The sequence below is a fragment of the Cellulosimicrobium arenosum genome, assembly GCF_014837295.1.
Classification (GTDB): domain Bacteria; phylum Actinomycetota; class Actinomycetes; order Actinomycetales; family Cellulomonadaceae; genus Cellulosimicrobium; species Cellulosimicrobium arenosum.
On record NZ_JACYHB010000009.1, the window covers coordinates 115,344 to 159,431 of the forward strand.

General features: G+C 74.2%; 42 protein-coding genes and 1 pseudogene (1 of these 43 cut by a window edge). 30 read left to right on the top strand and 13 right to left on the bottom strand.

What is annotated here, in order from left to right:
- Positions 1–1,514: the 5' portion of a transglycosylase domain-containing protein gene (locus IF651_RS11995; RefSeq protein WP_191829357.1), read on the bottom strand. It extends 841 nt beyond the left edge of the window; 1,514 of the gene's 2,355 nt are visible here — the first part of the coding sequence; it begins with the start codon at positions 1,512–1,514; the stop codon falls past the left edge of the window.
- 109 nt (positions 1,515–1,623) lie between these two features.
- On the opposite strand from IF651_RS11995, the gene IF651_RS12000 reads away from it, so the two are divergent.
- Together IF651_RS12000 and IF651_RS12005 are read left to right on the top strand one after the other, a co-directional pair.
- Positions 1,624–1,788, top strand: a complete 165-nt coding sequence (locus tag IF651_RS12000; RefSeq protein WP_191829358.1) for a Sp36 family protein — start codon at positions 1,624–1,626, stop codon at positions 1,786–1,788.
- The gene (locus tag IF651_RS12005; protein ID WP_191829359.1) at positions 1,788–2,297 is read left to right on the top strand and encodes an Atu1372/SO_1960 family protein; all 510 of its coding nucleotides are present in this window, start codon (positions 1,788–1,790) and stop codon (positions 2,295–2,297) included. The genes IF651_RS12000 and IF651_RS12005 overlap by 1 nt, the downstream gene beginning before the upstream one ends.
- Before the next feature lie 41 nt (positions 2,298–2,338).
- Here the strand turns inward: IF651_RS12005 and IF651_RS12010 are convergent, their stop codons facing one another.
- Positions 2,339–3,016: a Crp/Fnr family transcriptional regulator gene (locus tag IF651_RS12010; RefSeq protein WP_338403926.1), complete on the bottom strand. Its 678-nt coding sequence runs from the start codon at positions 3,014–3,016 to the stop codon at positions 2,339–2,341.
- 109 nt (positions 3,017–3,125) lie between these two features.
- Between IF651_RS12010 and nth the strand changes: the two genes are divergently transcribed.
- Complete coding sequence (nth, locus tag IF651_RS12015) at positions 3,126–3,842, top strand: endonuclease III (RefSeq protein WP_191829360.1); 717 nt, start codon at positions 3,126–3,128, stop codon at positions 3,840–3,842.
- 7 nt (positions 3,843–3,849) lie between these two features.
- Here nth and IF651_RS12020 read toward each other — a convergent pair whose 3' ends face one another.
- Positions 3,850–4,788 (bottom strand): alpha/beta fold hydrolase, encoded by a 939-nt coding sequence (locus IF651_RS12020; protein ID WP_191829361.1) that lies wholly within the window; start codon positions 4,786–4,788, stop codon positions 3,850–3,852.
- Entirely contained in the window at positions 4,785–5,540 is a 756-nt protein-coding gene (locus IF651_RS12025; protein WP_191829362.1) for a response regulator transcription factor, read from the bottom strand. The genes IF651_RS12020 and IF651_RS12025 overlap by 4 nt, the downstream gene beginning before the upstream one ends.
- A 223-nt stretch (positions 5,541–5,763) precedes the next feature.
- Here IF651_RS12025 and IF651_RS12030 point away from each other — a divergent pair, with 223 nt between their 5' ends.
- The 9 genes from IF651_RS12030 to dtd all read left to right on the top strand — a co-directional run bounded on the left by IF651_RS12030 (position 5,764) and on the right by dtd (position 12,310).
- Positions 5,764–6,498 carry a hypothetical protein gene (locus IF651_RS12030; protein ID WP_191829363.1) on the top strand — a complete coding sequence of 245 codons (735 nt, stop codon included), beginning with the start codon at positions 5,764–5,766 and terminating at the stop codon, positions 6,496–6,498.
- 188 nt (positions 6,499–6,686) lie between these two features.
- Positions 6,687–7,298, top strand: coding sequence for a heme-binding beta-barrel domain-containing protein (locus IF651_RS12035; RefSeq protein WP_191829364.1), 612 nt, complete (start codon positions 6,687–6,689; stop codon positions 7,296–7,298).
- A 49-nt stretch (positions 7,299–7,347) separates the two neighbouring features.
- Complete coding sequence (gene ygfZ, locus IF651_RS12040) at positions 7,348–8,490, top strand: CAF17-like 4Fe-4S cluster assembly/insertion protein YgfZ (protein WP_191829365.1); 1,143 nt, start codon at positions 7,348–7,350, stop codon at positions 8,488–8,490.
- Positions 8,491–8,497: 7 nt separating this feature from the next.
- Positions 8,498–9,637, top strand: a complete 1,140-nt coding sequence (locus IF651_RS12045) for an FUSC family protein (protein WP_191829366.1) — start codon at positions 8,498–8,500, stop codon at positions 9,635–9,637.
- A gap of 59 nt (positions 9,638–9,696) precedes the next feature.
- Positions 9,697–9,993 carry a type II toxin-antitoxin system Phd/YefM family antitoxin gene (locus IF651_RS12050; RefSeq protein ID WP_191829367.1) on the top strand — a complete coding sequence of 99 codons (297 nt, stop codon included), beginning with the start codon at positions 9,697–9,699 and terminating at the stop codon, positions 9,991–9,993.
- Positions 9,994–10,002: 9 nt separating this feature from the next.
- Positions 10,003–10,461, top strand: coding sequence for a PIN domain-containing protein (locus IF651_RS12055; protein WP_191829368.1), 459 nt, complete (start codon positions 10,003–10,005; stop codon positions 10,459–10,461).
- A gap of 9 nt (positions 10,462–10,470) precedes the next feature.
- Positions 10,471–10,812: a DUF2516 family protein gene (locus tag IF651_RS12060; RefSeq protein WP_338403927.1), complete on the top strand. Its 342-nt coding sequence runs from the start codon at positions 10,471–10,473 to the stop codon at positions 10,810–10,812.
- Positions 10,813–10,817: 5 nt separating this feature from the next.
- Complete coding sequence (locus IF651_RS12065; RefSeq protein ID WP_338403928.1) at positions 10,818–11,873, top strand: asparaginase; 1,056 nt, start codon at positions 10,818–10,820, stop codon at positions 11,871–11,873.
- On the top strand, positions 11,870–12,310 hold the full coding sequence (dtd, locus tag IF651_RS12070) for a D-aminoacyl-tRNA deacylase (RefSeq protein ID WP_191829369.1): 441 nt from the start codon (positions 11,870–11,872) through the stop codon (positions 12,308–12,310). Before IF651_RS12065 ends, dtd begins: the two co-directional genes overlap by 4 nt.
- An 87-nt stretch (positions 12,311–12,397) precedes the next feature.
- On the opposite strand, the gene IF651_RS12075 is transcribed toward dtd, so the two are convergent.
- Both IF651_RS12075 and IF651_RS12080 read right to left on the bottom strand, forming a co-directional pair.
- On the bottom strand, positions 12,398–13,075 hold the full coding sequence (locus IF651_RS12075; RefSeq protein ID WP_191829370.1) for a peptidase: 678 nt from the start codon (positions 13,073–13,075) through the stop codon (positions 12,398–12,400).
- Positions 13,076–13,285: 210 nt separating this feature from the next.
- Entirely contained in the window at positions 13,286–15,091 is a 1,806-nt protein-coding gene (locus IF651_RS12080; protein WP_191829371.1) for a DUF4012 domain-containing protein, read from the bottom strand.
- A 177-nt stretch (positions 15,092–15,268) separates the two neighbouring features.
- Between IF651_RS12080 and IF651_RS12085 the strand changes: the two genes are divergently transcribed.
- The 9 genes from IF651_RS12085 (at position 15,269) to IF651_RS12125 (ending at position 24,734) form a co-directional block, all read left to right on the top strand.
- Complete coding sequence (locus IF651_RS12085) at positions 15,269–15,844, top strand: RNA polymerase sigma factor (protein WP_338403929.1); 576 nt, start codon at positions 15,269–15,271, stop codon at positions 15,842–15,844.
- Positions 15,845–15,897: 53 nt separating this feature from the next.
- Positions 15,898–17,313, top strand: a complete 1,416-nt coding sequence (locus IF651_RS12090) for a hypothetical protein (RefSeq protein ID WP_191829372.1) — start codon at positions 15,898–15,900, stop codon at positions 17,311–17,313.
- A gap of 194 nt (positions 17,314–17,507) precedes the next feature.
- Complete coding sequence (locus tag IF651_RS12095; RefSeq protein WP_191829373.1) at positions 17,508–18,725, top strand: inositol-3-phosphate synthase; 1,218 nt, start codon at positions 17,508–17,510, stop codon at positions 18,723–18,725.
- Complete coding sequence (locus tag IF651_RS12100; RefSeq protein ID WP_338403930.1) at positions 18,722–19,657, top strand: SCO3242 family prenyltransferase; 936 nt, start codon at positions 18,722–18,724, stop codon at positions 19,655–19,657. Before IF651_RS12095 ends, IF651_RS12100 begins: the two co-directional genes overlap by 4 nt.
- Positions 19,654–20,550 carry a sugar phosphate isomerase/epimerase family protein gene (locus IF651_RS12105; RefSeq protein ID WP_338403931.1) on the top strand — a complete coding sequence of 299 codons (897 nt, stop codon included), beginning with the start codon at positions 19,654–19,656 and terminating at the stop codon, positions 20,548–20,550. Before IF651_RS12100 ends, IF651_RS12105 begins: the two co-directional genes overlap by 4 nt.
- Positions 20,547–21,218 (top strand): EboA domain-containing protein, encoded by a 672-nt coding sequence (locus IF651_RS12110; RefSeq protein ID WP_191829374.1) that lies wholly within the window; start codon positions 20,547–20,549, stop codon positions 21,216–21,218. The genes IF651_RS12105 and IF651_RS12110 overlap by 4 nt, the downstream gene beginning before the upstream one ends.
- Complete coding sequence (locus IF651_RS12115) at positions 21,218–22,096, top strand: TatD family hydrolase (protein ID WP_191829375.1); 879 nt, start codon at positions 21,218–21,220, stop codon at positions 22,094–22,096. The genes IF651_RS12110 and IF651_RS12115 overlap by 1 nt, the downstream gene beginning before the upstream one ends.
- Positions 22,097–22,107: 11 nt before the next feature.
- Positions 22,108–23,313: a metabolite traffic protein EboE gene (eboE, locus tag IF651_RS12120; protein WP_191829376.1), complete on the top strand. Its 1,206-nt coding sequence runs from the start codon at positions 22,108–22,110 to the stop codon at positions 23,311–23,313.
- The gene (locus IF651_RS12125; protein WP_191829377.1) at positions 23,310–24,734 is read left to right on the top strand and encodes an alkaline phosphatase family protein; all 1,425 of its coding nucleotides are present in this window, start codon (positions 23,310–23,312) and stop codon (positions 24,732–24,734) included. Before eboE ends, IF651_RS12125 begins: the two co-directional genes overlap by 4 nt.
- A 91-nt stretch (positions 24,735–24,825) precedes the next feature.
- Here IF651_RS12125 and IF651_RS12130 read toward each other — a convergent pair whose 3' ends face one another.
- Entirely contained in the window at positions 24,826–28,434 is a 3,609-nt protein-coding gene (locus tag IF651_RS12130) for a S8 family peptidase (protein ID WP_191829378.1), read from the bottom strand.
- A gap of 330 nt (positions 28,435–28,764) precedes the next feature.
- Here IF651_RS12130 and IF651_RS12135 point away from each other — a divergent pair, with 330 nt between their 5' ends.
- Together IF651_RS12135 and IF651_RS12140 are read left to right on the top strand one after the other, a co-directional pair.
- Positions 28,765–29,493 (top strand): hypothetical protein, encoded by a 729-nt coding sequence (locus IF651_RS12135; RefSeq protein ID WP_191829379.1) that lies wholly within the window; start codon positions 28,765–28,767, stop codon positions 29,491–29,493.
- Positions 29,494–29,580: 87 nt separating this feature from the next.
- Positions 29,581–30,024, top strand: coding sequence for an OsmC family peroxiredoxin (locus IF651_RS12140; RefSeq protein WP_191829380.1), 444 nt, complete (start codon positions 29,581–29,583; stop codon positions 30,022–30,024).
- 91 nt (positions 30,025–30,115) lie between these two features.
- On the opposite strand, the gene IF651_RS12145 is transcribed toward IF651_RS12140, so the two are convergent.
- A complete protein-coding gene (locus IF651_RS12145; protein WP_191829381.1) occupies positions 30,116–31,162 on the bottom strand; it encodes an NAD-dependent epimerase/dehydratase family protein in 1,047 nt (348 codons plus the stop codon).
- Between the two features lie 53 nt (positions 31,163–31,215).
- Complete coding sequence (locus IF651_RS12150) at positions 31,216–31,851, bottom strand: TetR/AcrR family transcriptional regulator (protein ID WP_191829382.1); 636 nt, start codon at positions 31,849–31,851, stop codon at positions 31,216–31,218.
- Positions 31,852–31,953: 102 nt separating this feature from the next.
- Here IF651_RS12150 and IF651_RS12155 point away from each other — a divergent pair, with 102 nt between their 5' ends.
- The 3 genes from IF651_RS12155 (at position 31,954) to IF651_RS12165 (ending at position 37,887) form a co-directional block, all read left to right on the top strand.
- Positions 31,954–32,676 (top strand): ABC transporter ATP-binding protein, encoded by a 723-nt coding sequence (locus IF651_RS12155; protein ID WP_191829383.1) that lies wholly within the window; start codon positions 31,954–31,956, stop codon positions 32,674–32,676.
- The gene (locus IF651_RS12160) at positions 32,673–34,799 is read left to right on the top strand and encodes a YhgE/Pip domain-containing protein (RefSeq protein WP_191829384.1); all 2,127 of its coding nucleotides are present in this window, start codon (positions 32,673–32,675) and stop codon (positions 34,797–34,799) included. The genes IF651_RS12155 and IF651_RS12160 overlap by 4 nt, the downstream gene beginning before the upstream one ends.
- A gap of 67 nt (positions 34,800–34,866) precedes the next feature.
- Positions 34,867–37,887: an FAD-binding and (Fe-S)-binding domain-containing protein gene (locus IF651_RS12165; protein ID WP_338403932.1), complete on the top strand. Its 3,021-nt coding sequence runs from the start codon at positions 34,867–34,869 to the stop codon at positions 37,885–37,887.
- Here IF651_RS12165 and IF651_RS17435 read toward each other — a convergent pair.
- Together IF651_RS17435 and IF651_RS17440 are read right to left on the bottom strand one after the other, a co-directional pair.
- Positions 37,884–38,312 (bottom strand): annotated as a pseudogene (locus IF651_RS17435) (zinc-binding dehydrogenase); the annotation flags it as partial. The gene IF651_RS12165 and the pseudogene IF651_RS17435 overlap by 4 nt on opposite strands.
- A gap of 65 nt (positions 38,313–38,377) precedes the next feature.
- A complete protein-coding gene (locus tag IF651_RS17440) occupies positions 38,378–38,764 on the bottom strand; it encodes a DUF1304 domain-containing protein (protein ID WP_338403933.1) in 387 nt (128 codons plus the stop codon).
- 147 nt (positions 38,765–38,911) lie between these two features.
- On the opposite strand from IF651_RS17440, the gene IF651_RS12175 reads away from it, so the two are divergent.
- A complete protein-coding gene (locus IF651_RS12175) occupies positions 38,912–39,283 on the top strand; it encodes a hypothetical protein (protein ID WP_191829386.1) in 372 nt (123 codons plus the stop codon).
- Between the two features lie 77 nt (positions 39,284–39,360).
- Positions 39,361–39,972: a nitroreductase family protein gene (locus IF651_RS12180; protein ID WP_191829387.1), complete on the top strand. Its 612-nt coding sequence runs from the start codon at positions 39,361–39,363 to the stop codon at positions 39,970–39,972.
- A gap of 20 nt (positions 39,973–39,992) precedes the next feature.
- Here the strand turns inward: IF651_RS12180 and cofC are convergent, their stop codons facing one another.
- Together cofC and cofD are read right to left on the bottom strand one after the other, a co-directional pair.
- Positions 39,993–40,775: a 2-phospho-L-lactate guanylyltransferase gene (gene cofC / locus IF651_RS12185; protein WP_338403934.1), complete on the bottom strand. Its 783-nt coding sequence runs from the start codon at positions 40,773–40,775 to the stop codon at positions 39,993–39,995.
- Positions 40,768–41,706, bottom strand: coding sequence for a 2-phospho-L-lactate transferase (cofD, locus tag IF651_RS12190; RefSeq protein ID WP_338403935.1), 939 nt, complete (start codon positions 41,704–41,706; stop codon positions 40,768–40,770). Before cofD ends, cofC begins: the two co-directional genes overlap by 8 nt.
- A gap of 34 nt (positions 41,707–41,740) precedes the next feature.
- On the opposite strand from cofD, the gene IF651_RS12195 reads away from it, so the two are divergent.
- Entirely contained in the window at positions 41,741–42,061 is a 321-nt protein-coding gene (locus IF651_RS12195) for an MTH1187 family thiamine-binding protein (RefSeq protein WP_191829389.1), read from the top strand.
- Positions 42,062–42,198: 137 nt separating this feature from the next.
- Complete coding sequence (locus IF651_RS12200) at positions 42,199–43,572, top strand: restriction system modified-DNA reader domain-containing protein (RefSeq protein WP_191829390.1); 1,374 nt, start codon at positions 42,199–42,201, stop codon at positions 43,570–43,572.
- The last annotated feature ends 516 nt before the right edge of the window (positions 43,573–44,088 follow it).

Here is a 44,088-nt window from a genome sequence, read left to right on the forward strand (position 1 = left end):
AGCTTGCTCTCCATGTCGGCGTACGCCGTGTTGATGGAGTTGTACGTCGCCTCCAGGGCCGTGATGCTGCCCTTGCTGTCGATGCCGTCGGAGTTGCCGGGCTGCCAGGGCGTTGCCTCGTTGGGCACGTGCGCGCCGCAGAAGTCGAAGTCGGAGTTGTTCCACGCGCGGCTGTTGGCGTTGACCCGCTCGTAGAGCGAGTGGCCCTGCTTGAGCCATTCCGCGAGGACGAAGGGCTTCCACGACGACCCGGGCGAGAACCCGTTCGACGACCCGTGCGCCTGGTCGACGCTGTAGTTCACCGCCGTCGTGTTCGGCTCCGGCTCCTCGGTCGCGTCGTAGCCACGGTTCTGCGCCATCGCCAGGATCTTCCCGGTCCCGGGCTCGACGGACACGATCGCGTCCTCGATCTTGCTCGGGTCGTCGGGCGGGACGGCCTTCTTGGCCTGCTTCTCGGCCGCCTTCTGCATGGCCGGGTCGAGCGTCGTGTAGATGTTGAGCCCACCGCGGTACAGCAGCGCCGTGCGGTCGTCCTGCGTCTCGCCGAAGGTGGGGTCCGAGATGATGACCTTCGTGACGTAGTCGCAGAAGAACGCGGCGCCGCCGGCGGCCTGGCAGCCCACCTCGACCGGCTTGACCTTGAGGGTGTCGGCGATCGGCAGCGCGCGGCTCTCGTCGTACTCGTCCTTCGTGATGAACCCCTGCTGGTACATCGTGTTGAGGACGGTGTTGCGTCGGCTCTGCGCCTTCTCGGGGTTGCGCGTCGGGTCGTACGACCCGGGGGCCTTGGTCACTCCCGCGATCGTCGCGGCCTCCACCGCGTTCAGGTCCTTCGAGCTCTTGCTGAAGTAGTGCTGGGACGCCGTCTCGACGCCGTAGACGGACGTACCGAACTGCGCGATGTTGAGGTACCCCTGGAGGATCTCCTCCTTGCTCATGCGCTTCTCGATCGAGATCGCCAGCTTCGCCTCGCGTGCCTTGCGGCTGAGGCTGTCCTCCTTGGCGGCCCAGATGCCGAGCTCGTCGTCATCGCGCACGGCCTGCTCGATGAGCACGTTCTTCACGTACTGCTGCGTGAGCGTCGAGGCACCCTGCGTCGGCTTGTCGAGGAGGTTGTTGACCGCCGCGCGCGGGATGCCCTCGATGTCGACCCCGCCGTGCTCCCAGAAGCGCTTGTCCTCGATCGCGACGACCGCGTCCTGCATGTAGGGCGAGATCTCGTCCAGCGGGACGACGATGCGGTTCTCCGTGTAGAACGTCGCGAGCTCGGTCTTGCCGTCGTTCGCGTAGATGCGCGACATCTCGGCCAGCGGACCGGGCTCGAGGTCCTCGGGGAGCTCGTCGAACACTTCGAGCGCGCTGTCCGTCGCGGTGTTCGCGCCGGCTGCGAGCGGGATGAACAGGCCCGCGGCGAGCACGCCGCCGACGCCGGACACGAGGACGAACGCCAGCAGCAGGGCGATCAACTGGTACGCGTTGATCTGCCGACCGCGTGGACGCACAGAGGAAGCCATGGTTCCACCCTAAAGGAGGGCCATGGGCGCGGCCCGGGTGCCGGCGGCGCAGCGGTGTGCGGGTTGTGTGAGCATCCCGTACATCCCTCTCGGCCGCTACGCTCGCCCCATGGCAACCACCTGGGAGTACGCGACCATCCCCCTGATCATCCACAACACGAAGGCGGTCCTCGACCAGTGGGGCTCCGACGGCTGGGAGCTCGTCCAGGTCGTCACCGGGCCCGACGGGAACGGGCTGGTGGCATACCTCAAGCGACCCACCGGGGACAAGTAGTGGACGCGGCACCGGCCGGCGCGGCGGGTTCGGCCCCCGGTACGGTCGCTGCGCGTCTCGCCGAGCTCGGCATCACCCTGCCCGGGGTCGCGAAGCCCGTGGCCGCCTACGTGCCGGCCGTCCGCACGGGTCGGTATGTCTGGACGTCCGGCCAGCTCGCGTTCGTCGACGGGGCTCTCCCCGCGACGGGCAAGGTCGGGCACGGCGAGGGCCTCGTCCCGCCCGACGACGCGGCGCACCTCGCGCGGTTGTGCGCGCTCAACGCGCTCGCCGCCGTGCACGACGTCGTCGGCTCCCTGGACCAGGTCGTGCGGGTCGTCAAGGTGGTCGGGTTCGTCGCGAGCGACCCGTCGTTCACCGGCCAGCCAGCCGTGGTCAACGGCGCGAGCACGATCCTCGGGGAGATCTTCGGCCAGGCGGGCGTGCACGCCCGCAGCGCCGTCGGGGTCGCCGTCCTTCCCCTGGACGCCCCGGTCGAGGTCGAGCTGGTCGTCGAGGTCGCCGACTGACCGGTGCCCGGCCCACGCCGGGCGCGTGCCCCCGGAGGGGGTCAGCGCGCGCGACGCTCCAGGCGGTCGAGGTCCAGCAGGACGACGGCGCGGCCCTCGCGCCGGACCCAGCCGCGGGTCGCGAAGTCGGCGAGCGCCTTGTTCACGGTCTCGCGCGACGCGCCGACGAGCTGCGCGAGCTCTTCCTGGGTGAGGTCGTGCGCGACGCGCACCCCCTCGTCGGTCTCCTCGCCGAACCGCGTCGACAGGTCGAGCAGGGCCTTGGCGACGCGTCCGGGGACGTCGGAGAACACGAGGTCCGCGAGCGTCTCGTTGGTGCGTCGCAGGCGGCGCGCCAGGGCCTCGAGCAGGTGCTTGGCGACGCTCGGGTGCTTCTCGATCCACGCGACGAGCTGCTCGTGGCCGAGCTCGTAGATGACGGAGTCCGCGACCGAGCTGGCGGTGGCGGTGCGCGGGCCCGGGTCGAACAGGGACAGCTCGCCGAACATCTCGCCCGGGCCGAGGATCGAGAGCAGGTTCTCGCGGCCGTCGTTCGAGCGACGGCCGAGCTTGATCTTGCCGGTCGCGATCACGTAGAGGCGGTCCCCGGGCTCGCCCTCGCGGAACAGCACGTCACCGCGGGTGAGCTCGACCTGCTGCATCGACTCGAACAGGGTGCGGGTCTCGTCCGCGTCCATCGTCGCGAACAGGGGTGCGGAGAGCACAACGTCGTCGTCCACGCGGAATCCTTCGTCTCGACCGACAATCTTCCAGGACAAGTCTGCCCTACCGCCGCAACTCCGGGCGCACGCGCGGGCCGGTGTCGGACCATGAGGCTAGCGTGGGGCTGTGAGCCACGCCGAACCCCGCGCCGTCGAGCCCGAGTCGCACCTGGCCCTGGTACGCCGGGCGCGGCGCACCGACCGTGCGCTCGCGCAGACGTATCCGGACGCGCACTGCGAGCTGGACTTCACGACCCCGCTCGAGCTCTTGATCGCGACGGTGCTCTCGGCGCAGACGACCGACAAGCGCGTCAACCTCACGACGCCCGAGCTGTTCGCGTCGTACCCCGACGCGGCGGCCTACGCGGGGGCCGAGAGGGCAGAGCTCGAGGACATCCTGCGCCCCACGGGGTTCTTCCGGGCCAAGACGCAGTCGGTGATCGGGATCGGGCAGGCGCTCGTCGACCGGTTCGGCGGGGAGGTCCCGGCACGTCTCGAGGACCTCGTCACGCTGCCCGGCGTCGGCCGCAAGACGGCGAACGTCGTCCTGGGCAACGCGTTCGGGATTCCCGGCCTCACCGTCGACACGCACTTCGGCCGGCTGGTGCGTCGTCTCGGCTGGACCGACGAGGAGGATCCGGTCAAGGTCGAGCAGGCCGTCGGGGAGCTCGTGGAGAAGAAGGAGTGGACCATGCTGTCCCACCGCCTGATATTCCACGGTCGGCGGGTGTGCTTCTCTCGACGGCCGGCGTGCGGTGCGTGCAGCATCGCGCGCTGGTGCCCGTCGGCAGGGATCGGGGAGACGGACCCGATCAAGGCGGAGAAGCTCGTCAAGACGGGCTGACGCCCTGTCAGTCGCGCGGAAGCCGCGCCAACCAGTCGAGCAGGATGTCGGCGACCTCGTCGGGTGCCTCCTCGGGAAGGAAGTGCCCGGCGTCGGGCAGGACCTCGAACCGGAAGTCGCGCGCGAGCGCTGCCCCGTCCGCGTCCGCGAGCTCGCGCCGGAGCAACCCGTCGCGCCCGCCGTGCACCTGCAGCGCGGGCACGTCCACCGGACGCCGCAGGGCGTTGCGGAAGCGGCGTCCGTCCGGACGCGGCGTCGACCGGACCGCCCAGCGCAGCGACTCCATCGCGGTGTGGGCGGCGAACGGGATGCGCATGGCCTCGCGGTAGCAGGCGACGACGTCGTCGTCGAAGGGGGAGGCCGCGCCGTCGGCGAGGAACCGGTCGACCATGTCGCCCTGCACGAGCGAACGTTCCGGCAGCGTCGGCACCTGGAAGAACGCGAGCCGCCGCCGCGCGACCGGCGTGAGCAGGCGCTGCGCCGAGACGTGCACGCGGACCGGGTGCGGCGCGGACAGCGCACCGACGCCGGCGGTGACCGCGGGCTGGAGGGCTGCCATCGCCCACGCGAGGGTGCCCCCGGTCCCGTGCCCGACGACGACCGCGCGGCTCGCCCCGAGCGAGCGGATCACGCCCGCGATGTCACGCGTCCGCGTCGGGGCGTCGTAGCCACGGGGAGGCTTGTCGGACGCCCCGACCCCGCGCACGTCCATGGCCGCGACCCGGTACCCCGCTGCGGCGAGGGGCTCGATCTGGTGACGCCACGCCCACCAGTACTGCGGGAAGGAGTGCAGGAGGACGACGAGGGGCGGCCCCGGGGAGCGCGGGCTGCGACCCGACGTGCCCGCGAGCGCGACGTGGAACCGGGCCCCGTTCGCCGGCACGAACTCGTGGCGCCACGGCCCGTCGGGTAGTGCGCAGGTGAAGTCGCTGGGGTCCGTCGTCACCCGGACGAACCCACCGGGGTGCCGGTGCCGTCGTCCGCCCTGACGCCGGAGGGCTCGGGGTCGGCCACGGGCCGACGTTCCTTCGGCGGATCGAACCGGTAGCCGACGTTGCGCACGGTCCCGATGAGCTGCTCGTGCTCGGGCCCGAGCTTGGCGCGCAGCCTCCGCACGTGCACGTCGACGGTACGGGTGCCCCCGTAGTAGTCGTAGCCCCACACCTCCTGCAGGAGCTGGGCGCGGGTGAACACGCGCCCCGGGTGCTGCACGAGGTACTTGAGGAGCTCGAACTCCTTGTAGGTCAGGTCGATCGGTCGGCCCCGCAGCCGCGCGGTGTATCCGCTCGCGTCGATGGCGAGCTCGCCCGCGGAGATCTCCTGCGGCGCGCTGTCGTTCGATCCCGCGGCCGAGCGCTCGACCACCAGGCGCAGCCGAGCCTCCACCTCCGCCGGGCCCGCGCTCTCGAGCAGGAGCTCGTCCGCGCCCCACTCCGCGGTCACCACCGTCAGCCCCCCCTCGGTCAGGACGAGGACGAGCGGCACGGTGAGCCCGGTCGCCTGCAGCAGGCGGCACGTCGTGCGCGCCGCGGCGAGGTCACGACGAGCGTCCAGCAGCACGATGTCCGAGTCCGGCGCGTCCACGAGCGCGGACGGTTCCATCGGGAGGACGCGGATGCGGTGCGAGAGCAGCCCGAGCGCGGGCAGGACCTCGACAGAGCCCCCGGTCGCGGGGGTGAGGATCAGCAGGTCCGCCATCCGGCACCTCCTTCTTCCGGGACCGGGCCGAAACCGTCCCGATCGTGCCGGTGCCGCCGTCGTGCGGCCCCGTCCGTGGTGGTTACCGTATCGCGTGACCGGGGTGGAGGTGGAAGCGTCTCAGCGTTCTGCGGACGTGGCCAGGACCGGATCTGCGAGACTCTGAGGCGTGCAGCCCGACCCGATCTCCTCGCCGACGCCCCGAGCGGGGTGCTGACCGCCCGTGGATCTCTCGACCCGCGCCGTCGTCACGGCGTGCCTGGCCGCCGGTGTCGCGGTCGCCGCATACTTCGGACCCGTACCGCTCGCCGCCGCGGCAGCCGCGCTCGCGCTCGTGGTCGCCGTCGGGTGGCCCCGGCTGCTCGACGTCCCCGTCCACGGCGGTACCCGCGTGGTCGTGGCGCTCGCCGGCCTCGGGGCCGTCGGCGCCACGGCCGCCACGCGGGGCGAGCCCGCGCTGCGTCACCTGCCGGTCGTGCTCGCGCTCGCCGTGGTGCTGGCGTTCGTCGCCGAGCTGCTGCGCCGCGACGGCCGCCCCCGGCTCGTCGAGTCGCTGAGCGGCACCGTGAGCGGCATCGTCGTCGCCACGTCCTGCGCCGGATGGATCGCGACCGGGAGGACCGACGCCGGCGCGTCCCTCGTCGTCACGTGCGCCGTGGCGCTCGCGATCGCGTCCGCCGTCTCGGCGCTCCCGCTGGGGCTGTGGGCGGGCGGGCTGGCGACGCTCGCGCTCGCCGTCGTCGCGGGCGGGGCCGTCGGTTGGGCGATGCCGGACCTGGACATGCAGAGCGGTGCCTGGTCGGGCGTGGTGGCAGGACTGCTGGTCGCGTCGCTCCACGCGTTGTTCGACCAGCTCCCGGACCTGCGCGGTCGCCTCGGCGCGCTCTCGGCGTCCGCGCTCCCGGTCGCGGTCGGGGGCACGCTGATCTTCGTCGTGGGGCGTGTCATCGTCGGGTGACTTCCGGACCGAGCCCTCCCGGCCGGTAGGATCTGACCCCATGAGCCCGCACACTCTCGAGCTGATCTTCCTCGGACTCCTCCTCGCGGCGACGGTGACCATCATGTGGTTCGCCGGCTACGTCGTCTACAAGCTCTACCGGGGACAGCGGTGACCTCGTCCCGACCCGCCGCCCGGAGGTAGCGACCGTGCCGTTCGAGTTCCCGGAGGGCCTCGCGCCCGAGGTGTACCCGCTCGCCTGGCTCGTCGGCCGGTGGCGCGGCGAGGGCCGCATCAGTTACCCCGGCATCGAGGAGAAGGCCTTCGTCCAGGACCTCGTGCTCGACCACGACGGCGGCCCCTACCTGCGGTACGAGTCGACGCTGCGCGTCGTCCACGACCCTGCGGACCCCGCCGACCCCACGGACGCCGCTCCGGAGGACGGCGGCTGGCCCGAGCGCGACCCCGCGGCGCTGGACGCCGCCGCGTCGACCGGGGACGTCTGGTCCACCGAGACGGGCTACTGGCGCGTGTCCACCGAGCGGCCCGCGGAGCTGGAGGCCGACCGGCACCCGGTCGAGGTCCTGCTCGCGGACCCTGCCGGTCGGGTCTCGGTCTATCTCGGGGCGGTCGGCAACGGCCGCGTGGACCTGGCGAGCGACCTGATCGCGCGCACCTCGACGGCGTCGGACGTCACGGCGTCCAAGCGGCTGTTCGGCCTCGTCGAGGGCCGGCTGCTGTGGGTGTGGGAATTGGCGGCCTTCGGCGAACCGTTGCAGTCGTACGCGTCCGCGCGGCTCGACCGCCGCCCGGCAGACTGACGCAGATCGACGCGCTGCCCCTCACCCGGGCGACGACCGAGGAGGAACTGTGACCACCGGATACACCAGCCCGCTGCTCCACCGCCACGGCGCCGTCGCGGCGTCCGGCGTCGACGAGGGCGTCGCCTGGCACTACGGCGACCCGACGGGGGAGCAGCGTGCGCTGCAGACCGGCGGCGCCGTCGTCGACCAGTCCCACCTGGGCGTGGTCCGCGTGGCCGGCCCGGACCGCCTGAGCTGGCTCCACTCCATCACCTCCCAGGACCTCGCGAGCCTCGCGCCCCGCACGTCCACCGAGCTGCTGGTCCTGTCCCCGCAGGGGCACGTCGAGCACGCCGCCGCGGTCGTCGACGACGGCGAGGCCACGTGGCTCGTCACCGAGCGGTCGCACGCGCCGGACCTCGCCGCCTGGCTCGACCGCATGAAGTTCATGCTGCGGGTCGAGATCACCGACGCCACCGACTCCTACGCGGCGCTCGGGGAGCCGGTCGACGCCGAGGGCGTCGACGGGGAGCCCGTCACGTGGCGCGACCCGTGGCCCCGCGTGACCGGTGGCGGGACCCGGTACGGCCCGCCGGAGGAGGATCACCCCGGCCAGGACCGCGCCTGGCGGCTCGTCCTCGTCCCGCGCGCGGAGCTCGAGGCCGCGGTGAGCGCGCGCGAGGCCGCCGGGTGGCGGCTCGCCGGCACGTGGGCGAGCGAGGCGCTGCGCGTGGAGGCGTGGCGCCCGCGGCTCGGGACCGAGGTCGACCACCGGTCGATCCCGCACGAGACCGACTGGCTGCGGACCGCCGTCCACCTGCACAAGGGGTGCTACCGCGGGCAGGAGACGATCGCGCGCGTGCACAACCTCGGCAGGCCCCCGCGCCGTCTGGTCATGCTGCACCTGGACGGGTCCGGTCACTTGTTGCCTGCCGGGGGCGCGGAGGTGTCTCTCGACGGTCGCGCGGTGGGCGCCGTGACGACGGTCGCGCGCCACCACGAGCTCGGCCCCGTCGCGCTGGCCGTGGTCAAGCGCGGCACCCCCGAGGACGCGGTGCTGCTCGTCGAGTGCGACGGCGGCGAGATCAGCGCGGGGCAGGAGGTCGTGGTGCCCGGCGAGGGCGTCTCGGCGGACCGGCCGGCTCCTCGTGCACAGGTGGCGCGCGGCCTGACCCCCCGCGGCGAGGGTGCTCCGACGAGCATGCTGTGAGTCACGGATGACGGCGCCGGACGCCGAGCCCGCCCGGGCGGCGGCCGATGCCGCCCGTACGGCCTGGCGTCGCCTGCTCCTGCGCGCGCGGTTGCGCCAGGGCGGGTCCCGGGTGCACGCGGCGTTCTGGCCGGTCGTCCAGGCTTCCGCCGCGGCCGGGATCGCCTTCGCCATCGCGCGGTACGGGCTCGGGCACCCGGCGCCGTTCTTCGCGCCGGTCGCGGCCTGGATCTGCCTCGGCTTCAGCCAGGACCGTCAGCTGCGGCGCGTCCTGGAGGTCGCGGTCGGCGTCGCGATCGGCGTCGGGCTCGGCGACCTGGTCGTCCATGCGATCGGCTCGGGCTGGTGGCAGGTCTCCGTCGTCCTGGCGATCTCCGCGCTGGCGGCGAGGTTCCTCGACCGCGGCGTGATGCTCACGACCCAGGCGGGCGTGCAGTCGATCGTCATCGTCGGGCTCCCGGCCGTCGCGACCGGCGGCCCGCTCGGCCGCTGGACCGACGCGCTCGTGGGCGGTGCGGTCGCCCTCGTCGTCGCGGCGCTGACGCCGGGGGACCCGCGCCGTCGCCCCCGCGCTCTCGGTGCCGAGGCGACGGCGGAGCTCGCACAGGTCCTCGAGACGCTCGCGCGGGGGCTCCGCGAGCGAGACCGGGCCGACCTCGAGGCCGCGCTCGTCGGAGGCCGGGCGTCCGAGGGCACGCTCGAGGAGTGGCAGTCGGCCGCGACGTCGGCGCGCGAGCTCGCACGGGTCACCGCGGCAGGGCGTCCGCGACGCGAGGAGCTCGGGGAGCTCGAGCGGCAGGCGGTCCTCGTGGACCGCGCGATGCGCAGCGTCCGGGTCCTCGCGCGCCGCTGCCTCCCGGTCGCCGACGGAGCCGACGACCGCGACCTCGCGCCGGTCGCGGACCTGGTCGCGCGCTTCGCTGCCGGCACGAGCGTGCTCGCGGAGGCGATCGGTGCGGGACGCGACCCCGCGGTCGCGCGCGAGGTGCTGATCGAGACGGCTCGCGGCGCCGACCCGCACGTCGTGGGCGCCGGCGACTGGCAGGTCCAGTCGCTCGTCATGCTGCTCCGCTCGCCGCTCGTGGACGTCCTCGAGGCGGCCGCGGAGACGCCCGAGCAGGCCCGGGACGCGCTGCCCGAGCTGTAGGGGACCAGAACCGATGTTTCACCCTGCGCGGGGGGCGCGGGCCCCGGTACGGTCAGGGGATGGACGTCGCCGTCAGCGCTCTCCGGGCCGAGCTGAAGTCGTGGATCGAGCGGGCGAGGGCCGGTGAGGAGATCGTCGTGACCGAGCGCGGCATCCCGGTGGCGCGGCTCACGGGAGTCTCGACGACCGACCTCGTGACGGAGCTGACGCGTGACGGCGTGCTGACGTCTCCGCACGTCGAGCGTCCGGTCCGGGAGGTCGCGTCGACCGAGGCGGTGCGGCCCACCGTGGCGGCGGACCATCGCACCGCCCGCTCGTCCGGCGTGGCGGCGCTCGTGCGCCGCATCCGGCGCTGAGAGGACGACGTGGCCCTCGTCTACTTCGACGCGAGCGCGCTCGTCAAGCTCTGCGTCCCCGAGCCGGGCGCAGGGCTGGCCTCCCGCCTGTGGAACCGGGCGGACGTCGTCGTGACGAGTCGGCTCGCCGACACCGAGCTGCGGGCGGCGCTCGCGGCGGGGCTCCGCGCGGGCCTTCTCGACCCCGTGGCCCACGCGGACGCGCTGGGGACGTGGACCGCGTTGTGGCCGGCGCTGCACGTCGTCGAGCTGACCGGTGCGGTGGCCGCGCGGGCGGCCGACATGGTCGGCCACCGGCCGGGCACGCGGTCATCGCCGGGCCTGCGCAGCAACGACGCCGTGCACGTCGCGAGCGCGCTGGCGGTCGCGCACGACGACACGCTCGTGGCCGCGTGGGACCCGGTCGTCGCGGCCGGTGCTCGGGGCGCCGGTCTGCGCGTGGTTCCCGAGCCGCCCGCCAGAACGTAGGCTCGGGCCGTGTTCGGAATCGTCGGGTCCCTCCAGTGGATCATCTACCTGCTCCTGACCCTCGTGGTCTTCGCCACGCAGGTCTTCGCGCTGGTCGACGCCGTGCGGCGGCCCGCGAGCGCGTTCACCGCGGAGGGAAAGCTGTCCAAGCCGATCTGGCTCACGATCCTGGGGGTGGCGGCGGCGCTCGGCTTCCTGTCGCTGCCGCTCGGTGGGCCGAACCTCGGGTTCATCGGGATCATCGCCGTCGTGGCGGCCATCGTCTACCTCGTCGACGTGCGTCCGCGCCTGCAGCCCTACGGCAACGGCCGTGGGCGCGGGACGGGCGGCGGACGCCCGGGCGGCTGGTGACCGCGGTGGGGACGCCCGGGGGCACGGCGCGCGCCGCCGTGGCACGCCGTGCCGTCGAGCTCGCGGAGGTCCTCCGCGGCGACCTCGTCGAGTCCGTGCACCTGGGGCACCTCGTGCTCCTGGGCGCGACCGTCGCCGGGTCCGGCGACCCGGACGGTCCTCCCGCCGAGGAGCTCGTCCTGGGCGACGCCGACGCGGTGGTCTGGCCGCGCTCGAGCGTCAAGCCGTTCCAGGCGGCCGCGATGGTGCGGCACGGCCTGGACCTGCCGCCGCGCCTCCTCGCCCTGGCGGCCGCGAGCCACGGCGGCGAGCCGGCGCACCTCGCCGGCGTGCGAGAGATCCTCGCCGGTGCGGGGCTCGACGAGTCCTCCTTGCAGAACACTCCCGACATGCCGCTGCACGCCCCGTCGGCGCTCGCGTGGCAGCTCGAGCACCGGGGACCTGCGTCGATCACGCAGAACTGCTCGGGCAAGCACGCGGCGATGCTCGCGACGTGCGTCGTCGCCGGGTGGGACACGTCGACCTACCTCGAGCCCGACCACCCGCTGCAGGTCGCCGTCCGACGCGCGGTCGCCGAGCTCACGGACGTCCCCGTCGACCACGCGACCGTCGACGGCTGCGGTGCGCCGCTCTTCTCGACGACCGTGCGCGGGCTCGCCCGAGGGTTTGCCCGGATCGCGTCGGCGCCGTCGCGCGCGCCCGGCTCGCCCGAGGCACAGGTCGCGGTCGCGATGTCCGCGTTCCCCGAGATGGTGGGCGGCCAGGGTCGAGACGCGACGATCGCGATGCGCGCCGTCCCCGGGCTCGTCGCCAAGGACGGTGCGGACGGTGTCTACGGCGCGGGACTGCCGGACGGTCGCGCCCTCGCCTTCAAGGTGCTCGACGGAGCGTCGCGCCCCCGGCCCGCGCTGCTCGTCGCCGCGCTGCGGCGACTGCGTGCGGACTCCCTGCCCGGGGTCGACGGCGCGGCGCTGGACGATCTCGGTGACGTCCCCGTGCACGGCGGCGGGCGGACCGTCGGCGCGGTCCGTGCCGTGCTCGACCAGGTCGCCGACGCGTGAGGGCGGTCGTGCAGCGCGTCGCGCACGCGAGCGTGAGCGTCGTGGGCGAGGACGGCACGGCGCAGGTCGTCGGGGCGATCGGCCGGCCGGGGCTGCTCGCGCTCGTCGGCGTCACGCACGACGACGGCGAGGTCCAGGTCGAGACCATCGCGCGCAAGATCGCCGAGCTGAGGATCCTCACGGGAGAGCGGTCCGTCCTGGACGAGGGCGCACCCGTGCTCGTCGTCAGCCAGTTCACGCTCTACGCCGACACGAAGAAGGGTCGCCGCCCGTCGTGGAACGGCGCCGCGCCGGGCCCCGTCGCCGAACCCCTGGTCGACGCGGTCGTCGAGCGTCTGCGGGGACGCGGGGTGGAGGTGGCGACCGGTCGGTTCGGCGCCCACATGGCCGTCGAGCTGGTCAACGACGGCCCGGTGACGCTGGTCCTCGAGGCCTGAGCGGGTCGGCGGGTGCTCAGGCGCGGGCGCACCACGCCACCGAGCCCGGTGCGGTCGCATCGACGGACGGCGACGCCCGTCGAGGGGTCAGCCCCGGCGGGTACGGCGCGCCAGCAGGACGACGACGGCGCCGAGAGCGGCGAGGCCGGCCGCGATCGCGGCGTACATCCCGACCGTCGCGCCCGTCGCGGCGAGGCTCGGGTTCTCCTCGGTGTAGGTGACGGGCGTCGCCGGGGGCGGCGTCGACCCGTCCGGCGGGGGCGTCTCTCCCGGCGGGTTGGTCGCGCAGTCCGGCGACGACGGCGGGTAGTCGACGGTCGCGACCGTCTCGGGGTTCACCTGGAACAGGACGTCCACGGACGGGCGGACCCAGTCGAACTCGTCGCCCTCGACCCACGTGTCGCCCTCGAGGCGCCAACCGGGCCAGTCGATCCCCTGTCCGTCCGGTCCCGCGACGGCGCCCGGCCACGGCACGCGCCCCGTCAGGGGCAGGTCCGCCTCGACGACGTCGTCCCCGTCCGGGTTGAGCCACGTGATGGTGACCGTGTCGTTGTCGGTCCCCGTGACGTCGACCTCGTACCGCAGGTACGGCACGTCGCCGTCGCAGATCGGGTCGAGGATGCTGAGCTGGATCGTCGGCTCCTCGGGGACGTAGACGTCGTCCGCCGCAGCCGCCGCTGAACCGGCCAGCACCGCTGCCGCGCTCGCGGCCACGGTCGCGACGAGCGACCGCGTGATCGCGCGTCGTGATCTGGACCTGCTCATGGCTGGATTCCCGTCTCGAGTTCGTATGACGTGCTGTGTGACGAGGGAGCCCGGAAGGGGTCCTTCTGATGCTGTTCGGCATGCACCTCGGATGCCGACCACACTAGCGATGTTGCGCCCCGACCTGGACGATCGTCCGGGTGAAAACGTGGCGACGCCACGCATCGTGACCGGTCCGTGACACGAATTCACCCCGGGCGCGCGCCGCAGCTATCCGCAGGGCGCGACGTCGAGCGTGCGGAGCCCGCCCGCGCGCGCCGTCGGGGTGCTCCAGACGTCGACCTGCCCGTCGCCCGTACCGAGGACCGGGGACGTGCGGGCGGGCGTCACGGTGCTGAAGGTGAGCGCGACGGACTCGCCCGGTGCGAGGTCCTGCATGACCGACCGGGCGGCTCGGCCGGCGATCATCGCGGGTTGCGCGGGTGCCGGTTCCTCGCCGACCTGGATGTCCGTGAGCCAGCCGCCGTGCGGCGCGTAGAGCACGACGAACGTCCGCGTGACCCCGGGTGCGACCCGGTCGGCGCCACCGCCCGTCACGTACCAGGGGAGGTCCGCCGCGTCGTCCGGCGCCGTCGACGCGAGCGCGACGGTGAACGTGTCGACCCGACCGGCCGCCGTGCACGTGCTCTCGGTGAGCGTGATCTCGTGGTCGAGGTAGTAGCTCATCTTCCCGCCGGTGCCGTCGTTGAAGAAGACGCCGATCGAGTCGCGCGCGCGGTCCGCCGTCTCGATGTCGCCCGCGACGACGGTCCCGGTCAGCCGCTCCTGCTCGTCGGGGTGCGCCGACCACACGAGGAGGCGGTGCTCGTCGGCGCTGCGCACCAGCGCGTCCGACGCGACCCCCAGGTCGACGTCGCCCGCGAGGAACGTGCTCATGACCTGGGCGGAGACCGCCGCGAAGAACGCGTCGGACGCGTCGCCGCCGCCGTAGTCCGCGTAGACGTCCGAGAGCAGCGTCCGCACGACGTTCTCCGAGTCGACCGTCCGCCCGTCGACCTCGATCGGACCCGTCGCCTCGAGCAGGTAGGACAGCGCGACGGGGTCCGTCGCGACCACGCCGTCGACCGCCTCGTCCTGCGAGCGCAACCACATCTCGGCGGTCAGGGCGGCCGCGGTGGGGAAGTCGGGCGTGAGCGTCGTGTCCTGGAGGAACCGGCCCACCCGGTCGGTGTAGAGCTGCTCTACCCCCGGGTCGAGCGGGAGCACGGGCGCGTCGAAGATCGGGATCTCGCCCGTCGGGACCTGACGCTCGAGCGTGACCTTCCCGTCGTCGACGGTCACGAGGGCGAGCGCGCCCGGGATCCCGCCGGTCGCACGCAGCTCCGCGTTGTTCTGGGCGAGCACGAGGTACCGGCGGGGTCCGTCGGCGCCGAGCATGACGGGCCCGAGGCTCGTCACCCGGTCGGCGGTCCGCACGGTCGGCCGCAGCTCGTCGGTCGCCGCGACGAGCTGCGCGAACGGGGCCGCGGTCTCGGCGTGCAGGTCGGCGGGCTCGACCGTGGCGAGGCGCGCGTCGATCGCGTCGAAGGTCGAGGCCGCGTCCGCCATGACGGGTGCGGCGTCCTCCAGCGGGGCCAGGTCGACGCCGTCGGGCGTCAGCGTGAGCGCGCCACCGCCGACCACGCCCGCGACCTCGGCGAGCGACGGCAGCACGACGGCGGCGAGGTCGTCCGCGGTCGCCGACGCGACCGCCACCGCGTGCACGTCCGCCCCGACGAGCGGCGCGTGCGCGGCGAGGGCCCACAGGGGCCCGTCGGTGCTGGACCGGGCAGTCGCCGTGTGCCCCTGGACGCGGTCGAGGACGGCCGTGGCCGTCTCGAGGTCGCCCGTGCTCGCGGCGTCCTGCGCGGCGGGCACCTCGGTCAACGCCTCGGTGAGCGCGGCGCGTGCGGTGAGGGCGTCGCGGGCGAAGAGGCCGACGGCGACGAGCGCCGCCACGACGAGCGCGAGGACGGTCCAGCCCACCCAGCGGTGTCGGCGGCGTGCGCGCCCGGTCCCGGACGTCGTCGTGCTCATGGGCCTCAGGGTAGGTCGTCGGAGGGTGGGAGGATCACCCCCTCGTCGGATCCGAGCGGGTGATTGTGCGCGTGCAAGGGACGGCGGGCCGATGACACAGTGCAGGCAGGTGCGGATGACGAGCACGCCTCCGCCGGCTGCTCCGACCGCAGGCTGCGCCATCGACGAGGAGACGCCGTGACGACCCAGGCCACACCCGGGCCCCTGCCGAGTGGTGGCGCCCGCGACCGGGCGTGGTTCGACGCGCTCTTCACCGCGCACTCGACCGCGCTGTACCGGTACCTCCGCCGTCGCCTCCCGGCCGCCCACGGTGGGAGCACGCAGGACGCGGAGGACCTCGTCGCGGAGGTCCTGGTCGTGGCGTGGCGGCGTCGCGAGGACGTGCCCGACGGCGCCGAGCTTCCCTGGCTCTACCGGACGGCCGGCTTCCTGCTCGCCAACCATCGCCGTCGGGTCCGGGCGCTCCCGGTCGCCGAGCTCCCGCAGGACGCGGACGACGCGGCCGACGTCGAGCACGTGGTGGTCCAGGACGACGTCGTCCGGCGTGCCCTGGCGGCCCTGTCGCCGCGCGACCGGCGGATCCTGCTCCTGCACGCGTGGGAGGGGGTGACCGGGGACGACCTCGCCCTCGCCCTCGGGATCTCGCGCGGTGGTGCGGACGCGGCACTCTCCCGTGCCCGCGCCCGGCTGCGCACGGTCTGGGCGGACGCGCAGGACGACGCACCCGTCTCGACGCAAGCCACCGCGCCCTGACGACACACACCGGGTGGACGGGCGACCGGCCACCGGAGACGTAGGAGAGCGTGATGACGACATCGGACCCGAGCGGGACCGCGGACGAGCCGACCACCGCCCAGCCGGGGGCGGAGGAGCCGACCCCTGACGGATCGAGCCCGGACGAGGCGTTCGCGAGGCTGCGCGCGGCCGACCCCGCGTCCGTGGACGAACCGGACGCGGACGCGATCGCGGCAGCCGTCGCGGCCCGCCTGGTCACCGGCGACGACCTCGCCGGGCGCCGGGCGGAGCGTGTGCGACGTCGGGCGCCGTGGCAGGTCGCGGCGGCCGTCGCGGGCGCGGTGGCCCTCGGTGGTGGCGGGTACGCGCTCGGTGCGGGTGCGGCGGGTCCGTCGAGCACGTCGGACGCGGCGGTCGTGGGTGAGGTGGCGCAGCTGGACGGGCCGATCCGGCTCGAGTCCTCGATCGAGACCGGAGCGTCCGCCGCCGCGGGCGACGACGCGGGCGGTCCCCGGGCGAGCGGTCCGGCGGAGTCGACGGTCGCGGGGACGAGCGCGGACTCGACGACCGCGGGCCCGTGGTGGGGGCGCACGGTGTTCCACCAGGAGGGCCTGTCGACGCAGGGCGACAGCGCCGAGGGCTGGGCGTACGACGCCGCAGGGGTCTTCTCGCCGGAGACGGCGCAGCGGGCCGCGGACGTGCTGGGTGTCGAGGGCGCGGTGCGCGAGGACTACGGGTCCCTCGCGCTGGGCTCGCCGGACTGGACCGGACCGGCGCTCACGCTCGCACCGGACGGCCTCGCGAGCCTGAGCTTCAGCGACCCGACCGGGGACCCGTGGAGCTGCGCCGAGCAGGTCGTGGGCGAGGACGCCGCCACCGAGGGGGACTGCGCCCGACGTGACCTCGGGGCGGCACCCGCTCCCGACGAGGCGGTCGGGGACCTGCGGGGGACGCTCGTCGAGCTCGGTGTCGACGTGGACGCGTACGAGCTGGTCGGCTCTGAGCAGGACGGCGGCGACGTCCGGGTCACGAACGTGACCGCGCACGAGGTGGTCGACGGTCAGCGCACGGGGGTCACCTGGGACGCGTCCTACGCAGGAACGGGGCTGTTCCAGCTCTACGGTCCGCTCGCTCCGCGCGTGGACCTCGGCGGGTACGACGTCGTGAGCCCGGCCGAGGCGGTCGGACGGCTCGGCGACCCACGGTTCGCGTCCGGGGGCCCGGTCGCCTACGCCGAGACGCTGCGCACGTCGATGCCGACGGAAGGCCGGACACCCACCGTGCCACCGACGGTCGGCGCCGGGAGCCCGATCGCCTGGCCGGTCGCGGACGTGACGATCGCGGACGCGCGGCTGGGCCTCGCCGTCCAGTACCAGCCCGACGGCGCGGCGGTCCTCGTCCCGGCGTACGAGCTGTCCGACGCCCAGGGCACGACGTGGTCGGTCGTCGCGGTGGCGGACGACCAGCTCGACTTCTCGACGGACTGACCCCTGTCGCGCCGGTCGGCCGACCGGCGCGATAGGCTTCTGCTGCGGACCACGCCACTGATCGAAGAAGTACGTTCTCTTTTGATTGACCTTCGACAAAAGTGTGACTAGGGTCGCAGCGGACGTCGGCACCGATGCCGCCGTCGCACGCAGACGTCGCGTTCCGGCGCGTCGTCGAAGGACCGGGAGCGACGATGCACCACCACAACGCAGGGCGGACAGGGATCTGGTTCGTCGGGGCCCGAGGGTCGGTCGCGACGACCGCGACGCTCGGGCTCGCCGCCATCGCGGACGGGCATGCCGCACCGACGGGGTGCGTGACCGCCGCGGAGCCGTTCGCGTCCGCACCGCTCCCCGAGTTCGCCGACCTCGTCGTCGGCGGTCACGACGTCTCCGACGTGTCGATGCTCAAGCACGCCGAGCTGCTCGTCGAGGCGGGGATGATCGCCCCGCGGCTGCTGACCGCGGCACACAACGCGCTCGAGCGTGCCGACGCCGAGGTGCGGCACGGGTACGACCCGCGCGACGCGGAGCAGCAAGCAGGTCCGGGCGGAGCGCGCGAGTCCCAGCAGGCCGCGGCCGAGCGCCTCGCCGCCGACATCGTCGACTTCCGTGACCGGCACGACCTCGCGCGCGTCGTCGTCGTCGACCTCGCCTCGACCGAGCCGCTGCCGGAGCCGGTCCCCGAGTTCACCGACCGCGCGCTGCTGCTCGCAGCGCTCGCGGACCCGGACCGCGCCGTCCTGCCGGCGAGCTCGGTCGTCGCGTACGCCGCGATCCTCGCGGGCGCCCCCTACGCAGGGTTCACGCCCTCGGCGAGCATGGCGCTGCCGGTGCTGGTCGACCTCGCCGCCGAGCGGGGCGTCCCGTTCGCCGGCCAGGACGGCAAGACCGGGCAGACGTGGTTGCGCACGATCCTCGCGCCGGCGTTCGCCGCGCGCGGGCTGCGCGTCCTGTCGTGGGCCGGCACGAACCTCCTCGGTGGGGGCGACGGCGCGACGCTCGCCGACCCCGAGGCCGTCCGCAGCAAGCTCGCGTCCAAGTCGCGGGGTCTGCAGGACCTCACGGGGAGCCGCGTGACACCGCTGCACATCGACAACGTGCCCGACCTGGGCGACATCAAGGTCGCGTGGGACCACGTCCACGTCGAGGGGTTCCTCGGCTCGCGGCTGACGCTGCAGACCACGTGGTCCGCGCACGACTCGATGCTCGCCGCACCCCTCGTGCTCGACCTCGCGCGTCTGCTCGCGCTCGCCGACGCCGCCGGCCAGGGTGGGCCGGTCGCCGAGCTCGGCTTCTTCTTCAAGGACCCGTGGGGGAGCGGCGTGCACGACTTCGCGGCCCAGACCGTCGCGCTCGCCGACTGGGTCCGCACGACGGCGGAGGCTGTCGCGGAGGCCCCACGGTCGTGAGCGCGCCGACCCTGCGCGATCATCTCGACCTGGTCCGTGCGCCCGCCGTCCTGTCCGTCGTCGGCGACACGCTCGCCGGGGCCGCCGCCGCGGGGCACCGCCCGACGCCGCGTCGCGCTCTCCTCCCGCTCGCGTCCGCGTGCCTGTACGCGGGCGGCATGGCGCTCAACGACTACGCCGACCGTCATCTCGACGCGCTCGAGCGGCCCGAGCGGCCGATCCCGTCCGGTCGCGTCACACCCCGCCGCGCGCTCGCCGTCGCGACGGGCCTGACGGCCGGCGGCATCGCGCTCGCCGTGGCCGGGGGAGGGCGGCGCGCGCTGCCGGTGGTGCTCCCGCTCGCCGCGAGCGTGTGGACGTACGACACCGTCGCCAAGGAGTCGCCCGCCGGCCCGCTCGTGATGGCGGCGTGCCGTGGGCTCGACGTCCTTCTCGGTGCGGGCGTCGGCCACCTCCGCGCTGCGGCGCCCGCCGCGGCGACCCTGGCCGTGCACACCGCGGGCGTGACCGTCCTGTCCCGGGGAGAGGTGCACGGCACGACGGCGCCCGTCGCGACGACCGTCGCGGCCGGCACGCTCGCCGTGGCCGGGTCGGTCGTCCTCGGTGCGGTGCGCGCGGCGTCGGGCGCGCGGACCCTCGGGGAGGGCCCGGGGCTGCGTCGCGCCCGGCTCGCGGTGTCGGTCGCCGCCACGGCCGCCTACGCCGCGACGTGCCTGCCCCGCCAGGTCGACGCCGCGCAGGCGCCGACCGCGGACCACGCCCGGACCGCCACGCGGTCGGGGATCCGCGCGATGCTGCCGCTGCAGGCCGCGTGGGCGGCGCGCGGGGGCCACCTCCCGTCGGTCGCGGTCCTGGCGGGCGTCGAGGTCGCCGGCCGGTTCGTGCGGCGCGCGTCGCGTCGACCGGGTCGCGTCGAGATGAGCGAGACGTGAACAGCGCGCACCCCATGCCGTTCACGCTCGGCTACGGCACCAACGGCTTCACCGACCACCCGCTCGAGGTGACGCTCGACGTGCTCGAGAGCGAGGGCTACGGTGCGGTCGCGCTCACGCTCGGGTTCCCGCACCTCGACCCGTTCGCCGAGGGCTGGCGCGAGAGCGTCGACACGCTGCGAGCCCGCCTGGACGCCCGGCGCGACGGCGCCGGGATGCGGGTCGTCGTCGAGACCGGGACGCGCTTCCTGCTCGACCCCTACCGCAAGCACCGCCCGACGCTCGTCGACGACGAGGCGACGACGCGGCTGCGGTTCATGGAGCGCGCCGTCGAGATCGCGGCAGCGCTCGACGCGGAGTGCGTCTCGTTCTTCTCGGGCGTCCTGCCAGCCGGCGCGTCCGAGGCCGACGGGTGGGCACGGCTGCGCGACCGGCTGCCCGGGCTCGTGGCCCACGCGCGCTCGCACGGCGTGCGCCTGTCGCTCGAGCCCGAGCCCGGCATGCTCGTCGAGACGGTCGCCGACGCCCTGCGCCTGCGCGACGAGATCGGCGGTCCGCCGGAGCTGGGGGTCACGGTCGACGTCGGGCACTGCCTCGTCGTCGAGCCCGACGGCGTCGTGGGTGCGCTGCACGCCGCCGGGCCGCACCTCGCGAACGTGCAGCTCGACGACATGCCGCCCACGCACCACGAGCACCGTCCGTTCGGCGAGGGCGAGATCGACCTGCCGCTCGTCCTCGCGACGCTCGCCGACGTCGGCTACACGGGCGTCGCGGCCGTCGAGCTGCCCCGCCACTCCTACGACGCCCCGGGCCTCGCGCACCGCAGCATGACAGCGCTGCACACGGCCTGGACGGACCGAGACAGCAAGCGAGACACCCTGGAGGCGCCATGACGGACGACGACCGCTGGCTCGACGACGCCCTCGCCGAGGTCGCCCGGGACCCGGCCTCCGCGCCGCGACTGTTCGCGGTCGCCGGACGCAAGGTCGGGCGCTCGCCGCTGCGTCCGGGGTCGGATCCCGCAGGGATCGTGCACGGGACCGTCGACGACGCGGCACGTGCCCGGCTCGTCGCCGCGCTCGCGGGCACGCTCGGCACGGGGCCCGCGTTCGCCGCACGCCTCGCGGACCTCTACGGCCACGGGGACACGGCGGAGCGCCGGGGCGTCCTGCGCGGGCTCGACGCGCTGACCGAGCGCGGCACGCTCGTGGGCGAGCAGGCGCAGGACGTCGTCGTGGTGGGCCGCGAGCTCGCCGCGGACGCGCTGCGGACCAACGACCAGAGCCTCGTCGCGGCGGCGGTGGGACCGTTCGCGGCGGCGCACCTCGACCAGCACGCGTGGCGGCACGCGGTGCTCAAGCTCGTGTTCATGGGCGTGAGCCTCGACGCCGTCGCCGGGCTCGACGACCGCGCGGACGACGAGCTCGCGCGCATGGCACGCGACTTCGCGGCCGAACGGCGCGCCGCGGGACGCACCGTGCCCGACGACGTCGCCCGCGTCGCCCCCGACCTGGCCCCCGGTCCTGCCGGACAGACCTCGAACCCCGAGAGGACCGCCTGATGCGCATCTTCGACCCCCACATCCACATGACGAGCCGCACGACGGACGACTACGAGGCGATGTACGCCGCGGGCGTGCGGGCGATCGTCGAGCCCGCCTTCTGGCTGGGTCAGCCGCGCACGAACGTCGGGTCTTTCCTCGACTACTTCGACGCGCTGCTCGGCTGGGAGCGGTTCCGGGCCGCGCAGTTCGGCATCCGCCACCACGCCACGATCGGCCTCAACCCCAAGGAGGCGAACGACGCGCGCTGCCGCGAGGTGCTCGACGAGATCCCGCGCTACCTGCTCAAGGACGGTGTCGTGGCGGTGGGCGAGCTCGGGTACGACTCGATGACGCCCGAGGAGGACGAGGTCTTCGCGCGCCAGCTCCGGATGGCGCGCGACGTCGAGCTGCCCGTGCTCGTGCACACCCCGCACCGCGACAAGCTCGCGGGCACCCGGCGCACGCTCGACGTCGTGCGCGAGTCCGGCCTGCCGTCCGAGCACGTGCTCGTCGACCACCTCAACGAGACCAACGTCGCGCTGGTGCGTGACGCCGGTGCCTGGGCGGGGTTCTCGATCTACCCCGACACCAAGATGGACGAGGACCGCATGGTCGCGATCCTGAAGGAGCACGGGACGGAGCGGATGATCGTCAACTCGGCCGCGGACTGGGGCCGCTCGGACCCGCTGAAGACCCTGAAGACCGGGCGTGCGATGCTCGCCGCAGGCTTCTCCGACGACGACGTGGACCTGGTGCTGTGGCGCAACCCGGTCGAGTTCTACGGGCAGTCGGGCAACCTCGTGCTGGACCCGGTGCCCGGCTTCGTCGAGGGCGACCTCCCGACGCCCGGCGTCGAGTTCGAGGGCTCGTCCGTGCTGCGCGGCGCGCGGGCCTGACGGCGCCACCGATGCTGCTCTCGTACTGCACCAACGTCCATCCCGCGGAGGACCTCGACGGGGTCCTGGACCAGCTCGCTCGCTACGCCGGGCCCGTGCGCGCGTCCGCGGGGCTCGACGTGCTCGGCGTCGGGCTGTGGATGCCCGCCGTGCTCGCGCACCGCCTCGCAGGGTCGCCGACGGACCGCGACCGGCTGCGCACGGCGCTGGCCGAGCACGGCCTCCAGGTCCACACGCTCAACGCCTTCCCGTACGGGGGGTTCCACGCGGACGTGGTCAAGCTCGACGTCTACACCCCGACGTGGGCGGACCCGGAGCGCCTCGCGTACACGCTCGAGTGCGCGGAGGTGCTCGCGGACCTGCTGCCCGACGGCCCCGACGGCACCGACGGCCCTGCCGGGTCGATCTCGACCCTTCCCCTGGGGTGGCGGGTGCCGTGGACCGAGGCGGACGACGACGCCGCGACCCGCGCGTTCGCCGAGCTCTCGGCGGGGCTGCGCGAGATCAGGGAGCGCACCGGGCGGACCGTGCGCGTCGCCGTCGAGCCCGAGCCCGGATGCGTGCTCGACACCGTCGAGGACGTCGTGGCCTGGCTCGCCGCGCGCACCGGTGACGACGTGCCGCCCGAGCGGCGCATCGACCCCGAGCACGTCGGCGTGTGCCTCGACACGTGCCACCTCGCCGTGTCGTTCGCCGACCCGGTCGGCGCGGTGCGCCGGATCACCGACGCCGGGCTGCGTGTCGTCAAGGTGCAGGCGTCGGCGGCGCTGCACGTCGCCGACCCTGCCGACGTCGCGGCCCGGACCGCCGTCCGGGACTTCGTCGAGAAGCGCTACATCCACCAGGTCCGTGAGCTCGCCGCCGACGGCACGGTCCTCGCGGCGGACGACCTGCCCGACGCGCTGGGCGACGACGCGGGCCCGCCGGGGCTGCCGGGACAGGGACCGTGGCGCGTGCACTTCCACGTCCCGCTCCACCACGAGCCCGCGAGCCCGCTCACGGCGACGACCGACGTGCTGCGGGCCGCGGTCGTCGCCGTCCGCGAGGCGCCCCACGGGGACCAGGCCCACCTCGACGTCGAGACCTACACGTGGTCCGTGCTGCCCGAGGGCGCGGCGACGGACTCGCTGGTCGCGGGGATCGCGGCCGAGCTCCGCTGGGCCGGCGCACACCTGCTTCCCGACGCCCCCGTCGCCACCCCCAGGAGGACCGCATGAAGCCCGTGCTGCTGCTCGACGTCGTCGGGCTCACCTCGACCGCCCTCGCCCACATGCCGCGCCTGCGCCGCCTCGCGGAGGGCGGGTGGCACTCCGAGCTGGCGACGGTCCTGCCCGCGGTGACGTGCTCCGTGCAGTCGACGATGCTCACCGGGCTGAGCCCGGCGGAGCACGGGATCGTCGGCAACGGCTGGTACTTCCGCGAGCTCGGCGACGTGTACCTGTGGCGCCAGCACAACCGGCTCGTCGAGGGCGAGAAGCTGTGGGAGGCGGCCCGCGCCGCGCGCGAGGGCTACCGCAGCGCGAACGTGTGCTGGTGGTACGCGATGGGCATGACGACCGACGCGACCGTCACGCCGCGCCCGATCTACCACGCGGACGGTCGCAAGTCGCCCGACGCGTACGTGCGGCCGCCGGCGCTGCACGACGACCTCGTCGAGCGGTTCGGCGAGTTCCCGCTCTTCACGTACTGGGGGCCGACCGCGTCGATCGCGTCGTCGCGGTGGATCGTCGATGCGACGCGGCACGTCCTGCGCACCCAGGCTCCGGACCTGACGATGGCGTACGTCCCGCACCTCGACTACGACCTGCAGCGGTTCGGGCCCACGTCGCCGCAGGCCGACGCCGCCGCCGCCGAGCTGGACGCGACCCTCGCGCCGCTGCTCGACGACTGCGCGAACAACGGCGTGACGGTCCTGGTCGTGTCCGAGTACGGCATCGCCGACGTCGACCGGCCCGTCCACCTCAACCGGATCCTGCGCCGCGAGGGGCTGCTCGAGGTCTATGTCCAGGCGGGCACGGAACAGCTCGACCCGTGGACGTCGCGCGCGTTCGCAGTCGCCGACCACCAGGTCGCCCACGTCTACCTCGGGGACCCGCACGACACGGCGCTGCACCGGCGCGTGGCGGACCTGCTGCGCTCCGTCCCGGGCGTGGACGAGGTCCTCGACCGCGAGGCGCAGGCCCGGTACGGGCTCGATCACGAGCGGGCCGGTGACCTCGTCGTCGTCGCGGAGCCGGGCGCGTGGTTCACGTACTACTTCTGGCTCGACGACGACCGCGCGCCCGAGTACGCGCGAGGCGTCGACATCCACCGCAAGCCGGGCTACGACCCGGCGGAGCTCTTCTTCGACCCGGCGGACCCCCTCGCCAAGGCCAAGGCGGGCCTGAACCTCGTCAAGAAGAAGGTCGGGCTGCGGTACGCGATGAGCACCGTCCCGCTCGACGCGTCCTACGTCCAGGGCTCGCACGGGAGGCTGCCGACGTCGTCGGCGGACACCCCGCTCGTCCTGTGCTCCGACGCGGACGTCCCGGCCTCGGTCGCGTCCCTCGTCGCGTCCGACGCCGGTCAGGTACCCGCTGCGGCGATCAAGGGCCTGGTCCTGGAGCTCCAGGGGCTGGGAGCCACGGCCCGCACCTGACCCGGGACCGCTCGCACCGGGAGGCCGGGACGGCAGACGACGAGGCCGCCACCCCACGGGGTGGCGGCCTCGTCGTGCGCTGCGACCGGGGCTACGAGCAGCTCAGCGCGTCGTACTCCGCGTCGTAGGACGTCGTGACCTCGGTCCCGTCGATCTCGGCCGTGGCCTCGACCGTCGCGGTCCCCGCCTCGACCGACGCGGCCCGGACGGCGAAGGACTGGTAGGCGTTCTTGCCGTCCGCGACGTCCGCGAACGTCTTGGAGCCGTACGGCGTGGTCACGGTGACGTCCGCGGTGGCACCGGACTCGTTCTGCGCGCGGACCGCGACGTACGCCTTGCCCGCCAGGCACCGGGCCTGGGCGGTGACGGTGACGTCGACCGCCGCGTCGGACGTCGTGACGTCGAGCGTCTGCCAGCGCTTGGACGGTGTGGCGTTGTGCAGGTTGAGCAGCAGGAGCTTGCCGGTCGCCGCCTCGGCTGCCGCGTCGGACCGGTTGACGGTGATCGAGGTGTCGTCGGCCCCGACGTACAGCAGCTGGTCGCCGCCGTCGAACCAGTAGTCCGGCGCGTACGGGTCGCCCGTGAAGGTGGACGTCGCGTCCACGAGCTGGTCGGACGACGACGAGTACGGGGAGTACGTCAGCACCTGGAACGTCGGGACGTCGCCGGGCTCGATGCCGAGCGAGCCGATGCCGACCGGAATCACGACGACGTTCGAGTCGAACACCGAGGTGTCGACGTCGCCCCACACGGAGTTCACGGGCTGCAGGTCGATGTTGTCACCGGCCTCGTACTCCGTGCCGTCCGGCGCGGTCCAGTCCTTGAGGGTGAACGTCGCGGCGAGGGTCAGGTCGGTCTCCGCGCTGTACTTGATCGCGTCGACCTCGAAGTCGGCCGACCCGTCGGAGTCGACGTCCACCTCGACGGCCGGGACCGACACCGAGCCGAGGCTCGCCCAGTCGCCGTCCATCGCGATCCCGACGCCGATCACGCCGTCTGCCGGGTCGTCGCCCGCGGCCTCGACCTGAGGGGCCGTCGACGTGAACCCGACCGCACGCACGTCCGCCGCCGCGATGGCCGTCGCGGACGAGCCCTCCGCCGCGTCCGCCTCGAGCCGCGGGCTGGTCGCCTTGAGCTCGAACGGTGCGACGAGCGAGGTCCAACCGCCCGCGTCGACGCCGCGGCCGGAGAGCTCGAGCGACGCGGACGTCGCCTGCTCGCCGGCGAACGTCACCGAGGCGGCGGTGAGGTCGCTCACGAGCTTCGGAGAGGCCTGCACCGGGACGCGGAGCTCGGCGCCGCCGTCGTCCGGGGTGAGCACGACGCGTCCGCTGAGCGAGGAGACGAAGTCGCGGGGGACCCCGACACCCGAGTCGGGCGACGACGTGGGGTCGAGCTCCTTGGCGAGCGTCTCCGGGTCGGCCGTGAGGGTCACGGTCACGAGCGTGCTCTGCCCGGCCGCGACGGTCACGGTCGCGGGAGCGACGCCCACGGTCGCTCCGCCGGCCGTGCTCGACTGCGTGAACCCCGTCGTGTAGGTCATCGGGGTGTCGCCGGTGTTGCGCACCGTGACGGCCTTGCGGACCGTCACCGGCTCGGCGGCGACCTTGACGACGCCGAACGCGAGCGAGACCTGCTCGGCGTCCTGCGCGGCGTACGCGAGCGTCGCGTTGCCGGTCGCGTTGACCGCGTCGACGCGACCGGACCCGACGCGCTCGGGCCCGTAGGCCACGCCTTCGCCGTCGGGCTCGGTGAACACGTCGTGCGTCGCCGTGTTCATCACGTCGGCCTTGATCTCCTGCGGGCTCCAGCCGGGGTTGGCCTGCTTGACCAGGGCGGCGATCCCCGCGACGTGCGGCGTGGCCATCGACGTCCCGGACTTGATGCTGCCGCCGTCGAGGCGGCCGGACGCGGCGGACGCGATGCCGGTGCCGGGCGCCGCGACGTCGGGCTTGGCCACCCCGAGGGAGCCGTGCACGCCGCGCGACGAGCTCGCGTTGAGCGTGTCGGCGATCCCCGGGATCTCCACGAACTCGCTCATCGCGAAGGACGGGCCGACCGTCGCGACGAGCTCGCCCGCCTCGATCGCCGGGTAGAGGGCGTCGTGGCTCGGGCCCGTGAGCTGGGCGCCGGGGATCCCGGCGTTGCCGGCGATGCCCGCCGCGAACGACTCGAGCTCCGAGGAGAGCAGCACGCCGACCGCACCCGCGGCCTCGGCGTTGTCGAACCGCGCCGTGCTGCCGCACTCGCGCGTGGCGTCGGCGTCCTCCCAGTACAGGTACGCGATCTTGCCGTCGACGGCCTCGGCCTGCTCGGGCGTGAAGGCCGTGCACCCGCTGAAGTCCTCGGCGACGAACCCGACGGGCGCCGTCACGTCCTCGGAGCCGGCGTAGTTCACGGAGCTCTGCGCGGGGTACGTCCCGGCGAGGTCCTCGGGCTCGGCGACCTCGATCGCGTCGAACGTCTGCGTGTTGCCCACGGAGTTGGCGACGGTCAGCGCGGTGCGCGCGTTGCCGGGCGACCCGCCGACGTCGGTCACGTCGCCCGCGTTGCCGGACGCGAGGACCGACAGCGTGCCGAGACGCGAGAGCTGGTCGATGAACAGGTTCTCCGGGTCGTCCGCGGGGCTGCCGTCCGAGCCGAGGGAGAGGTTGACGATGTCGAGGCGGTCGGACAGGTCGCCGTCGCCGTTCGGGTCCGCGGCCCACTCGAGCGCGTCGACGACGACGCTCGTCGAGCCGCCCAGGTCGCCGAACACCTTGAGGGAGTACAGCCCTGCCTCCGGGGCCGAGCCCGGGCCGACCTGCCAGTCGGACACGTCGGTCAGCGTCGAGTAGTCGCCGTCGAAGGTCTCGCCGTCGGCGGTCACGCCGTAGCCGCCGGTGGTCCCGGCGACGTGCGTGCCGTGGCCGGAGCCGATCGAGTCGAGCGAGTCGATCGGGTTCTCGTCGGGGGTGGGGACGAGCGTGGTGTTCGGGACGGTCCCGCTCGCGTCGTAGTCGTACCCCGCGAAGTCGTGGCCGCCGAGGAACTTCATGTCGTCGAACGTGCCGCCGGGGACCGGCCCCTGGCCCTTCTCGCCGTACGCCTCGTCGAACGCCTCCTGCGTGCCCGGTCCGCCGAAGTCGGCGTGGGTGTAGTCGAGACCGGTGTCGATGATCCCGACGCGTACGCCCGCACCGGTGAGGCCGGTGCTCTGCCACGTCTCGAGCGCGCGCGTGAACACGTCCGTGCCCTTGTTGGCGGGCTTCTTCGGCACGATCCGGTAGACCTGGACCACCTCGGCGTCGCGTGCGAGGTCGCGGACCCGGTCCGCGTCGCCCGTGACCACGACCCCGGCGACGAGCGTGCTCGTCACCGACACCTGCTGCGGGTTGCGCGCGCCGGCGCTGCGGGCGGTGGCCTGCTGCGGGACGACCCCGTCCGCGAGGGTCGCGACGTCGTCGGCGTTGGACTCCACCTGCTGCGGGCTCGCGCCCTGCGCCGCCAGGTCGACCGCCGACGGCGCGTCGAGCTCGACGAACGCCGTGACCGGACCGGACGCCGCCGCGAGCGACGGGGCCACCTTCGTGGTGGGCTCGAGCGACGCGCCGGACTCGACGGCGAGGTCGCCGGGGTCCGGCGGGGCGGCGCTCGCGGGGGCGCCGGCCGCGACGACGACGGCGAGGGCGGCCGCTGCGGCGGTCAGGGACACAGGCATCCGGCGGTGCTTCATCGACACTCACTTCCCCGGTGCGACCGGTTCTGGAGAAGGCTGTGGGTACGTCCTTCGGCAGGCTCCGCCCGGGATGGGGCTGAGACCTCCTGAGCACCGTAACCAATGACTGCCGCACCTGCCCACCCCTGGGGGCGCCCGAGCGGGCACCGTCGACGTCCCGATAGTGCCCCGGGAGCGCGCTGTCTAGGATCGCCTCGGGGGCACGGGACGCGGTCGTCCCGTGGTGCGCCCCTCCGTCGTCAGGTCCACGGCGCGCGGTGCTCGCGCAGCGCTGCAGCGTCCCCGGGGCGTGGCCACAGCGAAGGAGAAGCCATGAACCGACGTCCAGCCCGCCCGTTCGCCGCCGCAGGGGTCGCCCTGCTCCTGGTCGTCGGGGCGTCCGCGGTCGGCGGACCGGCCGTGGCCGACGAGCCCGACCTCGCCGTCGTGACCTGGGACCACGACCCGCTCCGGGGTGTCTCGGAGCCCTCCGCACCCGTCGGTACCGGCCGGAGCTGCGCGACCCAGCTCCCCGAGATCGACCGGGCCGCCGCGTCGCCGTCGCAGCGCGTGTGCTTCGACTCGCTCGCCGAGGCGCTGTCCTACGTCTCGGGCGACGCGGTCCCCGAGAGCCGTCTCGCCGGGGCGGACCGTGCCGACCTGGCACGGCTCGTCGCCGACCTCAACGCCGAGCCCGCACGGTCCGCCGCGTCCGCGGGCGGGGCCGCGCGCGAGGGCGCGACGACCGCTGCGGCGTCGTCCATGCTCCTGGGCGTGACCTGGCGGAGCACGAAGTACCGGGGCGAGAGCGAGATCTTCTGGGGCTCCGGCCCCAACGGGTGCTTCAGGGGGTCCACGTACGGCTTCTCGAACCTCGCGCGGTACCTGCAGAACAACGTCGTCAGCTCCGCGGACTCGTTCGCGGGCTGCTGGGGCACGTACTACGACAAGTACTCGTACGCGGGGACGAAGCTGAACTGCAAGCCGTCCTGCTCGACCATGGGCGGCATGGACAACCGTGCGTCCTCGATCGTCTACCGACCGAAGGGCACGCTGGGCTGAGCCCGTGGCGGCGGGGGAGGTCGTCGCGCGCTACGGTCGAGCAGAGCCGGGCGTCGAGCCCGGAGCCACGACTCGAAGGAGATCCGCATGCCCACTCGTATCGCACGCACCGCCTGGAACGGTGGTCTTCAGGACGGCCAGGGCCAGACCGAGCTGTCGAGCTCGAAGGTCGGCACCTTCGACGTGTCGTTCCCGCGCCGGACGGCCGACGACGCGGGCGGCGTGACGAGCCCCGAGGAGCTCATCGCCGCAGCGCACTCGTCGTGCTTCGCGATGCAGCTGTCGGCCGTGATCGCCGAGGCCGGCGGGACGCCCGTCGCGCTCGAGGTCACGGTCGAGGTCACGCTCGCGCCCGACCCGGCGGGGGGCTTCCACATCCCCAGCATCGCGATCACGGTGCGCGGAGAGGTCGAGGGCCTCGACGCCGCCGGGTTCCAGCAGGCCGCCGAGGGTGCGAAGGCGACGTGCCCGGTGTCGAAGGCGCTCGCGGGAGTCCCGACCATCACGTTGGACGCTGCCCTGGAGGGCTGACCGGCCCGCCGTGCGCACCCCGGACCCCGGGTCACGGTGCTCTCGATCGGTCGAGCGCTCGCGACCCGGGGTCCCCGTGCGTGCGAGGGCGTCAGCGGGGGAGCAGCGGAGGGCTCGACGTGCCCGCGCCGTCGCGGATCCCGGCGACGAGCTCCGCGACCGTGTCCTTCGCGTCGTGCCGGGGCGACCAGTGCAGCAGCTCGTGGGCGAGGGTGCTGTCGAGGACCGGTACGCGCATGAGCATGTCGAGCCACCCCTCGCCGACGGGTACGGCTCGCGCCCGCCAGCCGATCGCGGCCGCGGTGCGCGCGGTGCCGAACGGGACGGGCCGCAGGTTGCCGTCGGCGACGACGTCCGCGACGTCCTGCGCGGTGAGGACCGTGTCGTGCGCGACGTTGAACGGACCGGGGTGGCGGCCGACGACGATCTTCGCGTACGCGTCGGCGACGTCGTCCGCGTGGACCACCTGGAAGCGCAGGCCGTCGGGAGCCGGCAGCACGGGGAGCGGGCCGCGGGCCAGGACCCGGGTCCCCAGGGGCCCGAGGAAGTAGCGGGCGATCTCGGACCCGGCGTCGCGCTGGAGGACGAGCGCCGACCGGACCCGCGAGATCAGCGGGCCGTCGCCGGAACGGTCGACGTCGTCGAGGAAGGCCTCCACCGCCGCCTTGTCCTGCGCGTACGCCGCGCCCGGCACCCCCTCGTCCGGCCACGCCTCCGAGACGGGCGCGTCCCGTTCCCCGGGGGAGTGGGGAGCCGGGGAGTACGTGCCGACCGACGATGCCACGACGAGGTGGTCGACCCCGGCCCGCCTCGCGGCCTCGACCACGCGCCGGGTGCCCTCGACGTTCACGCGCCGCAAGGTCTCGCGACGGTGGCTGGGCTGGATCGCCCACGCGAGGTGGACGACGACGTCCGCCCCGGCCAGCGCGGCGTCGAGCCGGGTGTCGGCGTCCTTCGCCGCGACGTCCACGTAGGCCCAGGTCGCCGTGTCGTGCGGGAACCGCACGCTGCTCGACCCGTCGGCCCGGGGGATGCGTCGCGCGGTCGCCACCACCGACGTCACGACGGGTTCCACCGCCAGGCGCCGCAGCAGCGCTGTCCCGACGTTCCCGCTGGCCCCGACGACCACGACCCGCATGTGTACCTCCCTGTTGCGACCGGACCCTGCCGCGCCGGTCCTCGCGCTCGACGCTATCCGTCCGCAGGCGTGTTCGCGCGGGCGATCGCCAGGACGGCGCCGCGCGCAGGCTCCGGCAGCTCCGGCGCGAGGACCGCGGCGCTCGCGAGCACGAGGCGCTCTACCTCACCGCGCGCCGGCTCGTTCCCGTCGAGCCACGTCGCCGTGACGTTCTCCACCAGGGCGATCCAGCCGCCGGCGAGCAGGCTCAGGCGGGCGGACGTCGTCGCGCCGACCGCGGCCGCCGTCGTCGTCATCCGGGCGACGAGGCCGGACCGCACGTCGGCGAGCGCCGCCGCGGTGGCGGCGTCGCCGGCGAGGGTGCCGCGCCACAGGTCCTGCCAGACGCGACGCCTGGCCTCGACGGTGTCGAGGAACGCGGCGACGGCCAGCGCCGGACGGTCCGCGAGGGGCCGGTCGGCCGGTGCGGTCGTCGCGCGCTCGAGCTCGGCCACGGCCTCGAGCGCGACGGCGCGGCGCAGGTCGGCCGTCGACCCGAAGTAGTGGAAGACGAGCGCCTTCGACGCGCCCGTCCGCGCCGCGACCGCTGCGGGGGACACCGCGTCGAGCCCGTGCTCGTCGGCGTGGCGCGCGGCGGCGTCGAGCAGCTCGCGGCGTCGGTCGGCGGGCTCGCGGCGCGTCCTGGACATGCCTCTGTCCTACACGCTTGTTGACCACCAGTCAATACCGGCGTAGCGTTATTGACAGCAGGTCAACAGTAGCCGCGCCGTGCGGCACCGAAAGGGGACAAGGTGCAGATCACGCTCCGGGACGTCCGCGTCGACGGTCGCCGCGAACCCATGCTCGAGGCGACCGACCTCACCGTGTCCACGGGAGAGTGCCTCCTGGTCGCCGCCGAGCCCGGGCACGGGCACACGGCGCTCGCGCTCGTCGCGACCGGGCGGCTCGCCCCGAGCACGGGACGGGTCCGGCTCGTGCTCGGCGAGGCGGACGACGTCCGGCCCGCCGTCCGTGCTCTGCTCGCCGACCCGCGGCGCCCCACCCCGGCCGAGACGCTGCGCGGGGTCAGCGCGGTCGTCGACGTCCCGGGTGTCAACGAGCCGGACGACGCGCTCACCGTCTCCGACGTCGTCGCCGAGGGCCTCGCCCTCGCCGGGCGCCGGTCCCTGCCGCAGGACGTCACGCGCTGGCTCGGCGCGCACTCGCTGGTCGCCGAGCGGCGGACCCGGATCGACCAGCTCCCCGGTGTCGTCCGGACGGCGGTCCTCGCCGCGCTCGCGGCCGAGCGCCCGGGCGTGCGGTTCCTCGCCCTCACTCTCCCCGACCGGCACGGCGGCGAGCCCGACGGCTGGTGGGAGGTCGCGCGGACCCTCGCCGCGTCCGGCCTCGGCGTCCTCGTCCAGTGCTCGCGCGCGTCGGCCCGCGCGCTCGGCGCCGACCTGCCGCCCGCGCGCGGCTCGCTCCACGAACCACCCGTCGTCGCTCCGGTCACCACGTCGAAGGAGGACCGATGACCACGATCCGTCTCGGGCTCTCCGAGCTGCGCCGACTCGCGGCGGGCCGGCTGCCGCGCCTCGCGATCCTCGCGATGGCGCTCATCCCCACCCTGTACGCCGGGCTGTACCTGTTCGCCAACCACGACCCCTACGGCAACCTCGACGAGGTCCCCGCCGCCGTCGTCGTGCAGGACGAGGGCACGACCACGACGGACCCGGAGACGGGGGAGACGCTCGCGCGCCACCTCGGGCGCGACGTGGCCGACCAGCTCGAGGACGACGGCGGGTTCGGCTGGGTCGAGACGTCGCAGGCCGACGCCGAGGCCGGTGTCCGGTCCGGCAGGTACGACGCCGCGCTCGTGATCGGCCCGACCTTCTCCGCCGACCTCGCGTCCGCGGGCGACCTCGAGCCGAGACAGGCGAGCCTGACGCTCATCACCAACGACGCGAACAACTACCTCGCGCGCACGATCGCGGACCAGATCGTCGGCCAGGTGCGGGACTCGATCGCCGAGCAGGTCGGCACCGAGGCGGCCGACACCTTCCTGCGCGGGTTCGCATCCATCCGCACGAACCTCGCCGACGCCGTGGACGGAGCGGACCGGCTGCGCGACGGCGCCACGACGCTGCAGGACGGGATCGGCACCGCCGACGACGGCGCGCACGACCTCGCGGACGGTGCTGCCCGGGCTGCCGACGGGGCGGCGACGCTCCAGGAGAAGGCCGGGTCGTTGTCCGACGCCGCCGGTTCGCTCGACGACGGCGCGACGCGGCTCGCGGGCGGCCTCGGCGCCCTGCGCGGCTCGACCGCCGACCTGCCCGCGCAGACCCGCGACCTCGCCGACGGCGCCGCGCAGGTCGCGGACGGCGACGCGCAGGTGGCCGCGGCCGGGGACCAGGCGGCCGAGGCCGCGCAGCAGGTCCTGCCGGCGCTCGACGACGCCAGGACGGACGTGGGCGACGCGCTCGACGAGCAGCTCGCCGACCTCGTCGCGCAGGGGGCGCTCACCCAGGAGCAGGCGGACGCGGTCAGCGCGGGGGTCCAGGACCAGGTCGGCGCCGCTCTCGACGCGCGCCGTGGTGACGTCCAGGACGCCGTCGACCAGGTCACGGCGGCCTCTGCGCAGCTCGACGAGCTCGCGACCGGCGCCCGCCAGGTGGCGGACGGCGCCGACGCGCTCGCCGACGCGACGCCTCGGCTCGCCGACGGCATCTCGTCCGCCGCGGACGGCGCCGACCGGCTCGCCGACGGCACGGGGCAGCTCGTGGACGCCACGCCCGCGCTGGTGGACGGCGTGGGCCGGCTCGCCGACGGCACGAGCCAGGTGTCCGACGGCGCCACGGACCTCGCGGACGGCACGTCGCGGCTGGCCGGTGGCGCGGGCGACCTCGTCGACGGTGCCACCGATCTGGACCACGGCCTCGCCGACGGGCTCGGTCAGGTCCCGGACGTCGACGACCGGACCCGTGAGGACACGGCGGCGACGATCGGGAACCCGGTGTCCGTGCACGACCAGGCGCTCGCCTCGGCAGGGACCTACGGAGGCGGTCTCGCACCGTTCTTCCTCTCGCTCGCGACCTGGATCGGCGCCTACGTGCTGTTCCTGCTCGTGAAGCCGCTCTCGACGCGCGCGCTCGCCGCCGGGCGGTCCGGTCTCGCCACCGCGCTCGGCGGGTGGTTGACGCCCGCCGCGATCGGCGTCGTGCAGGTCGCGGCGATGTTCGGGGTCACCACCCTCGCGCTCGACATCCAGCCGGCGCACGGCGTGGGGACCGTCCTGTTCCTCGTGCTCGTCTCGGCGACGTTCGTCGCGGTCCTCCAGGCCCTCAACGTGTGGCTCGGCGCGGCCGGGCAGTTCCTCGGGCTCGTGCTCATGCTCGTGCAGCTCGTCACCGCCGGGGGCACCTTCCCGTGGCAGACGATCCCGCAGCCGCTGCAGTCGCTGCACCGGTTCCTGCCGATGTCCTACGCCGTCGAGGGGCTGCGCCAGCTCCTGTACGGCGGGAGCACGTCGACGGTCGCGCGCGACGTCGCCGTGCTGGGCGTCGTCCTCGCCGTCGCGCTGGGTCTGACGGCGCTCGCCGCGCGCCGGCAGCGCGTGTGGAGCGTCACGAGGCTGCAGCCCGAGCTCGTCCTGTAGCGCGCCGCACGACTGCCACGCGGACTCGGTCGACCGAGCCCCGGCGACCAGTGCGAGAATCGCGGACGTGTCAGCCGATACCGACGCCACCCCGATCGCCACGACCGACCTCCTCGCCGCCGAGCGGGAGGCGCGGCGCGCCGCCGACGCGGCACGGACCGCGCTCGCCGAGGCGCTGCGCACCGTGACGCGCGGCGCGGTGGACTCGTCCACGCGCCGTCGGGCCGAGTACTCGACCGACGCGTCGAACTACCGGGTGGTCCCCGAGGTCGTCGTCTACCCGCAGGACGCGGACGACGCCGTCGCGGCGCTCGGCGTCGTGCGCGAGCTCGGGCTGCCGATCACGGCGCGCGGTGCCGGGACGTCGGTCGCGGGCAACGCGGTCGGTCCGGGTGTCGTGCTGGACCTGTCGCAGCACGTGCACCAGATCCACGAGATCGACCCCGAGGCGCGCACGGCACGCATCGATCCCGGCGTCGTCATGTCCGCGCTCCAGCAGGCCGCCGCCCCGCACGGGCTGCGGTTCGGCCCCGATCCCTCGACGCAGAACCGCGCGACGCTCGGCGGGATGATCGGCAACAACGCCTGCGGCCCGCACGCGGTCGCGTACGGGCGCACGGCGGACAACGTGACCGAGCTCGACGTCGTGGACGGCACGGGCCGGCGGTTCACGGCAGGCAAGGGCGACCCGACGTTCGCGGCCGTCCCGGGCCTGGCGGACCTGGTCCGCGACAACCTCGCGCTGATTCGGACCGAGTTCGGCCGGTTCGGACGCCAGGTCTCCGGGTACTCCCTCGAGCACCTGCTCCCCGAGAACGGCTCGGACCTCGCGAAGGCGCTCGTGGGGACCGAGGGCACGCTCGTGACGGTCCTGGCCGCGACGGTGCGGCTCGTCCCTGTCCCGTCCGCGCCGACCCTCGTCGTGCTCGGCTACCCGGACATGCCGTCCGCCGCCGACGACGTCCCCACGTTCCTGGACCTGAACCCGCTCGCGGTCGAGGGCCTCGACGCGCGCCTGGTCGACGTCGTGCGCCGCGCCAAGGGCGACGCGTCGGTCCCGCCGCTGCCGCCGGGCGCGGGCTGGCTCATGGTCGAGGTCGGCGGCGCCACGCCGGAGGAGGCGCGGGAGAACGCGGAGCTGATCGTCGGGGCGTCGGGCAGCGACGCCACGATGATCCTGCCCGCGGGCCCCGACGCCACCAAGATGTGGCAGATCCGGGCCGACGGCGCGGGGCTGGCCGGCCGCACGCCGCAGGGCGAGCAGGCGTGGCCGGGCTGGGAGGACTCCGCGGTGCCGCCCGAGCGGCTCGGCGACTACCTGCGCGACCTCGACGCACTCATGGAGACCTACGGCGTCGACGGCCTGCCGTACGGGCACTTCGGCGACGGGTGCGTGCACCTGCGCATCGACCTGCCGCTCGAGGCGTCGGGCTCGGTGCTGCGCACGTTCATGCTCGAGGCGGCTGCCCTCGTCGCGAAGTACGGCGGGTCGTTGTCCGGCGAGCACGGCGACGGGCGCGCGCGCTCCGAGCTGCTGCCGGTCATGTACAGCCCCGAGGCGATCGCCCTCCTGGAGCAGGTCAAGGCCCTGTTCGACCCGGCCGACGTCATGAACCCGGGTGTGGTCGTGCGACCGCGCGCGATCGACGACGACCTGCGCCGTCCGCACGCGCACCCCGTGCTGGCGGCGAGCGGCACCGTGGGCGGTCCGGGCACGACCGCGCCCGCGAAGGTCTCGAAGATCTCGCGCCGCGCGGGCTACCAGGGCTTCTCGTTCGCGCACGACCACGGCGACCTGACCCAGGCCGTGCACCGGTGCGTCGGCGTCGGCAAGTGCCGTGCGGACACGAGCGCGGCGGGCGGGTTCATGTGCCCGTCGTACCTGGCGACCAAGGACGAGAAGGACGTCACCCGCGGCCGGGCGCGTGTGCTGCAGGAGGCGGTGAACGGCACGCTCGTGGGCGGCCTGACGGCTCCCGAGGTGCGCGAGTCGCTCGACCTGTGCCTGTCCTGCAAGGCGTGCTCGAGCGACTGCCCGGCCGGCGTGGACATGGCGCAGTACAAGTCCGAGGTCCTGCACCGCACGTACCGCGGGAAGCTGCGACCGGTCGACCACTACTCGCTCGGCTGGCTGCCGGTCTGGGCGCGCCTCGCCACCGGGATGCCCCGGTTCGTCAACAAGGTGCTGGGCATCCGGCCGCTCGCCAAGGCCGTCCTGTGGGCGGGCGGCATGGACACGCGTCGGCCCGTGCCGGCGTTCGCCGAGATCCCCTTCCGCACGTGGTGGAAGCGCGGGGGAGCGACGCGGGGCGTGCCCGGTCTCGCGATCGGCCAGACACCGGGCAAGCCGGTACGCAGCGACCGGCCGAAGGTCGTGCTGTGGACGGACTCGTTCAGCGACAGCCTGTCTCCCGGCGTCCCGCAGGCGGCGGTGCAGGTGCTCACCGCGGCGGGCTACGACGTCGTCGTCCCCGACCAGGAGGCGTGCTGCGGCCTGACGTGGATCAGCACGGGCCAGCTCGACGGCGCGCGCAAGCGGCTCGAGAAGCTGCTGGGCATCCTCGGCCCGTACGCCGTGAACGGGATCCCGATCCTGGGTCTCGAGCCGTCGTGCACGGGCGTGCTGCGCTCCGACCTCGTCGACCTGTTCCCCGACGACCCGCGCGCCCAGGCCGTCTCGCGCGCGACGCGCACCCTGTCCGAGCTGCTCACGTCGGTCGACACCGCTCCCGGCAAGGGCTCGGGGTGGCGCCTTCCGGACCTGTCGGACGTGCGCGCCGTCGTGCAGCCGCACTGCCACCAGCACTCCGTGATGGGCTTCGCCGCCGACGAGCGACTGCTGCGCGACGCGGGTGCGCAGATCACGGTCCTCGCCGGGTGCTGCGGCCTCGCCGGGAACTTCGGCATGCAGAAGGGCCACTACGAGACGTCGGTCGCGGTCGCGGAGAACGCGCTGCTGCCCGCGCTGCGTGACGCCCCGGAGGGCTCGGTCTACCTCGCCGACGGGTTCTCGTGCCGCACGCAGGCGGACCAGCTCGCGGGCGTGCAGGGCAAGGCGCTCGTCGAGCTCCTCGCCGAGCGTCTCTAGCCGACCCGCACGACCATCGTGCCGACGTCGCCGCCGCGCATCGTGGCGAGGAACGCGTCGACCGCGTGGTCGATCCCGTCCACGACGGTCTCGTCGTAGGCGACCTTGCCCTCGCCGAACCAGCCGGTCATGAGGCGACCGAGCTCCGGGGCGAGGTCGAGGTATCCGCCGAGGGTGAACCCGCGCAGCGTCAGGCCCCGCGTGATGGGGTTGGCCATGTTGTCGGGACCGGCCGTGCGCTCGGTCGCGTTGTAGCCGGCGATGGCCCCGCACAGCGCGACCCGGCCGCCGTCGTTCATGACGTCGAGCGCGGCCGCGAGATGGTCGCCGCCCACGTTGCCGAAGAACACGTCGACCCCGTCCGGGACCAGCCCGCGCAGCTGCTCGCGGACGGGCGCGTCCTTGTCGCTCAGTGCGGCGTCGTACCCGTACCTCCGGGTCGGGTGGACGGTGCGACGGGCGGGTCGGGCCGGACGCCGTCCGGCGGCGGCTACGACACGAGGCCGACGACGAGCGCCAGGACGGCGAGCAGCGGCAGCGTGCCCTGCGTGATCGCGGCCGCGCGGTGCGCGCGCGACGACAGGAGCAGGACGAGCGCGGCGGCGAGCATGGACCCGGTGCCCGTGAGCACGAGGGTCGTGCCGACCGTCGTCGTGCCCGCGACGTGCAGGACGACGCCGAGCACCGTGACGATCGCGAGGAACAGGTTGTAGAACCCCTGGTTGAACGCGAGCCCCTTGGTCGTCTCGGCCTCCTCGGGGGTCGTGCCGAAGGTCGCACGGGCCCTCGACCCGGTCCAGGCGACCGACTCCAGCCAGAAGATCACGACGTGGAGCGCCGCAGCCGCCGTGGCGAGCACGAGTCCGACGGCGACCACGCGACCACTCCCTCTCGACCTGCCGGCCTGTGCCGGAACCTGTGCTGATCGTTCCATGCCCGTCGGCCACCCGTCGGCCACCCGTCGGCCACCCGTCGGCCACCTCCCGACCACGTGCCCGACGCCTTCGGCGCCTACGGTGCCCGGGTGAGCCAACGACCCGCTCCGGCACGCTGGTTCGGCGTGCGCTGCATCTTCCGCCATCGTGGTGCCGAGAACGGCACGGACCGCGTGTACGAGGAACGGCTGACCCTCTGGTGCGCCGAGCGCTTCGCCGACGCGATCGAGCTCGCCGAGGCCGATGCCCGGGAGTACGCCGAGCGCGTCGGCGCGAAGTACCTACGGCTCGCGCAGGCCTTCCGGGCCGACGACGAGCCGGGGCACGGCAGCGAGGTGTTCTCGCTCGTGAGGACGAGTCCGCTCAAGCCGCGCAGGTACCTGGACACGTACTTCGACACCGGCGCCGAGCGCCAGGGTGCACCCCGGCCTCACGAGGGCATGCCGGAGGGCGTCCGCTGACCGATGTCCTGTCGACGTGGGCGTCGGCGAGGTCCCGGGCGTGGCCGGTGCCGCACGGCCCGTGCCACGATCGGTGGATGGAGTTCCAGGACGTCGTGCGCCGACGCCGCATGGTCCGGCGGTTCCGACCCGACCCGGTGGACCCCGCCGCGCTGGAGCGCGTGCTGGGCAACGCGGTGCGCGCGCCGAGCGCGGGGTTCGCGCAGGGGTGGTCGTTCGTCGTGCTGACCGAACCCGACGACCTCGCACGGTTCTGGGCCGCGTCCGCCCCGGCGGAGTCGGAGCGGGACATGCGCGCGTGGTCGGACGGGATGCGCACCGCCCCCGTGATCGTGATCGTCCTGACGTCGAAGGACGCGTACCTGCGGCGGTACGCCGAGGACGACAAGGGCTGGGCCGACCGCGACGAGAACCGCTGGGCGGTGCCGTACTGGCACGTCGACGCGGGCATGGCCGCGCTCCTCATGCTCCAGACCGCGGTCGACGAGGAGCTCGGCGCGTGCTTCTTCGGCGTACGACCGGCCGAGCTGCCGCGGCTGCGGGCGGCGTTCGACATCCCGGACGAGTTCGCGCCGACCGGCGTCGTCGCGCTCGGCCACCCGGGCGACGCCGGCCCGAGCGGGTCGCCGCGTCGTCGGGCCCGCAAGCCGCTCGACACCGTCGTGCACCGGGGCCGCTGGCAGGCGTGACCGCGGGGGCCTCGCACGTCCTACCGCGTGCCACCCGACGCCGACCGGTCCTGCGGCCCGGGCGTCGCGTCGTGCAGACCGGGCACGTGCTGCCCGACGGCGGCCCGCACGCGCGCCGGCAGCTCACCCCAGTCGTCGACCGTGTCGAGGTCGGTCGCCGTCCCCGGTCGCTGCACGACGACGCTGCGCAGCCCGTGCGCGGCAGCCTCGGCGAGGTGCGCCGCGAGGCTGTCGGCGCCGAACCGCGTCCGGAACGGCGCGGCGATCAGGTCGAGGACGAGCAGGTTGGTTCCGGAGCGGTGCCGGTCGGTCGCGACGACGACGGGCGGGTCCGCGGCGAGCAGCGCCGCGACGTCGTCGGTCGTGAGCGCCGGGAGGTCGGCGTGCGCGACGAGGACGCGGACCGGCCCGTCCTCGGCCGCGATCTCGCGCCCGACGTCGACGGCGGTGTCCAGCCCCGGTCGGTCCGCCGGCTGGAGCACGATGCGGAGCCGGTCCGCGTCGTCGGTGCGCAGGTGCGGCCCGTCGTCCCCGCCGCTCGCAGCATGCACGACGAGGTCCTGCAGCGCGCGCCACGCGAACCGCGGGTCCGACGTGACGACCACGACCCGCTCCACCGCACCGGACGCGAGCAGCGTCGACACGACGTGGCGCGCGAGCACCGCCACGAGCCGGCTGCGCGCGTCCGGGTCGAGCACGTGCGCGAGGCGCGACTTCCCGGACGTCCCGTCGCGCAGCGGTACGACGGCGACCACGCGCCCCGGGGCTCGCGACCCGGCGGCGCGCGAGGGGTGCTCAGCCACGGACGGCCGCCAGGATCTCCCGCGCGAGGCGCTCGCGGCCGTCCGTCCCGCCCATCACCGTGTCCGTGACGAGGACCTCCGGCCCGAGCGCCGCGACGTCGGCGGCGAGGTGGGCGTCGCGCTCGTCGACGACCATGACGTCGACGAGCCCGGAGTACAGGCGGGCGATGCCGAGCGCCGACACCTCGTGGCCGAGGGAGGCGAGCATCTGGGCTGCGGGACCCTTGATCGCGCGGCCTGCGACGATCGGGCTCACCGCGACCCGGCGGGCGCGCGTGGAGGCGAGGGCCGCACGCACGCCGGCCACCCCGAGCACGGGCTCGACGGACAGGAACGGGTTCGACGGGGCGATCATCACGACGTCGGCCTCCTCGACCGCCTCGATCACACCGGGTGCCGGGCGCGCCGACTCGATCCCGTCGTAGACGAGACCGACGACGTCGTCCGCGTGGTGGCGCCCGACGAAGTACTCCTGGAAGCCGAGGCGGCCCGCGGCGGTGTCGACGAGCGTCGCGACGCGGTCGTCGCTCACGGGCACGACGCGCGGGCGGACGCCGAGCGCCGCCGTGAGCCGCGCGGTCACCACCGAGAGCGGTTCGCCCGCCCGCAGGGCCGCCGTGCGCACGACGTGCGTCGCGAGGTCCCTGTCGCCGAGCGTGAACCACGTGTCCTCGCCCAGCCGGCCCAGCGCCTCGAGCGCCGCGTACGTCTCCCCGACGACGCCCCACCCGCGCTCCTCGTCCGCGAGCCCCGCCAGCGTGTAGGTCACCGTGTCGAGGTCGGGCGAGATCGCGAGGCCGTGGAGCTCGACGTCGTCGGCGACGTTCACGACGACCGTGAGCTCCGCCCCTGCCAGGTCCAGGCCGTGCGCGAGCCGCGCACCCCCGACGCCTCCGGCCAGCACCGTCACGCGTCCGTCAGTCTCCGTCACGGCGTCGAGCCTACGTCCGTGCCACGATGGTTCCATGGCCGTCTTCGCGTTCTCCGTCGCCCCGCTCGGCGCGGGCGAGTCCGTCGCGGACTCCGTCGCCGAGGCCGTCCGCATCGTCCGCGAGTCCGGGCTGCCGAACCGGACCACCGCGATGTTCACCGAGATCGAGGGGGAGTGGGACGACGTCATGCCCGTCATCCGGCGCGCCACCGAGGCGGTCGGCGCGGGCGGCCACAGGGTCTCCCTCGTGGTGAAGGCGGACATCCGGCCCGGCCGGACGGGGGAGCTGACCGGGAAGGTCGACCGGGTCGAAGAGCGTCTCACGGCGGACTCCGAGGAGACCGGGCACGCCTGACCTGCGTGCCTGCCAGAGCCGCCAGGTGCCCGACGGGACGTCCGATTCGTGCCGATCGAGGGACTTGACCGCAGACGTAGGCTAAGGCGCAAACGCCCCAGCCGGTCGCGTTCCGCATGCAGCAGGAGTTGTTCTTGATGCCCCTCTTCGAGGTGGACGCCGAGCGTCCGGTTCTCGTCCAGCCTCCCCAGCAGAACGGTGCCTTCGGGACCGATGCCCAGCGGGTCGTCGACGGAAACCTCGACGGGCTCCTGGGCGAGCAGATCTTCCCGGTCGCGCACCGGTCGTCGGACGCGGACCCCCACCTCCTCGCGCTCGACGCCGCCGGTCTCCCGGTCGTGATCGAGGTCGTGCCCGAGCTCACGCAGGCCGCGCTGACGAGCGCGCTCGCCCATGCCGGCCGCGCGGGCCGTCTCACGCGGGCGCAGATCGCCGCGCGATACACGGGCGGGGCCTCGCGGTTCCAGCAGGACGTCGCGGCGTTCTACGACAACGTCCCGCTCACCCGCTCGCAGGCGACGGCGCGGACGACCGGCGCCCGCCTCGTCGTGATCTGCGCGAGCGCGACCCCCGGGATCCGCGACGCCCTCGACTTCCTGCGACAGCCCGGCTCACCGGTCTCGGTGCTGAGCCTCGGTGTCGTCCACGCCAGCGACGGTCGGCGCTACGTCGACGTGTCGCCGCTGACGGTGGACGCGGCGCTCGAGTCTCCGCCCCCGCCCGCCCCGGCGCCGGTGCGCGTCCGGGCGACGCCCCCGGCCTCCGAGTTCGCGGACGGCGTCGCCATGGGGAGGGCGCTGACCGGCAAGTTTCCCGTGGTGACGCTGCGGGTCCGGCACGAGGAGACGAGTTCCGCACCGACCAGGTCGGAGCGTCGTCGGGCCGCGGCGCTCGAGCACGTCCACGCACCGACGGGCCCCGCGCTCGCGCTGTCGGACGACACTGGCACCATCGACCCTGTACCGCCGTCCTCGGACCCCTCGTGGCCGGACCGCCGGCCGGCCGTGAACGGGGACGAGCTGCGCGTCCCGCGCACCTCCGTCCTGACGCGCGAGTCGGTGCGGACCCGGGAGTCGGTCCGCACGCGCGAGTCGATCCTGACGCACGAGTACGGCCAGCAGCACCCGCCGGCGACGGAGCGCGCCTACGACCCGCTGTCCTACCGCCCGCCGACGGATCTCCCTGCCGGCAGGGACGACGTCGAGCCGTCGCCGGAGGCGGGCGCGTCCGTGCCGCTCGGACCTGACGACGACCCGGACCTCGTCGCCCTCGCCCGTGCCATCGGCACTCCGCGACGCCTCGTGTGGTCGCGCCCCCGCCGTGGGCAGCGTTTCGAGGCCGTGCTGCGGCCGGACGGATTCATCGAGCTGCCCGACGGCGCGCGCTACCGGCACCCCGATCTCGCCGCCGTCGCCGCCTCGGGGACAAGCAACGCCGACGGGTGGAGCGTGTGGCGCCTCGGGGACGACGGACCGACCCTGACGGACGAGTTCCGCCAGCAGCGGTCCTGACCGGACCTGGCAGCGCCGGGGAAGGGGCCGCGCACGCGGCTCGCGAGGCGGCCCGGGCTCACGGCACGGCAGCCGTGGGCGAGGACACCACACGCTGAGTTGACCAGCACGCCGACGACCCGTAATGTTCTCGAGGTCGCCCGGCAGGGAGGAACAGACACCACGGCGCAGCTCCTCGGAGCAGGCGCGAAGTGGCTGGTCCCCCGGGTGGCCACTCCCCATCAGTTGGCACGAGCACCGTGGTGCGCCTGCTAATGTTCGGGGGCCCGATTCAGAGCTGCTGATTCGAGACGGCCGGAAATTCGGACGGTCCGGGAAAGCTTCTGGGTCTGGTAGGCTGAGAAACGAAGGAAAGCCCCGCACAAAGCTCTTGAAAAAAGAGCCGAGGCGGTGTGTGTCGGTTGTTTGAGAACTCAACAGTGTGCTTGTAAGTCAGTGCCAAGTTTTGCCTTGTGGCGTGGTTGGCTGGGTTGCCCGTCGGGTGGTCTGGTTGGTTGTGCTGGAGGGTTTTGTTTG

Excerpts from the sequence above, each read along its gene's own strand:
- IF651_RS12025 (WP_191829362.1), bottom strand. The coding sequence starts at position 5,540 with ATGGCGGACCTGCTGATCCTCACCCCCGCGACCGGGGGCTCTGTCGAG.
- IF651_RS12160 (WP_191829384.1), top strand. The coding sequence starts at position 32,673 with ATGACCACGATCCGTCTCGGGCTCTCCGAGCTGCGCCGACTCGCGGCG.
- IF651_RS12050 (WP_191829367.1), top strand. The coding sequence starts at position 9,697 with ATGGACGTCGCCGTCAGCGCTCTCCGGGCCGAGCTGAAGTCGTGGATC.
- IF651_RS12135 (WP_191829379.1), top strand. The coding sequence starts at position 28,765 with ATGAACCGACGTCCAGCCCGCCCGTTCGCCGCCGCAGGGGTCGCCCTG.
- IF651_RS12125 (WP_191829377.1), top strand. The coding sequence starts at position 23,310 with ATGAAGCCCGTGCTGCTGCTCGACGTCGTCGGGCTCACCTCGACCGCC.
- IF651_RS12115 (WP_191829375.1), top strand. The coding sequence starts at position 21,218 with ATGCGCATCTTCGACCCCCACATCCACATGACGAGCCGCACGACGGAC.
- IF651_RS12045 (WP_191829366.1), top strand. The coding sequence starts at position 8,498 with ATGACGGCGCCGGACGCCGAGCCCGCCCGGGCGGCGGCCGATGCCGCC.
- eboE (WP_191829376.1), top strand. The coding sequence starts at position 22,108 with ATGCTGCTCTCGTACTGCACCAACGTCCATCCCGCGGAGGACCTCGAC.
- IF651_RS12075 (WP_191829370.1), bottom strand. The coding sequence starts at position 13,075 with ATGAGCAGGTCCAGATCACGACGCGCGATCACGCGGTCGCTCGTCGCG.
- IF651_RS12180 (WP_191829387.1), top strand. The coding sequence starts at position 39,361 with ATGGAGTTCCAGGACGTCGTGCGCCGACGCCGCATGGTCCGGCGGTTC.
- IF651_RS12150 (WP_191829382.1), bottom strand. The coding sequence starts at position 31,851 with ATGTCCAGGACGCGCCGCGAGCCCGCCGACCGACGCCGCGAGCTGCTC.
- IF651_RS12200 (WP_191829390.1), top strand. The coding sequence starts at position 42,199 with ATGCCCCTCTTCGAGGTGGACGCCGAGCGTCCGGTTCTCGTCCAGCCT.
- IF651_RS12095 (WP_191829373.1), top strand. The coding sequence starts at position 17,508 with ATGCACCACCACAACGCAGGGCGGACAGGGATCTGGTTCGTCGGGGCC.
- IF651_RS12000 (WP_191829358.1), top strand. The coding sequence starts at position 1,624 with ATGGCAACCACCTGGGAGTACGCGACCATCCCCCTGATCATCCACAAC.
- IF651_RS12130 (WP_191829378.1), bottom strand. The coding sequence starts at position 28,434 with ATGCCTGTGTCCCTGACCGCCGCAGCGGCCGCCCTCGCCGTCGTCGTC.
- IF651_RS12145 (WP_191829381.1), bottom strand. The coding sequence starts at position 31,162 with ATGCGGGTCGTGGTCGTCGGGGCCAGCGGGAACGTCGGGACAGCGCTG.
- IF651_RS12110 (WP_191829374.1), top strand. The coding sequence starts at position 20,547 with ATGACGGACGACGACCGCTGGCTCGACGACGCCCTCGCCGAGGTCGCC.
- IF651_RS12195 (WP_191829389.1), top strand. The coding sequence starts at position 41,741 with ATGGCCGTCTTCGCGTTCTCCGTCGCCCCGCTCGGCGCGGGCGAGTCC.
- IF651_RS12140 (WP_191829380.1), top strand. The coding sequence starts at position 29,581 with ATGCCCACTCGTATCGCACGCACCGCCTGGAACGGTGGTCTTCAGGAC.
- IF651_RS12080 (WP_191829371.1), bottom strand. The coding sequence starts at position 15,091 with ATGAGCACGACGACGTCCGGGACCGGGCGCGCACGCCGCCGACACCGC.
- IF651_RS12090 (WP_191829372.1), top strand. The coding sequence starts at position 15,898 with ATGACGACATCGGACCCGAGCGGGACCGCGGACGAGCCGACCACCGCC.